Here is a 57,671-nt window from a genome sequence, read left to right on the forward strand (position 1 = left end):
ACCGGCCGAGCGGCGGCAACCGGTGAAGCGCTTTCTCTGGTCTGCGTGGATGAACACAAGCTGCTGCGCGACATCGAACGTCTGCTGAAGAAAGAGATCCCGCGCATTGAAACCCCGGGCTACGAAGTGGACCCGTCGATCAAAGCCGAGCCGATTCAGAACGGTCGTCAGGGCGGCGGTGGACGTGGTCAGGGTGGTGGCGGTCGCGGTCAGCAGCCGCGTCGTGCAGAAGGTGGCGCACCGAAATCATCCGGCAAACCGCCGCGTCGTAACAACGACAGCAAACCGGCGGGTGAAAACCCGTGGCGCAGCGGCGAAGGGAAACCGGCAGGGGAAGGGCAGCGTCGACGCCGCCCGCGCAAGCCTGCTAACCCGCAGTAATCTGGAAGCCCGGTCGTAAAGCCGGGCTTTTCTTTTTGCGGCAGCGAAGAGAAAGTGCCACAATAGTGGCTGTTTATACAGTATTTCAGGTTTTCCAATGGCTTTAACCGCTGCGCTCAAGGCGCAAATTGGCGCATGGTATAAGGCGCTACAACAGCAGATCCCCGACTTTATCCCCCGAGCGCCGCAGCGGCAGATGATTGCTGACGTGGCCAAAACGCTCGCCGGGGACGACGGGCGACATCTGGCGATTGAAGCCCCGACCGGCGTCGGGAAAACCTTGTCATACCTTATTCCCGGCATCGCGATCGCGCGGGAAGAGGACAAAACGCTGGTGGTCAGCACCGCCAACGTGGCGCTGCAGGATCAGATCTTCAGCAAAGATTTACCGCTACTGCGCAAAATCATCCCCGACCTGCGGTTTACGGCGGCCTTTGGGCGCGGGCGTTACGTGTGCCCGCGTAACCTGGCGGGGCTGGCCAGCAGCGAGGCGACGCAGCAGGATCTGCTGGCCTTCCTCGACGACGATCTCACGCCGAACAACAAAGCCGAGCAGGAGCTCTGCGCCACGCTCAAGATCGATCTTGACGGCTATAAGTGGGATGGCCTGCGCGATCATACTGATAAGGCCATCAGCGACGATTTATGGCGCAGGCTCAGCACCGACAAAGCGAGCTGCCTGAACCGCAACTGCCACTACTACCGCGAGTGCCCGTTCTTCGTCGCCCGGCGGGAAATTCAGGAGGCGGAAGTGGTGGTGGCTAACCACGCGCTGGTGATGGCCGCGCTCGAGAGCGAAGCGGTGCTGCCGGAGCCCAAAAACCTGCTGCTGGTGCTTGATGAAGGCCACCATTTGCCGGACGTGGCGCGGGACGCGCTGGAGATGAGCGCCGAAATTACCGCGCCGTGGTTCCGCCTGCAGCTGGATCTGTTCTGCAAGCTGATTGCCACCTGCATGGAGCAGTTTCGCCCGAAAACCACGCCGCCGCTGGCGGTGCCCGAGCGGCTGAGCGACCACTGCGAAGAGGTCTACGGCCTGATCTCGTCGCTCAACAACATTTTGAATCTTTATCTTCCGGCAACCCAGGAAGCTGAACACCGCTTTGCGATGGGTGAGCTACCGGAAGAGGTGATGGAGATCTGCCAGCAGCTGGCGAAGCATCTGGAAAAACTGCGCGGGCTGGCGGAGATGTTCCTGAACGATCTGAGCGAGAAAACCGGCACCCACGACGTGGTGCGTCTGCACCGCATTCTGCTGCAGATGAACCGCGCGCTGGGGATGTTTGAAGCGCAGAGCAAGCTCTGGCGGCTGGCCTCGATGGCGCAGGCGTCCGGCGCGCCGGTCACCAAATGGGCCACCCGCGAAGAGCGGGACGGGCAGGTGCACCTCTTTTTCCACTGCGTGGGCATCCGCGTGGCCGATCAGCTGGAAAAGCTGATCTGGCGCAGCGTGCCGCACGTGGTTGTCACCTCTGCCACGCTGCGCTCCCTGAACAGTTTTTCTCGTTTGCAGGAGATGAGCGGCCTAAAAGAGAAAGCGGGCGACCGTTTCGTGGCGCTGGACTCGCCGTTTAACCACTGCGAGCAGGGCAAGTTGGTCATTCCGCGCATGAAATTCGAGCCGCTCATCGACAACGAAGAGCAGCATATTGCGGAGATGGCGGCCTACTTCCGCGAACAGGTCGAGAGTAAAAAGTACCCCGGCATGCTGGTGCTGTTTGCCAGCGGGCGCGCGATGCAGCGCTTCCTGGAGCACGTCACCGACCTGCGTTTACTCCTGCTCGTGCAGGGCGATCAGCCTCGCTACCGGCTGGTCGAAACCCACCGCAAGCGCATCGATAACGGTGAACGTAGCGTGCTGGTGGGGTTACAGTCGTTTGCTGAAGGTCTGGATTTGAAAGGGGACTACCTGACGCAGGTACACATCCATAAAATCGCTTTCCCGCCTATCGACAGCCCGGTGGTGATCACCGAAGGGGAGTGGCTGAAAAGCCTCAACCGCTATCCGTTTGAGGTGCAGAGTTTACCTGCGGCATCGTTCAACCTTATTCAACAGGTCGGGCGTCTGATTCGTAGCCACGGCTGCTGGGGAGAGGTGGTGATTTATGACAAGCGTTTACTCACTAAAAACTACGGTCAGCGGCTGCTGAACGCGCTGCCCGTTTTCCCGATTGAACAACCGGATGTGCCGGAAGTAAAAAAACGCCCGGCAAAATCCTCTGCCGGGCGTACAAAAAGCATCCGTGCTAAGAGGCGCGGTCCTACTGGTAAATAAACGTGACCTGAACGACGCTGCTGAATGTGCCGGCGGTAACGGGCAGGGCGGTGGCGTAATAGCGGGCAGAAAGCGGGAAATCAGCGGTATGATCGTCCTGATTCACCAGAACGCTGAAGCTTGCCTGTGGGGCGATTAAAATCTTATCCGGACGATCGGCCAGCTCCAGCGCCAGCCCACTGGCCGTGCCGGTGTTAGCGAATTTATTCGGGTGCGCGCCGTCGGCTTGGCCGATAAATGTCGCCGTCGCAAGCGTGGTGGTTGACGGGCATTTTGAGAGCGTCAAATCAAACGCTTTCCACTCGCCGGTATCCCCCACGTCCTTAAAATTACCCGCGACAGCCTGACCCAGATTGACCGTCAGGTTCTGGCTGGCGCTATCGACCGTGCAGGTATTGGCGTAAATGTTGCCGGTCATTTCTATCTGAATATCCTCCGCATAAGCGTTAGCCAACAGGCCGAGGGTCAGGAAAATCAAATATCTCTTCATTGTGAACCTACTTATACGCAACGGTAATGGTCGCGACGGTATTGGCCGGTCCTGGCGTGACGGTATCGCTTATCTGCTCGTAGCGTACCTTGAAGGGAATGTTTAGCGTTTCGTTGGCGTTCGCGGGGCTTGAGGTGGTGAAGTACTCATCAAAAGCGGGAACCCTGTTATCGGCAACAATAGACACGCCAACCCCTGTTGCCACGCCGCTTTCCGGGGTCAGCTTAATGACCCCTTCGTAGCCGGGGACATAGCCGTTCGCGCTGCTGATCTTCAGCTCCGGCTGAACCGTCGTATTACAGTTCAGGCTGACGTTAAAGTCCTTTTCGTCGGTGAGCAGGCCGGTTGAGAAAAACTGGCTCACGGGAAAATCGCCCAGCACCACGGTCAGGCTTTTTGGCGAGACGGAGCAGGTCACCTGCTGGACATTGATATTCCCTGCGTAGGAGACAGAGTTTGGATCACCGATGCCATCGTGGTGATAAACACCAATCCCAAAACGGGTCTGGCTTTGGTTCAGCGTGCCTGACGTCACCGTATCGCTGGTTTTGACCAGCTCAAGCGTAACGTCAAAGTTAAAAGAGAGATTGCCGTCACTGGAGACATAACCGACAGGCGTTCCCGTAGAGATACAGTTAACGCCTCCGGCTCCGCTGATGCGTTGGCCCTGATCGTTCATCAATGCAACACCGACACCTGGTACGCCAGAATCGTAGACCCCTTTCAGACCCGGGATTTCCGCGCCAGTGCCGTAATAGCAAGAGACAATTTCCTGTGCGCTGTCTGCAGCCTGATCGCAATGACCGGCGACATGGGTGATTTGTTCGGTGCCGGGAATGGTCTCGCCAACCGCCAGCGTCGTTGGGACGGAGATGGATGCCACATTGATCATTTTGGGCAGATCCGGCGTGGTGCATGTCGCTTTCGCATGCGGCATAAATAACGCGGTGGTACCCAGAACCAGTAACAAGAAGCACTGTTTAATTATTTGCATAATATTTGCCTGATGGATGCATCAATGACACTGCGCCGCAGCGCTGATGATGCTGGATTTGTCTTTCTCATCCGTTAGCGCATAGTCCGCGACGCAATGCTCGCTCGCATCCTGCCCCCAGGAGACGGCGAGATGCCCTTGCTGCGGCAGGCCAGAGAGATAGGTTTGGCCGTCGTTACCGACAATAAACTCGCTATCCTTATCGTCCGTGGTCACCGTTGCGCCGAAGGGGAGCGGTTTACCGTTGTGGGTGAGCGTCATCAGCACGCGACTGCCCACGCGGGTGTTAAAGCTGGCGCGCACCACGGCGCCGCGCGTTGGGGTCACCACCTGCGCCGCGTGCGTCACGTCGGCGTTGTCCGGCAGCGTTTCGGTATCCAGCGCGATGGTGTTATGGCGATACGCGGTCACAAACGGGACGACGGTATAGCCGCGGAAATCGGTCTCCACGCCCGTCTGGTTAGTGATATGCGTCCCGTGAGTACCGGGCGCTTTCACCAGCGCGATGGTTTCACCCAGCGGCTGGCTCAGGGTGATGCCGTTGGCATGGGCAATGACGCCGCCCTGCAAACCAACGTTAACGGTCTGCTGATACTTATCCTGACTGACGCCTGCGCTCACCTCGCCGTAGGTCGCTTTGTAATCAGCATTCATGCTGGTCGAGTTCCCGCTACCGGTGCTGCTCAGTCCCTGCTGGATATTCCAGTTCAGGTTGTCTTCCTTCAGCGCCGTGCCGTTCAGGCCGATATTCTGGGTCGTACCGTCTTTGGTGTTGTTGAGGTTGTAGGTGGCCCAGGTGTTATGCATCCAGTGGTCCAGCGGAACGGAAACGTTCAGCGAGAACTGGTTGTCGTTCGTCACCTCTTCACCGTTTTCATCGCTGTCGTGGGTGTTTTTGTTCATGCTGTAGCTCAGGCTGTAGCTCACGCCGTGCCAGCTGTTGTTGTAGCTGACGCTCATGGAGGTCATGTCCTGGCTCTGACTCCAGTAGGTTTCTTTCACCAGGCTCAGGGTGACGGATCCCCAGCCTTCGGGCAGCGTCTGGTCGATGGTGGCTTCGGTACGGGCGCGGCGCTGCTGGGGGGCGGACCAGTCGTCTGAGCGGGTATAAGACTCCATGGTGTCTTCGAGCGTGTAGAACCCTTTACTGTTGTAGCGATAGCCCGCGAGCGAGAAGTTGGTGCCCGAACCGGCAAAATCTTTGCTGTAGCGCACGCGCCAGGACTGGCCTTTGCTGGACTGCTGCTTCTTCAGCAGGGCTTTCGCGCGGGTCACGTCAATGGAGAATGCGCCTAAATCGCCCATGTTTTTCCCGGCACCGAGCGCCTGAGACTGATAATGGCTGCTCTGCTGTACGCCGCCGTAAGCGGTGAAACCATAGGGCAGGCCGTAAATCGCGCTGCCTTGAGCAAACGGCGTCTTCTCGACGTCTTTGTCGTAAGAACGGTACCGCCCGGCGGTGACGCTGTAGCGCAGGTTTTTTTCACGCTGCAGTACCGGCACGGAGGCATACGGCACCACGAAATGGCTTTCGCTGCCGTCGGTCTCTTTCACGGTGACCTGCAGATCGCCGCTGCTGCCGGTGGGGTAGAGATCGTTAATTTCAAACGCGCCGGGGGCAACCGTGTTCTGATAAATGACGTAGCCGTTCTGGCGAACCATCACCAGCGCATTGCTGTGGGCAGTGCCACGTATAATCGGCGCAAAGCCTTTTTCGCTGTCCGGCAGCATGTCGCTGTCGGAGTTAAGCTGCACACCGGTATAAGGCACGCTGTCAAAAACATCGGAAGGCGAAGAGCTTTGCCCGACGGTGAGGTCGCTCTTCATCGCCGCGATATCGCGCTGGGCGTAGGTATAAACGGAGGAGAATTTTTGCTGCTCTTCTTTGCCCGTCGTGCTGCGGTTCCATGTGGAATAGTTCCGCACGCGCCAGGCACCGATGTTAAAGCCAGGGCGCAGGTTGACGTACTGGCTGCTGTTATCCTGTTCACCCTGCTGGCGTGCGTGGCTCTGGCTGGCGGTGGCGCTGTAATTGAGCAGCCCTGCGGTGATCCCTTCGTCGAACTCTTTCGGGTCGATATAGCCGCGTGGAACCTGGCCCAGGGCCAGCTGTGGAATACTGAGCAGCAGTTGCTGATTGCGAACGTGAAACGACGCGGAGGCTGCCGGGATGGCGGTTAAATCGGCGCACTGGCCTTTTGCCATCAGCTGCGGGTATTTTTGGGTTTTAATGCCGAGGCTTTTTAAATCCTCAAGCGAGAAACAGGGCTGGAGTGAATTATTCCCGTGGGCGTTTTTTTCTAATGTAAAGGTGACATTGCGGGTATCAATTTTATTGTTATTAATAAAAATAGCGACCTGATATTTACCCGGTGCTTGCCCTGGCCCTTTTTCATATACAGAGAGATCAGTCTTACCCTGTTGCGGATTATCAATATCCAGCAGCGCCGGGTTGAAATAATCATCAGCCATAACCTGCTGCGCAAAGATCGCCAGTGCCAGGCCACAGAGAATGACCAGCAGTGACGAAATTCGGCAGGTGAACGGCTTTTTATGGCTGTACATAATTATTATAATTGTCTGCGTGGGGTATTAGTGGACTGATTTCGACCAGGTCTGGCTGATGCTGCCGTAATCCGTAATAATGGAATACGCGACGGTTGAACCACTCACATTGCCGGGTAATGCAAAGTGCGTTTCAGTTTTAGGAACGGCCCAGGTGGCTTTATCCACTTTATGGCCGTTCAGCGTCACCTTCTGGAAATTCATATAAAAAGGCGTTGGGTTATTAACAACCAGATCGTTGCCTTCACGATGCCATTCAAGCTTATCCGCGACCTCTTCAGGGTTGCCTTTAACCGTTGACGGGCGATACAGCAATTTAATGCGCGTATTAATCGCAATTTGTAGCGTGTTTATTCCTTCTACGTGTTTTGAGGACGGGATGGCTTTGATATTCAGCCAGTACAAGGATTCACGATCTTCCGGCAAATTACCGCCGGTGCGCACCACGCGCAGCACGTTATCTTCTTTTGCATCAAGGCGGAACAGCGGTGGGGTAATCAGGAACGGGGCTTTGGCCAGGTTTTTACCGCCGGAATCAACCCAGGACTGCACCAGATAATCCGTCGCATCTGGATTTGAAAGACCAAGAGAGGATTCCTTCTTATCTCCCTGGTAAACCAGTCGTGTGCCATTAATAATAACACCTGCATGTGCAGTGGCGGCTACCAGTAAAAGTGTGCTCAGTAAATAACCATGGCGCATAAAGATTTCTCAATAAATAGATGAGATATTAATGCTCGCAAAAGCATTAATATCTCAGGATTGATAAGATCAGTTATAAATAACGGTGAAGGTCGATACGGAGTTAGCCGGGCCTGCGGTGATCGCGGATCCCGTTTGAATATAACGTGCACCAAACTCCAGGTTGTTAACCGCCGTGCCGGAGGTTAATGGATACTGCTGAGACGGGGTATACAAGCTGACCGGTTGTTCTGAAGAATCAACCAGCTGAATAGCGACACCCGTTGCCGCATCGACATCAGGGGTTAACGCCAGCGCAGCATTGTTATTTGAATCCGGGGTCCCGCCGAAGTTAATCGCTGCGGAGGTGACCGTTTCCGGGCAATTAGTTAACTGAATATCAAACTTGGTTAATGTGCTAGTGGAGCCAGTTCCGGAAAATACCGTTTTAGAGACTTTACCTAACTGAACGTTTAACGGGTTGCTTAACCCATTAACAACCTGACAAGCCGAATCGATAATTTCACCGGTGAAGTTAATCTGCCCTTCACCGTTTGTTGCCGCAAAAGCGGATGCAGAACATCCCACCGCTGCGGCGATCAATAAACCTAAAGCAACCTTGTTCATAATAAATCCTGGTATGTTTCTGGCGCGAACGTTGCCTGGACGTTTTCACCGTTGACCTTTAATGACTTTCCGCTGGTTATTTAATCAAAAAAAATATGAATAAGATTCTTCTATAGAAATCACAAATAATTGAAAAATTGCTTGAGTTTATTTTTTGTCATAAAAACAGCAGGTTGATTCCGTAGATAAAAGACTAACGGCAAGGCGTTCTTCAGGGCTATATTGTTAATAAGATGATGCTGTCAGGAGAGAAGTCGTGGATTATCGCAAAATTATCAAAGAGGTAGGGCGAGGCAAAAATCACGCCCGTGACCTGGACCAGGAAACGGCCCATGCGCTGTACACCCATATGCTGAACGGCGACGTGCCAGAACTTGAGCTGGGCGGCATCCTGATCGCGCTGCGTATTAAAGGTGAAGGTGAAGCCGAGATGCGCGGTTTTTATGACGCGATGCAGGCGAAAACGATGCGCTTAACGCCGCCCGTTACGAAGCCGATGCCGATTGTTATTCCCAGCTATAACGGGGCACGTAAGCAGGCGAACCTGACGCCGCTGCTGGCCATTTTGCTTAACAAGCTTGGGTTTCCGGTTGTCGTACATGGCGTCAGCGACGATCCAACGCGCGTGCTGACGGAAACGATCTTTGCGCTGCTGGGTATCGAACCGACCCTGCATGCGGGTCAGGCGCAGGCGAAGCTGGACGGGCATCAGCCAGTCTATATTCCGGTACGCGCGCTCTGCCCGCCGCTGGAAAAACAGCTTGAAATGCGCTGGCGTATGGGGGTGCGTAACAGTGCCCACACGCTGGCGAAACTGGCCACGCCGTTTAGTGAAGACGCGGCTCTGCGTCTTTCCAGCGTATCGCACCCGGAGTACGTGACGCGTGTTGGCAAGTTCTTTGAGGACATTGGCGGACGGGCGTTATTGATGCACGGAACGGAAGGAGAGGTGTATGCCAACCCACTGCGCTGCCCGCAAATCATGTTGATTGATTCTGCTGGCTCGCGTGCAGTGCTTGAACGAGGGGAAGAGAACAGGGATGTGGTTCTGCCGCAGGCAAAAGATCCGCACACCACCGCGCACTGGATCGTTGAGTGTCTGGCGGGCAATGTCCCCGTTCCGCACGCCATCAGGTTGCAAATGGCCTGTTGTTTGCTGGCGACGGGCGAGGTGGACTCAGTGGATGCCGGGCTGCAGCGCGTGGCGCAGTCGTTTTAAGCAAAAAAAAGCCCGTCCAGTGGCGGACGGGCAAACAAAGGGTAACAACAGGGTCAATGAGGGTGGAGCATCTCACCAGAGGGTACGGTGAGGGTGGAGCATAATTCGTTCGATTATTTGTAGATAACCGCAGTGCCGCTCAGTTTGTTATTGCCGTTAGCGGAGGTGATGGTGTATCCGCTTGCGCCTGCAGCAGCAGCTTTCTCAGCCAGTTTGGCTTCAAGACCGTCCAGCGTGGTTGCGCCTTCAGCACTTACCACACCCACTTTGTTCATGTTCTGTGCCTGAGTAGAAGACACTGGCTCTACAGCGAAAGCGCCGAAAGACAGAGCAGACAGGGCAACAGCAGCTACAGCATATTTGATGGTTTTCATAATTAATCTCTCGCAGGTTATTCTGATAAAGGGACGATGTTCCGTCGATGTGATAAGTATCACGGTTTTTCTTAAGAGATAAAATCGAAGAGAATTGACGTGGTCAATCAAAAAAATTGAATGACAAATAAGTTATTGAATATTAATAAATTCAGAGCGGCGCTTTACAGTTCTTATCGATGCGCTTTACAGAGAGAAGATGAAGGGCACATTTTGCTACGCGACATACGAAAATTCGTGAGCGTAAACGTATTCACTTGCTCCGTTGACTTAGGTAAAGGAAAGTCAACGTAACTGGCTATCTTTCGATCCTCTGCGATTATATCCCGAATGTGAAGTGTTTTTTGAATCTTTCTCCTGCTGGCAGGTGATGCATAACCTTACTCCAGGGATGGCTTTTTGCCGCGCCTCGGGAATGGGGTCGCCACACTCCTCACATTCCTGCAGGCTTTTACCGCGTGGTAATTCACCGCGAGCGCGGGCTACAGCATCTTCAATTGTACTGTTGATCTGTTCGTTTACGGCGTCGTCATTTGCCCAACCGGAAGCCATGGCGTTCTCCTGTTTGGTTTTATAAAACTCATAACATTAATGTGGGGTTAAAAATCGTACGGTCAAGACAGGAATAAAGAAACTGCATCTCTTGGGGCAGATGCAGTCGGGAGGAAGGTCGAACGGTTATTTGTAGATGGTTGCTGTGCCATACATGTGGTTATCGCCGCCAGCGGAATTCACCACGAAACCTTTGGCACCTTCCTGACGTGCTTTTTCAGCCAGCTTATCCTGGAGATCGTCAAGGTTACTCGCGCGACTGACGGAGACGGTACCGGCAGCACGCAGCTGGCTGGTGTCTGTGTTTTCATTCAGTGACTGAACGGACCAGGCAGAGAAAGAGGCGGCTGCCAGTGCACCCGCGACAACAAGGGTCATATATCTTTTCATAATCACATCCTCAGGGGGAAACAACAGGTGATTCCCTTTAAGTTTAGAAGCCCGACGAGTGTGATTTAGCGCAAAAATTTGATGATGATCTGCTTATTTTTTGAACGATGTAAATTGACAATTTGCTGACAGATCATAGACATAAAGGTGACTGATTTCCGGTGTTTTTTTGCGTTGGGCAGACAGTTATTTACCGTTGGGTCCGCAAAGGGTATCTTACGCCGCTGTTGAAAGGAGAATGCCATGACTGCCCAAAAGCCGGGATTGCACCCGCGTAACCGCCATAACAGCCGCTATGACATGAAAGCGCTGTGCCTGAGCTGCCCTCAGTTGCAGGACTTTATTGTACAGACGCCAGCGGGTGAACCCTCGGTCAACTTTGCCGATCCTCAGGCGGTCAAAACGCTGAACAAAGCGCTGCTGGCCCATTTTTATGGCGTGACGCACTGGGATATTCCCGAAGGCTTTCTCTGCCCACCCGTGCCTGGCCGCGCAGATTACGTCCATCACCTCGCCGATCTTCTTGCGGAAGGGAATGATGGCGTCGTTCCACAGCAGGCGACAATCCTGGATATTGGCACCGGGGCAAACCTGATTTACCCGCTGATTGGCGCGCATGAATATCAATGGCGTTTTACCGGCAGTGAAATTGGCACAGAGGCATTCGCCAGTGCGCAGGCGATTATTAACGCGAATCCAGGTTTATCCCGGGCGATCCGTTTACGTCGTCAGAAAGATGACAAATCCATCTTCAACGGCATTATTCATAAGAACGAACAGTACGATGCCACGATGTGTAATCCGCCGTTCCATGATTCTGCTGCCACAGCACGCGCAGGCAGCGAGCGTAAGCGCCGTAACCTTGGGCAGGCGGAAGATGCCGCACTGAACTTTGGCGGCCAGCAGCAGGAGCTCTGGTGTGAAGGGGGCGAAGTCGCGTTTATCCTGCGCATGATTGCAGAAAGTAAAGAGTTCGGCCGTCAGGTGAAATGGTTTACCTCGCTGGTGTCGCGCGGCGATAACCTGCCGCCGCTCTACCGCGCCTTGACCGAAGCCGGTGCGGTGAAAGTGGTGAAGAAAGAGATGTCGCAAGGCCAGAAACAGAGCCGCTTTATTGCCTGGACGTTTATGGACAATCACAAACGTCGCAAATAGTACCCCGCCGTAGGCCGGGTAAGGCGAAGCCGCCACCCGGCTCGGTTACAGCGTCGGCTCCTGCGGTGGCAGCGGCGATGCGGGCGGCGGCAATACCTGATACGTCTGCACCGGCATCCGCACATCCGCCAGATCAAAGTGCTTTTTCACCATGCTGTCGAGCGCAAAACGCACCGTCCACTGCTTCAGCGGCTGGGTGGTGAACGAGACGCGCAGGGTGAATGCGGTATTCGTCAGCCCGACAATCCCGGCAAACGACGGCTCACCGATTACCAGCCCGCGAATATCGTCCATCTGCATCAACTCTTCTACCGCATCCCGCAGCGCCTGCTTCGCTTTGTCCGCATCCTCGTGGCGATCCACATCGTAGTTCGCCACAACGGAACCAATCCCGCGCACGAAGTTGGCGAAGGTGGTAATCGATGACCACGGAATAATGTGATACGCCCCGGTGTCCTGACGCACGCCGACGGAGCGGATGGACATTCGCTCAACGGTGCCGGTCAGCGGCCCGATGGTCACCAGGTCGCCCGTGTTCATCCCGTTCTCAAACTGAATAAAGATACCGGTAATAATATCCTTCACCAGCGTTTGTGAGCCGAAGGAGATCGCCAGCCCCAGCGCCCCGGCACCCGCCAGCAGCGGAGCGATATTCACGCCGATCTCCGAGAGTACAATCATGATGGTGATGGTGCTGATGATCACCGCCAGCGCGTTGCGGAACAACGTTAACAGCGTTCTTGCCCGCGCGCTGGGCAGGGGCCTGCCGTGAATATCGGACACCAGACGGTTTTCGATAAGGCTCGCCAACAGCGTCCAGCCGACGGCGGAGAAGAACAGGATCAACGCGATACGGATCAGAATATCGACCGTTTTTTCACCCGCGCCGTTGTGCAGCCAGTTCCAGAAATCAAACAGTCCCCAGGCGTTCAGCAGCAGCATAATCGCCACGCAGACGGTCAAAATCCGCGCCACCTTCAGTGATACCGACATCCAGCCGTTCACGCGCTTTTGCAGTTCAGGGTAGTTCCGCTGTACCTGCGGTGAGAGGGTGATGGTTTTCGAGATCCAGCGGGACAGCAGGCCAGACACAAAAGCCGCAACGCCGACAATCGCCAGGCTTTTGAACGTCGCCCCCATCATAAATTTCAGGCTATTTCCCGGGTCAAACAGCGAGAAGAAGCAGAGCACAATAAAGTAGGCGCTTGCCAGCCAGTGCCACACCAGCGCGAAGGCGCGAATAAACAGGCTGAAGAAGGAGAGGGAACGGTCGGCCAAATGCAGCAGGCTTTCGGTGATCGCCTTTTTATTGTGAAAGATAAGGTACAGCGACCAGACGGTAATACAGAGCATAATCAGCACGTTCGCCAGTGCGCCAAACTGTACGTTGACCTGGTTGGAGATGATTGGCACGGCCACCAGCAGGCCGTAGCCAATCAGGCCGCTGAGCACGCTTAACCGCACGGCCCAGTATTTCGCGCTCTCATCCTTAATATTAAAAGGGCGAAGTTCAGGCACGCGCGGGCAAAAAATGACGCGCAGCACCGCTTTAAAAAATTCGATGAGCGCAAATGCATTGAGGAAGAGCGCCTGCTGGAAGGCAATGGTTTTGTTGCCCGTATTGAGGCGATCGGCCAGGATCTGACCGACAAACAGCGTAAGCGCCAGCAGCAGTAAATCGATGATAAAGGCTCCGGCGACCATCGCCGGGAGGTGCAGCCAGCTGCTTTTATGCTGGTTTTTTTTCCGCCCCCAGATACCCATCTTGCGGTACAGCGGCCAGGCACATAGGCGTACCAGCCAGTAAAAAATAAACACACCGGCGGCCAGCATTAAAAACTGCGTGACGGCAGTGGAAAAGGTCTGTGGATTAAAGGCCTTATGCGGAGAGCCAATCAGGTTACGGTAAAGCTGGGCAAAACGAGAGGAGAGGGCCTCCCCATAGTGGCGGCTCACGTCGGTGACGTTTTCCAGCACTGTTTTTTGCTCCTCCACCTGGGGCGGAGTGATGGCCGGAACGGCCTCCTGAGATGGCGTGGCGGCGACTTTACGAAGCTCACCGATTAATTCTTGCCGGGCGGCGTCGTTTTCCAGCACGTCGGCAAGGGCGCCGTAGGCGGCTTTTTTCTTTTCGACATCGGGCTCCGGTGGCGGCGTACTGTCCTTCGTCGCGGTGGTTCCGGTGGTGACGCCGGGGATCGCGACGGCGAACGATGGCGCACTAAACAGGCTAATCAACAGCAACAGGATCCACGGCACGGCGCCCTCCGGTGAAAATGTCGAACAAAATGATAAGTATAGAAGTCGAGGCGCGGAGGGGAATTTTTGGGAACAATCTGGCGTAAAAAAGCCGGGCAGGGCCCGGCTCGGTGTGACGCGAGGGATCAGGAGACGTGCTGGAGGAACTCCTGCAAACGCTGCCCTGGCGGGTTAGCAATAAGCTCTTGCGGGTTACCGTCCTGAGCAATACGGCCTTTATCAATAAAGATCAGGCGGGACGCTACTTTCTCAGCAAAGCCGATTTCGTGGGTCACGATCACCATCGTCATCCCTTCTTCGGCCAGATCCTGCATGACTTTCAGCACCTCGTGGCGCAGCTCCGGGTCGAGCGCGGAAGTCGGCTCATCAAACAGCATCATCTTCGGTTTCACCGCCAGCGCGCGGGCAATCGCCACGCGCTGCTGCTGGCCGCCGGACAGCTCGGAAGGGTAGTGGTGCGCACGTTCGGCCAGGCCGACCTTAGCCAGCAGATCTTTTGCCTGCGCTTCCGCCGCCGCTTTGCTCGCCCCGCGCACGCGCAGCGGGCCAAACATCACGTTTTCCAGCGCCGTAAGGTGCGGGAACAGGTAGAACTGCTGGAACACCATGCCCGCTTCCTGACGAATCAGACGCTCATCCACTTTCGGGTCATTGACCTTCAGGCCGTCGACGATCAGATCGCCGCTGGTGATCTCTTCCAGCTTGTTGATGCAGCGCAGCAGGGTGGATTTACCGGAGCCGGACGGCCCGATAATCACTACCACTTCGCCCTGTTTGATGCTCAAATCGATATTGTGCAGCACCTGGGTTGGGCCAAAGTGCTTAGAAACGTTTTTAAATTCAATCACAGGATTTTCATCCTTCTTTCAAGACGACGCAGAACGAAGCTCAGAACCAGAGTGATGATCAGATAGACAACGGCTACCGCACTCCAGATTTCCAGCGCGCGGAAGTTGCCCGCAATGATCTCCTGGCCCTGACGGGTCAGTTCAGCCACGCCGATAACAATAAACAGCGACGTGTCTTTAATGCTGATAATCCACTGGTTACCCAGTGGCGGCAGCATACGGCGCAGCGCCAGCGGCAGAATCACGTGGCGGATCGTTTCGCGACGGGAAAGCCCCAGTGCCAGACCGGCTTCACTGAAACCTTTATGAATCGACAGCACCGCACCGCGGGTGATTTCTGCGATGTAAGCGCCTGAGTTGATCATAATGGTCACGACGGCGGCGCTGAACGGGTCAATGCGCAGATCGTTGAAAGCCATTGGCAGGGCGAAGTAGATAAACATGACCTGCACGACAATCGGGGTGCCGCGGATCACTTCGATGAAAACCAGTGCGATGTGGTTTGCAATCCAGCCGCCGTAGGTGCGGGCGAAACCGGCGACAAGACCGATAATCAACCCGCCAACCAGACCCAGGACCGAAATCCACAGGGTCATTTTAGCGCCTTCAAGCAAGAGAGGAATGGCAGGCCAGATGGCGCTCCAGTCAAACTGCATGATGTATTCCTGTATACCGTGGTAAAAAACGAAAAACGTAGGCCCGGTAAGCGTGAGCGCCACCGGGCGTTACAAACCTGAATTCAGGTAAATTATTTAGGCTCGGTACCGAACCATTTTTTGTAGATTTCGTTATAGGTGCCGTTCTCTTTCAGGGTTTTCAGCGCGCCGTTAACTTTCGTGCGCAGGTCGTCGCTGCCTTTCGGGAACGCGATACCGTACTGCTGTGCTTCCAGAGAATCACCGACCGCTTTGAACTTGCCGTTGCCCGCGGTTTTGATGAAGTACAGGATGTTAGGCGTGTCGTGCAGAACGGCGTCAGCACGGTTGGTACCCAGTTCCATGTAGGCATTGTCGATGTTCGGGAACTGGCGCAGATCTTTGGTTTTGATATTCGCTTTCGCGTAATCAACGGAACCCGTACCGCTCTTCACTGCCACCACTTTACCGTCGAGATCTTTTACGCTTTTTACGTCGTTATTGTCGGCTTTCACCATCACCAGCAGGCCGCTTTTGTAGTAGCCGTCGGAGAAGTCGATGGCTTTTTTACGCTCTTCGGTAATCGTGATACCCGCCAGCGCCAGGTCAACGTTTTTGGTCTGCAGCGCAGGGATGATGCCGCTGAAGTCCATCGGTTTCAGGGTGTAGTCCAGTTTGAGTTCTTTTGCGACCGCAGCCCACAGATCAACGTCAAAACCAACGTATTTGTCACCCTGTTTGAATTCAAACGGAACGAACGCCGTGTCGGTCGCCACAACGAGTTTGTCGGCAGCCTGAGAGGACACTGCAAATGCCAGGGTAAGTGCAGCCAGTGAAACTTTTAATACAGACTTCATAGCATTTCCTTTTATAACCACGGGGCGATCCCCTGCGAGAACGACAGGCACCATGAAAAAATCGTGCCAACTTTACAAGCTGTTGTTTTGCAAAGGGGATGATGTCACGCATTGCACAAAAAATGGAGCAATGATGTCGTGTTGCACCAGCGTGAGGCACCATTTTGGTGCGACTCATTTGGCGTATCTGACGAGGTGATATTTAGCGCAGATTCTGACGGAAAAACAATCTTCCGTTAACGGTTGTGTGAGGTGATTATTACATTTCGTTCACTTTTGCAGGTGTGCAGTGCAAAAGTGTGCACCATAAATGTGCAAAACCCCCGCCAGAGGCGAGGGTGTCATTGGTAATTCGTATGGCTTATTCGATGTTAGATTCGATAAACCACAGGAATTGATCCAGGTCGCGAGAGGCGGCGGTGAAGATATCAGCCGTGTCTTCGTCTTTCGCTTCGCCGATGGCTTTACGCACGTCATTCGCGACGATGGCATAACGGTCCGCCAGCTCTTTCAGGTGATCCTGAACGGTATGGATATCCAGCGGATAGCTTTTCAGCGGCGTTTTGCTGTTAATCACCTGCGTGGTCCCCAGCGCCACACCGCCTAACTGAACGGCACGTTCGGCCATCGTATCAAGGTGGGTAACCAGTGCTGTGCGGAAGCCATCCAGCATTTCATGAACGGCAATAAAGTTTGCACCGCGCATATTCCAGTGGGCCTGTTTGGTGATCAGCGAAAGATCGATGAACTGGATCACCTGGCGATTCAGCAACTCAATGGTCGCCTTTTTGTCGCTATCCGATACATCGTTACGGGTATAAAGCAGATTAGACGCTTTCGTTTTCACCAGTTTAGCGGTACTCATAATCTCATATCCTCTTGATGTTTGTGTCCCAGGTAATTACGGAACTAAGTATAGCACCGGATTTTTTGCCTGCGGTTTGGCTCTGCCTATCGGTTTAATAGCAAGAAGGATGTTGAGTTTGTATCATGATGAAAATAATGGGTTTTTATGAAATTGATACAGATCAATCTTAATTCTGAACGTACGGTTCGTAGCCCTGTGGATTATTTCGTGACGATGACAGTTTGTGTAACGAAATATGATGAGCGTGGAAGGTGCCTATATTCTGCATGGCGTGAAAGCCATGCAGAATATAGAGCATTAATTGATGTCAACTTTCTTCACTTTGGGTTCAGGGCGCATTGTCAGCGTTGATCCCATAGAGGCCGCGATAATGGAGCACAGTGCCAGCGTCTGGGTAAACGTCAGCGTTTCGCCGAGGAAGACCATCCCCGAGATAGCCGCCAGCGCAGGCTCCATGCTCATTAACGTACCGAAAATGCGTGTCGGCAAACGCGTCAGGGCTATCATCTCCAGAGAATAGGGGAGTGCCGTAGAAAGAATAGCGACCGCCAGCCCCACGGGCAGAATGGACCATTGCCAGATGGATTCGGTGGCCTGCGCCATACCGAGGGGGACAAAGATGATGGCGGCAATCAGCGAGCCCAGCGCAACCGTGGCCGGACCGTGCTCCTCCCCGGCGCGTTGGCCGGTGAGGATATAGACAGCCCAGCAGGCACCCGCGCCCAGTGCCAGCGCGGCACCCGTCAGATCAATCTGCGCAACACTCTGACCCAGCGGCAGCAGGAACCAGAGCCCCAGAACGGCTAACACGACCCAGATGAAATCCACCGGACGACGTGAAGAGAAGAGGGCAACCGCCAGCGGCCCCGTAAATTCAAGCGCGACGGCAATCCCCAGCGGGATGGTCTGAATAGAGAGGTAGAACATGTAGTTCATCGCGCCCAGAGCCAGCCCGTATAAAAGAAGCGGCAGCCGCTGCTCTTTTTTGAAACGCAGACGCCAGGGTTTAAAGATAACCACGAGGATCAGAGTCCCTAATGCAATACGCAGGGCCGTAACGCCCGGCGCGCCCACCAGAGGAAAGAGTGATTTTGCAAGCGACGCGCCACTCTGAATCGACAACATGGCGATCAGTATTACAGCGACCGGCATCCAGACCGATGACGTGCGGGATAACCCTGGCATCCTTTCTCCTGTCAATTTATGTCAAATAGGGTAAAAGCCGCAGTGTAATGGAAATATGCGCTCACGGTTGAGCTACTGTTGAAAAAAAACCAGGGAAAATCCGTAAAATAGATAAGCGTTGCTGGTTTTATCGCCTGTCAGATTAGGAATAATCTGGATGAATGTAACGGCGATGGCGCGCACTATGACTATTTTGCGGCGAAAATTTAACGTAATTTGAACGAGATAGCTGATTCTGGAAACGTTCTGTTACAGGAAAGACCTCGTTAGACATTACGAATCACAAAGAGTTTCGCAAAATTTTTTGATATATTTAAAACTTACGGACTTACTTGAACACATTTGAGGTGGTTATGAAAAAAATTGCATGTCTTTCAGCACTGGCCGCAGTTCTGGCTGTTTCCGCAGGTACTGCTGTAGCTGCTACTTCTACCGTTACCGGTGGTTACGCTCAGAGCGATATGCAGGGCGTGATGAACAAAACTAACGGTTTCAACCTGAAGTACCGTTACGAGCAAGACAACAACCCGCTGGGCGTGATCGGTTCTTTCACTTACACCGAGAAAGATCGCACTGAAAACGGCGCATATAACAAAGGTCAGTACTACGGTATCACCGCTGGTCCTGCTTACCGCCTGAACGACTGGGCTAGCATCTACGGTGTTGTAGGTGTTGGTTACGGTAAATTCCAGCAGACCGAAAACGAAGGTCTGAACCGCACTGCAAGCAACAGCGACTACGGCTTCTCCTATGGCGCGGGTATGCAGTTCAACCCAATCGAAAACGTTGCACTGGACTTCTCCTATGAGCAGAGCCGTATCCGCAACGTTGACGTTGGCACCTGGATCGCGGGCGTAGGTTACCGCTTCTAATCACTTCGGTGAACCAGTAAAAAATCCGCCCATTGTGGCGGATTTTTTTTTGTCTTTTTCCCTCTCCCCGTGGGAGAGGGCCAGGGTGAGGGCATCAGACCGCACGAGACGGTAGAGATCACTTACTCTTAATATCAAAAATGTCCGTACCCAGGTGGTTATAGTCAACTTTCTGTAACTTGAAGTTGGTAACGTAAACTGGGGGGCCCTTCTTGTTTGAGACAAACGGGTAAGAAATTTTTATCTGCTCTGCAGCAATCCCCGTCCATTGTGAAAAGAAAGCCAGAAAATCATTCGCCGAACGACGCGCTTTGATGATGCGATGCTTTTTGTCGTCACTCGACAGCACCATAAAGGGCACCTGGAAGTTCTGCTGAAATGCATCGTCGTGCGCCAGGTACTGCACCTCTTTACCACGCTCTTTAAACGCCAGCCCGTGATCGGAGAAATAGACCAACGAGAAACTGTCGCCCGTATTGCGCAGCTGGGCATAGAGCTTGCTGAGCAGGTCGTCGGTTTGCGTCATGGTGTAGAGATAACATGATGTCTCTTTGGACTGCACAAACTCTGTGTACTTTCCGTTTGTACGATCGCACGCCTGAGGATGTGAACCCATCAGGTGCAGAACAATCAGCTGTGGCTGGGTGCGCTGAGTGGCAAAGACCTGCGCGGTCATTTTCAGCAATGCTTCATCTTTGGTGTTTTTGTCGGCTTCAAAATCACCGCTTTTCAGGAACTGAACCTCATCGGCACGCTTCGCAATACTGGCGATGGCGGTATCGTATTCGCCAATTTGCCCCTGGTTGGAGAACCACCATGTCTGGAACCCCGCGCGGTTTGCCAGCGTGACAAAGTTATCCTGGTACTGCGGTTTGCCGTCGACCACACGGTTCAGGGTCAGGCCGAGTGATTTCTGCGTCGAGCCGCTGGCCGCGACGTAATCGGTAAACAGGGCACCGTTTACCGAACTGGCAAACGGCGTGTTGTCCCAGTGACCGCCAAAAGCACCGAGCGCATCGCGGCGCGCACTTTCGCCAATCACCACCACGTAGGTATGGTACTTCGGCTTCACGGCCAGCACGTTCCAGGTGTCTTTCATGGTGGAAAGTTCAGCCATACGCGCCTGCTCGTCGAGAACCTCTCTATTATTAACCACGACGTCTTTCACGAAGCGGAAAACCGGATAGCCGATATTGATGAGCCTTAACTTACCGTCCCAGGGAATATTCTGGATTGGTGCGACAAACGCCACGGCAATGCTGAACACCAGACAGAGTATTTCGATCTTACCCCAGGATTTTTTCTCGCCCGACTGACGGCGGATGGCGATAACGCCCAACGCGAAGATAAAGAGCCCGACCACGTAGCTGTACCACGGGAAGATCGTCAGGATCTCCGTCGACTCTTCCATATTGGTCGAGTGCAGCGCCAGCAGGGTATTGAAGTTTGGCGCGCCGTAGGCCTGGCCAAACGGGAAATACATCGCAGCAACCAGCGAACAGACCCCGACCAACGCTTTCTGCACGCGCGGGGCACTCCGCCACAGCACGTGGAGCACGCAGGTAAACGCCACGGCGTAGAGCAGGCTAAACGGGTAGCCAAGCGCAAAGTTAATCAGCAGCGATTGCAGAAAGTAGAATCCCGTCCACGGGCTTAAGGCCCGGCTGCGGGTAACAAGTGTTTCTTTCAGGGTTAAGTTCATAGATCACTATCATGAAAACGCCATGTGCTCACCCTGGCGCCAAGGGTCAAAGCCTGCCTGACAGTGCGTGGAGAGGGAATGAGGGTCCGCTTCAGCGAGCCGCAAATGGTGCAGGGCTGCAAGAAGATAGTGCGAGCGTGAAATAAGGTCAACAGTTGCTAAACAGATGTTTTGCGAGGGAGACTGCAATTCCGTAAAAAAGATCGGGATTAAGGCGGCCAGAGGCCAGTTTACATGGGGTTTGTGACGGAAAAATGAAGCGGCGTACCGCGACGCCGCTTAGTGAGAAGATTTGTCATCCTGCTGCGGTTTGTTGTTAAACATATCGCACAGCATGTTCAACAGCATTAAGCGCACTTTAAAAGGAGAGTGGGTAAACACGTTCATACACCTCTTGAATTCATTCATGTGACCTCCTGATTTCTGATCCCTTCGATCCGTGAAGGGTGACTGCATTACATACAGATATAGCACAGGCTATATTGTATAGCTATGGCTAATTCGTTAAATTTTTGTGCTTGTAGAGCTATGGTTTACAATGTGCGCTCCGTTACAGGACGCTGGAAGCGTCACCCCCATTGAGGAAGCACAATGAACCGTCGCGCAGGTAAGCCAACTACAAAAAAACGACGCAACTGGTGAATGTTGAAGAGCACGTAGAAGGGTTCCGCCAGGTGCGTGAAGCGCATCGCCGGGAGCTGATTGATGACTATGTGGAACTGATCTCCGATTTGATTCGTGAGGTTGGCGAAGCACGTCAGGTCGATATGGCCGCGCGGCTGGGCGTTTCCCAGCCAACGGTAGCCAAAATGTTAAAACGTCTGGCGTCAGTGGGCTTGATCGAGATGATCCCGTGGCGCGGCGTGTTCCTGACGGCAGAAGGCGAAAAGCTGGCGCAGGAGAGCCGCGAGCGTCATCAGATCGTGGAGAACTTTTTACTGGTACTGGGCGTCAGCCCGGAAATTGCCCGCCGGGATGCGGAAGGGATGGAGCACCACGTCAGTGAAGAAACGCTGGTGAAGTTCCGTGAATTTACACTCAAATATGGTTCTTCTGCTGAATGAACATCCCCGGCCTGCAAGCCCTGACGCGTGACCGTTTCTTTCATCTCTTACTGATTATTGGTGCAGGCTTAAGCCTTTTTGTCCCCTTTACCCCTCACGCCTGGCCTGCGGCCATTGACTGGCGCACGATTATTACCCTGAGCGGCTTAATGATGCTCACCAAAGGGGTAGAGCTAAGCGGCTACTTTGATGTTCTGGGACGCAAAATGGTGCGCCGTTTTGCCACCGAGCGCCGGCTGTCTCTGTTCATGGTCTTTTCCGCAGCGGTGCTGTCGACGTTTCTGACCAACGATGTCGCACTGTTTATCATCGTGCCGCTCACGCTCACGCTGCGTAAGCTCTGTGAAATTCCGGTCAGCCGTCTGATTATCTTTGAAGCACTGGCCGTGAACACTGGCTCGCTGTTAACGCCCATCGGGAACCCACAAAATATCCTGCTCTGGGGCCGTTCGGGCCTGTCGTTTGCCGCCTTTACCTGGCAGATGGCCCCGCTGGCGCTGGTGATGATGCTTTCCCTGCTGGCGGTCTGCTGGTTTGCCTTCCCGGATAAAAAACTGCAGTACCACAGCGGGACGACGGGCCCGCAGTGGCAGCCGCGGCTTGTCTGGAGCTGTCTGGCGTTGTATATCGTCTTTTTGGTCGCGCTGGAGATGAAGGTTGAGCTGGCGGGCGTGCTGCTGGTTGCCGCCGGGTTTTTAGTGCTGGCGCGGCGGGTGTTGGTGAGCGTTGACTGGACGCTGCTGCTGGTCTTCATAGCGATGTTTATCGATGTCTATCTGCTCATCCAGCTGCCTGCACTGCAAAACGTGCTTCACGGCGTCAGCGGTCTGTCGCAGCCGGGACTGTGGCTGACGGCGATTGGCCTGTCGCAGTTTATCAGCAACGTGCCGTCGACCATTCTGCTGCTCAACTATGTTCCGCCTGACACCCTTCTGGCCTGGGCGGTAAACATCGGCGGGTTTGGGCTATTGCCCGGTTCCCTTGCCAACCTGATTGCCCTGCGCATGGCCAACGACCGCCGCATCTGGTGGCGCTTCCATTTATGGTCGGTCCCGATGCTGATGTGGGCAGCCGCGATCGGTTTCGGACTATTCCTTCTCATATAGTGCGCTATTTGTCAGTTTATCCTGGCAAATGTATAGCAACGTCCTAGCTTTAGTGAACGGCATAGTGTGATGCCGCTCACTGACAGGACCGTTGCTGACCTATGGCTGAAGATCAAAACCCGCCTGCTGACGAGCAGGAAAACAACAATAATGCGCGCAAGCGCCCGGGCAAAAAACCGTTAATTATCCTCGGCGTTGTCGTGGTGGTAATGGTCGTCGTGGCGCTGGTCTGGTGGTTTTTAACCCGTAACGAAGAGACGACCGACGACGCCTTTACCGACGGTGACGTGGTGACCATTGCCCCCAAAACGGCGGGATACGTCACCGAGCTTCGCGTGCGTGATAACCAGCGCGTGAAGAAAGGGGATCTGCTGGTGGTTATCGATCCTCGCGATACTACGGCCCAGCGCGATCAGGCTCAGGCGCAGCTTGGGCTGGCGCTTGCTCAGCTCCACCAGGCGCAGGCACAGCTGGCGCTCTCGAAGGTGCAATATCCTGCCCAGCGTGACGAAGCCAAAGCGCAGGTGCTAAAAGCGCAGGCCGATATGGCGAACGCCCAGGCGGAGTACCGCCGTCAGCGCGGCGTTGACCCACGTGCGACCACGCAGCAAAGTATCGATTCTGCGAATGCCCAATTGCGCAGTGCGCAGGCCGGACTGGCCAGCGCCCAGGCGCAGCTGGAAGTGGCGGAGCAGGTACAGCTGCAGATTCGTCAGCAGGAAACCAACGTTGAAGCCCGCGAACGTCAGGTCGATCAGGCCAAAGCGCAGCTGGAAAACGCGAACCTGAATCTCTCTTACACCGAAGTCCGCGCCCCGTTCGACGGCTTCGTCACCAAACGCAACGTACAGCCCGGCACGCTGGTGCAGGCGGGTACGGCGCTGTTCTCACTGGTCTCCCCGAACGTGTGGGTGGTGGCGAACTTCAAAGAGTCGCAGCTGGAGCGCATGAAGCCCGGTGACAAGGTCAGCGTCTCCGTGGATGCCTGGCCGGATATGGAACTTGAAGGCCACATTGACAGCATCCAGCAGGGCAGCGGTTCGCGCTTCTCCGCGTTCCCGTCGGAAAACGCCACCGGTAACTTTGTCAAAATCGTCCAGCGCGTGCCGGTGAAAATCGTAATTGATAAGGGGCTGGATCCGAACAGGCCGCTGCCGCTGGGGCTGTCGGTTGAACCGAAGGTGACGGTGGAATGACGGACCACAGCCACGATAGCTGGAAGCCCGCCAGCAACCCGTGGGCGGTGGCAATTGTCGTCACCCTCGCGGTGTTTATGGAAATTCTGGATACCACCATCGTCAACGTGGCGCTGCCGCACGTGGCCGGGTCGCTCTCGGCCAGCTATGACGAATCCACCTGGGTACTGACCAGCTACCTGGTGGCGAACGGCATCGTGCTACCCATCTCTGCCTTCCTCAGTCGCCTGTTTGGGCGCAAGCAATTCTTCTTAATCTGCATCGTGATGTTCACCATCTGCTCGTTTCTGTGCGGCATCGCCACCGAGCTGTGGCAAATCATCCTGTTCCGCGTGATGCAGGGCTTCTTTGGCGGCGGGCTGCAGCCCACGCAGCAGTCGGTGCTGCTCGACTACTTCAAGCCGGAGGACAGGGGCAAGGCCTTTGGTCTGTCGTCCATTGCCATCATCGTTGCGCCGGTGCTTGGCCCGACGCTGGGCGGCTGGATCACCGATAACTACTCCTGGCGCTGGGTGTTCTTTATCAACATTCCGGTGGGGATTGTGACGGTGCTGGCGATCTACCAGCTGCTGGAAGATCCGCCATGGGAGAGCAAGTCAAAAGAGAAGCTGACCGTCGACTGGACGGGGATCGGCCTGATCGCCCTCGGCCTGGGCTGCCTGCAGGTGATGCTCGACCGGGGGGAAGATGACGACTGGTTCTACTCGAACTTTATCCGCACCTTCGCGGTGCTGACGCTCATCGGCATTATCGGCGCAATTTACTGGCTGCTGTATGCCAAAAAACCGGTTGTGGATCTGCACTGCATGAAGGACCGCAACTTCGCCATTTCCAGCATGCTGATGGCAGGGATGGCGATGATCCTGTACGGCAGCTCGGTGGTGATCCCGCAGCTGGCGCAGCAGGACCTGGGCTATACCGCCACCTGGTCAGGGCTGGTGCTGTCGCCCGGCGCGGTGCTGATTGTGTTAACCATCCCGTTGGTGCTGAAGCTGATGCCGGTGGTGCAGACGCGCTGGATCATCGCCTTTGGCTTTACCTGCCTCGCGGTGTCGTTCTTCTGGTCGCGCACGCTGACGCCGGATATCGACTTCGAAACGCTGGTGCTGTTCCGCAGCGCCCAGTCGATAGGGCTGGGGTTCCTGTTTGTGCCGCTGACCACCATTGCCTTTATCTCGATACCGAGGCGGCTCAACGCCGACGCGGCGGCGCTGTTTACCATGTTCCGCAACGTGGCCGGTTCGATTGGGATTTCGCTCTCGACGGCGGCGATAACCGAACGCGCGCAGGCGCACAGCGCCCATCTGGCGTACCACGCTTCGCCGTTTAACGAACAGTTTCAGCTGGCGATTCGCGAAAGCGCCCAGGCGATTCAAAACTTCACCACCCAGGTGGGCGACCCTACGGGAATTGCCACCGGGCGCATGTACCAGACCATGATCGAACAGTCGCGCTTCCTGGCCTACATCGACGTCTTCACCCTCCTGAGCGCGGTGGCCTTTTTACTGATCCCATTTTGTTTGTTGCTCTCGCCGGTTAAGAGCGAGGGGAGTGCAGGAGCACATTGATGATATACAGACGTTTACACCCCCTGATGATAATGATGCTGCTGGTGGGCTGTGCCGTCGGGCCGGACTACCAGCAGCCCGCGCCGCCCGCCGTCACGCACTGGAACGATAAGGGCGACGGTGGGGTGAAATCGCAAACCACCTCCGCCGCGACCAACCCGCGCTGGTGGAAGACCTTCGGTTCGCCGCAGCTCGACAGCCTGGTTGAACGCGCCATCGCGGGAAACCTGACGCTGCAGCAAACGGTGCTGCGCATTGCCGGCGCGCGTGAACAGATTAACCAGGCGGGCGGGGCGTTTTATCCGTCGGTCAACGGTAACCTGCAGGCGACGCGCCAGCAGCTTGGGCTGGAAGGAGAGCTGAAATCCCACGGTGTGTACGACCAGGTGGATAGCATCGATCCCGATCTGAAAGGCGCGCTGGGGCCGCTGACGCAGCCGGTTAACCTCTACCAGGGCAGCTTCGACGCCCAGTGGGAAATCGACCTGTGGGGCAAGGTGCGCCGTCAGGTGGAGGCCGCCGAAGCGCAGCAGAAAGCGGCGATAGAGCAGCGTAACGACGCGCTGGTGTCGCTGGAGGCCGAAGTGGCCCGCGCGTGGCTCCAGCTGCGCGGGGCGCAGAGCATTATCGCCACGCTGAACACCCAGATTGAGAGCGCCCGGCAGACGCTGGATCTGACCGAAAGCCGCCAGCGCGGCGGGCTGTCTCCGCAGATGGATGTGGAAAATGCCCGGGCGCAGCTGGGGAATCTTGAAGCGCAGCTGCCGCAGTACCAGGCGCAGGAGCGGCAGGCGATGAACGGCCTGGCGATCCTGCTCGGCAAGCCGCCGGGCGCGCTGGATGCGGAATTGCAAAGCGTGCAGCCGATGCCTGCCCTGCCGGATATTGTGCAAACCGGCATTCCGTCGACGCTGGCGCGCCGTCGTCCGGACGTGCGCGAAGCGGAGGCGAACCTTCACGCCGCCACGGCGCAAATCGGCGTCTCGGTGGCGGAGCTGTTCCCGAGCTTTACGCTCTCCGGGCAGTTTGGCCTGCGCAACAGCGAAACTAACTGGCTGACCGACTGGAGCAGCCACTTCTACAGCTTCGGCCCGCAGGTCTCCATTCCCATCTTCCAGGGCGGTCGACTGGTCTCCAGCGTGAAGGTGGCGCGCGCGCAGCAGGGGGCGGCGGTGCTGGACTATCGCCAGACGGTGCTGACCGCGCTCGGGGATGTGGAAAATGCGCTGGTGAGCTATCGCACCGACCAGCAGCGTGAAGCGGGTCTCGCGAAGACCATCGACGCGCTGCAAAACGCGTTCGACCTGGCAAGCGACAGTTACCGACAGGGGATTGCCAGCTTTATCGACGTCCTGGACGCCCAGCGTCAGCTTGCGCAGGCCCAGCAGCAGCGCGCACAGGCGCAGGTGCAGAGCGCGCTCGATCTGGTGGCGCTCTACAAAGCTCTGGGCGGCGGCTGGGAGCCGTATCAGCAGGTGCAATTACCGGACTACAACGTCTTTGGCGACGCCCCGCGCGGATAAATTCAGAGGATTGGGCAAGAAACGGACAGGAACGCCACATTCGCGAGGGTTGAGGGGCGGGTATAACTATCGGGTACCCAATCGACATGCGAGGAATCACTTATGCGTTATCAAAAACTGGGCAATACCGGTCTGTTTGTTTCTGAACTGTGCCTCGGCACCATGACCTTCGGCGGTGAAGACGGCATGTGGGGCAAGATTGGCCAGCTTAAGCAGAACGAAGCCGAGCAGCTGGTGGGCCGCGTGCTGGACGCGGGCATCAACTTCATCGATACCGCCGACGTCTATTCGGAAGGGCGCTCGGAGACGATACTCGGGCAGGCGCTGAAAAACCTGAACGTCCCGCGCGAAAATGTGGTGGTGGTGGCCACCAAGGTGTTTGGCGAAACAGGCACCGCTGGGGTGAACTCGCGCGGCAGCTCGCGCTATCACATCATCAGCAGCGTGAAGGAGAGCCTGCGCCGCCTGCAGCTCGATCATATCGATCTCTACCAGCTTCACGGCTTTGACCCCGCAACACCGATTGAAGAGACGCTCTACGCGCTGGATAACCTGGTGCAGCATGGCCACGTGCGCTACATCGGCGTTTCTAACTGGGCGGCGTGGCAGATAGCCAAAGCGTTGGGCATTTCGGCGCGTCTGGGGCTGGCGCGTTTTGCGTCATTGCAGGCGTACTACACCATCGCCGGGCGCGATCTGGAGCGTGAGCTGGTGCCGATGATGCAGAGCGAAGGCGTTGGGCTGATGGTCTGGAGCCCGCTGGCGGGCGGCCTGCTGAGCGGAAAATATGGCCGCGACGGGACGAGCGAAACCGGTGGCCGCCGTCTGGAGTTCGACTTCCCGCCGGTGGATAAAGATCGCGCCTTCGACTGCGTGGACGTGATGCGCACTATCGCCGAAAGCAAGGGTGTCTCCGTCGCGCAAATCGCGCTGGCGTGGCTGCTGCACCAGAAAGCGGTAACCAGCGTGATTATTGGCGCGAAACGCGTCGATCAGCTGGACGACAACATTGCCGCAACAGGGATCCGCTTAAGCGAAGACGAGCTTAAGCAGCTGGATGCGGTGAGCGCGCTGCCGCGCGAGTATCCGGGCTGGATGCTGGAGCGGCAGGGGGAATATCGCCGCAATCAGCTCGCACGGTAATATCCCTTCTTCCCCGGTGGCGCTTCGCTTACCGGGGCTACCTCCCTGGTCATTATTTCAATCCATCTCACAAAAAACGATCCTCCTCTTTGATCGACCTTTCATCTTCGCCTATATGACTAGTCATGAGATTTTAAATGACTAGTCATATAGGGAGTGAACATGAATAATCAGCTGCCAGCCAACTTTTTATGGGGCAACTCGGTATCCAGCATGCAGACGGAAGGGGCCTGGAACGAGGGCGGGAAAGGCATGTCGGTGTACGACATTCGCGAAGCCGGGGAAAACATCTCCGACTGGAAAGTGGCGACCGACTCCTACCATCGCTATCGGGAAGATTTCGATCTGATGCAGGATCTGGGCATGAACTGCTACCGCTTTCAGATCTCGTGGAGCCGCGTCTGCCCGCAGGGCGACGGCGATTTTAACGACGAGGGCATCGCGTTTTACGACCGTTTTATCGACGATCTGATCGCACGCGGCATCGAGCCAATGGTTTGTCTCTACCACTTCGATATGCCGCTGGCGCTGGCGCAGGAGTACAACGGCTTCAATGACCGCCGCGTAATGGACGCCTTTATCCGCTACGGTAAAAAGATGATCGACTGCTATGGCGACCGCGTGAAGTACTGGCTGACCTTCAACGAGCAGAACATCTTCCATATGCCGGAAGCGTTCCGTATTTCCGGCTACATGAAAGGCGAGCAAACCCTGCGCGAGCTGTACGAGCTGCAGCACCATACGATGGTGGCGCACATGGCGCTGACCGAGTATCTGCACCAGACCAAACCGGGCCAGCTGATGGGCGGCATGCTGGCACACCAGCTCATCTACCCGGCCACCTGCAAACCGCGCGATATCTTCTGCGCCCAGCAGTATGACGAATTCCTCAACCAGAACCTGCTGCGCGTTTTCGCCGGGCAGGGCTACAGCCCGGCGGTGATGGCGGTGGTAGAGCAAGAGGGCTTTGGTGATATCTACCGCGCCGAGGATTTAGCGCTGCTGTCGCGCACCAGAAACGACTATATGGCCTTCAGCTACTACGCCAGCAAAACGCTGGACAGTGATGCGATCCCGGAAGGCACGCCGGTGAACTATTACCTGCTGCACGGCGAGAAAAATAACCCGTACCTGAAGGCCACCGAGTGGAACTGGCAGATCGATCCGCTGGGCTTTCGCACCATCATCACCCGCTACGCCAACGACTGGCGGATGCCGGTCTTCCCGATTGAGAACGGCATTGGGGTGATTGAATCCTGGGACGGCGTGAACCCGATTGATGACACCTACCGCATCGACTACCACCGGGCGCATATCGATGCCATGAAGGAGGCGATGTTCGAGGACGGGGCGGAGGTCATTGGCTACCTTGGCTGGGGCTTAATCGACATTCTGAGTTCCCAGGGCGACATGCGTAAGCGCTACGGCGTGGTCTATGTCAACCGGGAAAACCACGACATGAAAGACCTGAAGCGCGTGCCGAAGAAGAGCTATGCGTGGTTAAAACAGGTTATCCATACCAACGGACGCGAGATGTAAGCCGTACGCTGCCGGGCCGTTTTTGTGACTGATTGATGGGAACTATCCGCTATGTCTGAAACAAAAATAACACCGCACATGCAGTCCTTTGTCGATAAATTTGTTGAGTTCTCTGCGCGCCTGGCAAACCAGGTGCACCTGCGCTCCCTGCGCGACGCCTTCGCCACGGTGATGCCGATTTTCATCCTCGCCGGTCTGGCGGTGCTGGTGAACAACGTGGTGTTTCCGTGGATTTTTTACGGTGACACGCTGGCACACTTCAAAGTGTGGGGCGAGGCGATTATCAACGGCACGCTGAACATCGCCGCGCTGCTGCTGGCCCCGATGATTGCCTGGTCGCTGGCGCGCAACAAAGATTTCGACAATCCGGTCTCGGCAGTGGTTATCGCCGTCAGTAGCTTCATCATCATGATGCCGATGCGCCTGCAGATTACGCCCGTCGGCAGCGATGCCGCGGTGAACGTCACCCAGGTGCTGACGTTCGCCAATATTGGCTCAACCGGGATTTTCGCCGGGGTGCTGATCGGGCTGCTTTCAACAGAAGTGTTTATCGCCATCTCGCGGCTAAAAGCGCTGCACATTTCCCTCGGGGAAAACGTGCCGCCGGCGGTGAGCAAATCCTTTACCGCGCTGATCCCGACCATTCTCACGCTTTCGCTGTTCGCAGTGCTGGCGGCCATACTGGCAAACGTGCTGCACACGGACCTGATCCATCTTATTACGACCTTTATCCAGCAGCCCCTGCGGCTGATCAACACCAGCCTGCCGGGGACGATTTTCATCTACAGCTTTGGTAACTTTCTGTTCACGCTGGGTATTCACCAGTCGGTGGTGAACAGCGTGGTGCTGGAGCCGTTCCTGCTGATTAACACTAACGAGAACATGCTGGCCTTCGCCAACGGTCAGCCCATCCCGCATATCATCAATAACATCTTTGTGCCGACGTTCGGCATGGTGGGCGGCACGGGCAGCACGATATCGCTGCTGATCGCCATCTTTATCTTCTCCCGACAAAAATCGGCGAAGCAGGTGGCGCGTCTGTCGCTGGCGCCCGGCTTATTCAACATCAACGAGCCGGTGATCTTCGGCCTGCCGATTGTCTTTAACCTGCCGCTGATGATCCCGTTTGTGCTGCTGCCCGCCATCGGCATCTATTTCGCCTGGCTCTGTACTACGCTGGGGCTAATGTCGCGCTGCGTGGTGATGATCCCGTGGACCACGCCGCCGATTCTGAGCGCCTGGCTGGCGACGGCGGGGGACTGGCGGGCGGTGGTGGTGCAGTTGGCAATCATTGTATTTGGTGTATTCTTCTACCTGCCTTTCCTCAAGATTGCCGAGCGAGTGGCGTTGAAAAACAGCGGGATAGAAAACTAACAGAAAGGAAGGACGATGGCGGCGAAGTACATCACCATAGCGCGAGAAATTAAGAAACGCATTATCAGCCAGCAGTACGCCGCCAATGAACCGCTGCCGGACCAGTTTGCGCTGGCGGCGGAGTTCAGCACCAGCCGAATGACCATTCAGCAAGCCATGCGCCAGCTGATTGTCGAAGGGCTGGTCTACACCCGTCAGGGGCAGGGAACGTTCATCCGTAAAAATTTCCTCCAGCTCTCGCAGTGGGATCTCTCCGGCAGCGACTACTTTGGCGCTACCAAAACCTGGGAGCATCTTGGAACGGTGACCAGCCAGGTGGTGCATTTCGAACTGCGCTTCCCGAACGAGAAAGAGCAGGCGTCGCTGATGATTAACGCCGATGCGCCGATCTATGACTTTATTCGTCTGCGTTTGCTGAACGGCGAGCCGATGTCGCTGGATTCCACGGTGATGCCGCTGAATCTGGTGCCCGGCCTGAACAAAAGCCATCTTGAAAGCTCGGTGTTCCGTTACGTGCAGGAGACGCTGGGGCTGAAAATAATGGGCTCGTATCGCGTCGTGCGCGCGTTGAAGCCAAATGCGCTGGATATGCAGCACTTAATCTGTGAACAGACGGACCCGGTGCTGGAGGTGGAGCAGGTGATCTATCTTGAAGATGGCACGCCGCTGGAGTACGCACACTGTCACTATCGCTACGATCACGGCGGGATTGTGATCGTGAACAACGGATAAAAAAAGCGGGCAACGAGGCCCGCTTTTTTATTCGCTTTGTTATCAGTTCAGACGCACTGGCATACCAGAACGGTTCTGGATCGCTTGGTCAACCACGGTCGTTTCCACGTCAGCCTGAGAGGTCACGGACTGCACCGCGCTGGTCAGGTTGATTGGCACGATTTCGTTGTTGTTGATCTGATCTTCGCTGGTGGACAGCGGGTTGTGCACTTCGATGTAACGGCTGCCGTCTGGCTCAGAGGTCGCTTTCACCGGTTCGTTGATGAACTGCACGCGGGTACCGACCGGCACGTTTTCGAACAGGAACTTAATGTCGTCATTACGCAGACGCACGCAGCCGTGGCTGACGCGCAGGCCGATACCGAAGTTGGCGTTAGTACCGTGGATAGCGTACAGACGGCCAATGTACAGCGCGTACAGCCCCATTGGGTTATCCGGGCCTGCTGGCACAACGGCTGGCAGCGGTTCGCCCGCAGCAATGTATTCCGCGTGCATTTTCGCGGTTGGGGTCCAGGTTGGGCCCGCTTTCTTACGCTCAACTTTGGTGGTCCAGTTCAGCGGGGTATCTTTACCCAGCTGGCCGATACCGATTGGCAGCACGATAACGGTGTTAGTGCCTTTCGGGTAGTAATACAGACGCATTTCGGCGCTGTTGATTACGATACCTTCATGAACAGTATCCGGCAGGATCAGCTGCTGAGGGATGTTCAGCACGGTACCTGCTTTTGGCAGATACGGGTCAACGCCCGGGTTTGCTTCGAGCATGTTAGACAGACCGAGCTGGTATTCAGCGGCAAAATATTCCAGCGGCTGAGCGTTGCCTTCCGGCACAATCACCACCTGGTTTTGCCCAACCAGACGGCTACCGTCTGTCGGCAGGGGATACGTCACCGCAGAAGCGGTCTTGCAAAAACCTACTACGGCTAACGCTGCCGCAAAAAGCGTTGTCAATTTCATGTTCATGTTGTGCGAGGTATCTAAGCCATTCAGGCGATGAGTTGATAAGTCTGAATCTGTGATGGGAGCGCATTATATGTGCATTCCCGCTAACAGGGAATTCAGATGTGTACGAAATCACATTTTTTTCGATTTTGTTAAAGTTTAGTGGATTGCCGCAACACGGGATCTCAATTCGGAATTGTGGCATAATGCCGTGTTTATCACACTTTTCGCAGGAATCTCCCCGTGTTAGTTACCAGCAACGTCACTATGCAGTTTGGCAGTAAGCCGCTGTTCGAAAACATTTCCGTCAAATTTGGCGGCGGCAACCGTTACGGCCTGATTGGTGCCAACGGTAGCGGAAAATCCACCTTTATGAAAATCCTCGGCGGTGACTTAGAACCGACGCTCGGCAACGTGTCGCTCGACCCTAACGAGCGTATCGGTAAGCTGCGTCAGGATCAGTTCGCCTTCGAAGAGTTCACCGTGCTCGACACCGTGATCATGGGGCACGCGGAGCTGTGGGAAGTGAAGCAGGAGCGCGATCGCATTTACGCGCTGGCCGAAATGAGCGAAGAAGACGGCTATAAAGTGGCCGATCTGGAAACGCAGTACGGCGAGATGGACGGTTACTCTGCGGAAGCGCGCGCGGGCGAGCTGCTGCTGGGCGTAGGCATTCCCGTTGAACAGCATTACGGCCCGATGAGCGAAGTGGCGCCAGGTTGGAAGCTGCGTGTGCTCCTGGCACAGGCGCTGTTCTCTAACCCGGACATCCTGCTGCTCGACGAACCGACGAACAACCTGGATATCGACACCATCCGCTGGCTGGAGCAGACGCTGAACGACCGCGACAGCACCATGATCATCATCTCGCACGACCGTCACTTCCTGAACATGGTCTGTACGCACATGGCGGATCTGGACTACGGCGAGCTGCGCGTCTACCCGGGCAACTACGACGAATACATGACGGCGGCCACCCAGGCGCGTGAACGTCTGCTGGCGGATAACGCCAAGAAGAAAGCGCAGATTGCTGACCTGCAGTCCTTCGTCAGCCGCTTTAGCGCCAACGCCTCTAAGTCGCGTCAGGCGACCTCGCGTGCGCGTCAGATCGACAAAATCAAGCTGGACGAAGTCAAAGCCTCCAGCCGTCAGAACCCGTTCATCCGCTTCGAGCAGGACAAGAAGCTGTTCCGTAACGCGCTGGAAGTGGAAGCCCTGGCAAAAGGCTTTGAGAACGGCCCGCTGTTTAAAAAATTCAACCTGCTGCTGGAAGTGGGCGAGAAGATTGCCATTCTGGGTGCCAACGGCGTGGGTAAATCCACCATGCTGAAAACCCTGGTGGGTGAACTGCAGCCGGACAACGGCACCGTGAAGTGGTCTGAAAACGCGCAGATTGGCTACTACGCGCAGGACCATGAATACGAGTTCGAAAACGACCTCACCGTCTTTGACTGGATGAGCCAGTGGAAGCAGGAAGGCGACGACGAGCAGGCGGTGCGCAGCATTCTGGGTCGTCTGCTGTTCAGCCAGGACGACATCAAAAAGCCGGCTAAAGTACTCTCCGGTGGTGAAAAAGGCCGCATGCTGTTCGGCAAGCTGATGATGGAAAAACCAAATATCCTGGTGATGGACGAACCGACTAACCACCTGGATATGGAATCTATCGAATCGCTGAACATGGCGCTGGAGATGTATCAGGGTACCCTGATCTTCGTCTCTCACGACCGTGAGTTCGTCAGCTCGCTGGCGACCCGCGTGATCGAAATTACGCCAGAGCGCGTGGTGGACTTCACCGGTAATTACGAAGACTACCTGCGCAGTAAAGGTATCGACGGCTAATTTCCCGTCGTCTTTCACGCTGCAGATGCGTTGGCTGCACCTGTTCACCCCGGTCACTTACTTATGTAAGCTCCCGGGGATTCACAGGTTTGCCGCCTTCCTGCAGCGCGAAATACCTAGGGAAAGGCGTCGTGCCTTTATTCCCTCTCCCCGTGGGAGAGGGTTAGGGTGAGGGCATCAGGCCGCACTACACCACCCACTCGTTCCCTTCAACCCCGTTCACCAGCAGCCTGCGTTTTTCCCCCGCCGGTAACGACACCTTCAGCGCTTTCCACGCCGGACGGTAATCCCCGCGCGCGTTGACCTTCAGGTTGATGGTTGCGCCGTCGCACACCATTTCCCACTCCACCCACAGCGCATCGCCGTTCTGGTAGCCCCAGCTTTCGCCGTCGTCTTCAAACAGCATCCCGGTGGTTGTCCCGACGCCCTTCAGTGGGAACAGCTTCAGCTCGCGGGTAATGTCTTTTTCTGCGGATACGTGGGTGATACGCTTGCTGAGCGGCAGGCCGGCACCGGCGCGCACCAGCAGCGGCAGTTTTTCCAGCGGCGCGTCGAGAACAATCGACTGGCCGCCCGCATACCACGCGTGGGTGTAAAAATCGTACCAGCCGGTGGCGTTATCCGGCAGCCAGACGCGGCGCTCGCGCTGTCCGGCCTCCACGACGCTGGCGACCAGCAGGTCGCGACCCAGCAGGAAGTCATCACACTCCTCAAACGTCTGCGCATCGTGCTCGTGGTCGAGGAAGGTCGGGCGCAGCATCGGCTCGTCGTCGGCGTGCGCCTGCCAGAGCAGGGTGTAGAGGTACGGCAGCAGGCGGTAGCGCAGCTCCACCGCGCCGCGAATGGCTGGCGTGACGCCCGGGTACATCCACGGCTCGTTCACGGTATGGTCATCGTTCCACGAGTGAATGGTAAAGCGCGGATGCATCACGCCGTTCTGCACCCAGCGCACGAACAGCTCGGCGTCTGGTTTGTCGCCGGAGAAACCGCCGACGTCGTGACCGACGTTGAACAGGCCGGACAGGCTCATGCCCAGCCCCATGCGGATGTTATAGCGCAGGGTGTCCCAGTTGGTGCGGTTGTCGCCGCTCCAGGTCTGGACGTAGCGCTGCATCCCGGCACAGCCGGAGCGGGAAATCAGGTACGGACGCTTTTCCGGCGCGAAACGCTGCTGCGCTTCAAGCGAGGCGCGCATCATCAGCAGCGGCATCACCGGGCGAATGTGCTTGATGGCGATCTCCTCGCCGAAGCCAAAGCAGCGCGCTTCCCCGTCCCACACTTCATACTCGTTGTTGTCGTTCCAGGTGGAGTCGATACCCATCTCCAGCAGCTGCGTGGTGACGCCGTTCTGCCACCACTGCACCGTCTGCGGGTTGGTAAAGTCGAGGTGCGAGCCTTCGTCATCCCAGAAGCTGGAACGTTCCGGCGCATCGGTTTCTGAATCGCGAATAAACAGTCCGCTCTCCGCCACTTCGTTATAGCGCGGATGATCCTGCAGCAGGCACGGCTTGATGTTGGCCGCAAGCTTCAGCCCCGCGTCGTGGAATGCCTGGCTCATCACCTTCGGCTGCGGCACCTTGTCATGGTTCCAGTTAAAGACGTAGCGCTTGCCGTTGATGGAGGTATAGCCGGAAGAGAGCTGGAACGAGTCGCACGGAATGGCGTGCTCTTCGCACAGGCGGATGAAGTTCATCAGCTGGTTTTGCGCGTCCGGCGCGTCGGTGTAGTGCATGGTCGAGCCGCTGTAGCCCAGGCTCCATTTTGGCCCGAACAGCGTTTTCCCGGTCAGGCGAACAAAGGCTTTGGTGACGTCCAGCACGCGCGTGCCGGTAAAGATGTAGTAATCGATATCGCCCGCTTCCGCCTGCCAGCGACGGTAGGCGGTGTGGTAGTTGTCGATTTCGTTACCCAGATCCAGCCAGCAGCTGCTCAGGTTGTCGTAGAACAGGCCGTAGCTGACGTCGTCGCGGCGGGCGATGGTGAACGGGATGTGCTTGTAGAGTGGGTCGGTGCTGGCGGCGTTATAGCCCATTGCGTCGAGGTTGCGCATCTCGTAGCGTTTACCGTTGCGCTGCAGATCGCCCGCTTTCTCGCCCAGGCCGTAGAAACGCTCGTCCTTACGACGGCTCAGATAGTGCGCCACGCCGTCACCGTGGGCGTTCAGCAGGTAGGCGCTGGTCGGACGGTCGTTGACTAGCGGCTGCCACTCGCCCGCGTCATTGCGGTAGTGCCACTCCAGCCACAGCGGCTGGTGGACGGTCACGCGCAGCCGTTCGGTTGCCACGGTGAGCGTCTCACCTTGCTGCGTTAGCGTCCAGGCCGGGCAGGAGAAACCGCTTATGTCGTCACGGCGGCGGCCCTCCCAGGGTACGTCTTTTTCCGGCGCGATGCTCCAGGTGCGGTCCAGCGCCAGCTCGCCTTTGCGTTTGATCAGCACGCGGAACAGGTTCTCTTCCAGCACATACAGGCACAGGCGGTGCTGGTTATCGACCAGCAGTTCCAGATGATTTGCTGACTGTTTATCTACGGTCCAGTTTTTCAGGGTTTTCATATGCAATACATCCACTATCAGGCGCGCTTGGCGCGACGTTCAGCAATAAATGCTACCAGGAAGACAGCGCCAATCAGGTCAAAGAAGCCCATGGCAATAAAGAGCGGGTTAAAGCCGATTTTGTCGGCGGTCACACCGATTAATAGCGAGAACAGGAAGCTGGCGATCCACGCCGCCGAGCCGCGCATGCCGTTGACGGTCGCCATCTGGCCTTTGTCGAACGACTCCACGACCAGGGCGCTCAGCATGCAGGAGATGATCTGGTGCCCGAAGCCGCCGATGGAGATCAGCACGATGGTGATATACGGGTCGCGTGTGATGGCCACGATGCCCAGCGAGATCATCAGGAACGCGCCCGTCACGGAGCTGGCAACGACCGAGTTAACGCGGGAGCAGCCGAACAGACGGGTGTACAGACGCGTCAGGTAGCCGCTCGCCACGCTGCCGAGGTCGGCGGCGAGGAACGGCAGCCAGGCAAACATCGCAATTTGCTTCAGATCCATGCCGTGCTCTTTGGCGAGGTACAGCGGCACCCAGAAGCTCAGCACCGCCCAGGCCGGTTCCGCCATAAAGGCCGGGATGGCAATACCGTAGAAGCGTTTGTTTTTCGAAACGGTTTTCAGCGCGGTCAGGAAGGGCAGTCTCACCGCAGGCGGTTCGTTATCCTGCTTGATAAACGCCAGTTCGTCCTTGCTCAGGTTCGGGTGCTGCTCCGGGTTGTGGTAGAACGCCCACCAGAGGATCACCCACAGCAGCGCCAGCACGCCGGTAAACATAAACGCGCCCTGCCAGCCGAACGAGGCGTGAGCAAAGTAGATGATAGGCGGGGCCAGCATCGCGCCGATGGAGAAGCCCACGCCCGCCCAGCCTGCGGCAACGGGACGTTCTGATTTCGGGAACCATTCGCCGATGGTTTTGGCGTTCGCCGGGGTAGCGGCGGCCTCAGAGGCACCCATAAAGAAGCGCAGAATCGCCAGGTGCAGCCAGCTTCCGGCGCCCGCATGGAAAATACACATCAACGCCCAGATCCCGGCGCAGACCATAAAGCCAATTTTCAGGCCGATAACGTCAATCAGCCAGCCGCACAGGGGCTGGAAAATGGTGTAGGCGATCTGGAACGCGCCGACGATCCAGGAGTATTGCTCGGTGGTGATGCCGAGGCTCTCTTTCAGTTCCGGGGCGAGGATCCCGAGCGAGTTTCGGGTGATGTAGTTAACGGTGACGCCAAGTAAGAACAGCACCAGCACGTACCAGCGCAGGTTCTTGATGACGCGACGGGTTTTGCTTGTCGCAACGGTGTTATTGATGTCCTGACTCATTTTACTCTCCACAAGACGGACGGTAAGGGGACGGAGGTTCAGGTGTCACACGGATTGTTATGGCTTTGATTTCTATCCGTTTAAACTGCTTAAGTTGGTATACAACTAGTATGGAAGTTGTGTGACAAGTTCACCTTAAGGGAGAAAATGAGCAGGCAATAGTGGATTTTGTGCAAAATTTCTCATAACTGACGAAATGCCTCTGGCATGATGGTGTTTATGTCAGTTATTGCCTGACCAATACGCTATGAAAAATTTTTCATTTCGCAAATGGAGCCAGATCACAAAATGGACAAAAGGCTAAAAATCACCGAAATCGCCGCCCGTACGCAGCTCTCCATCAGCACCGTGTCGCGGGTGCTGGCGGGGAAAGCGAATACCAGTGAAAAGGCGCGCGCAAAGGTGCTGGCATGCGCCCGTGAGCTGGGTGTGATGGAAGGTATGGCGGCGGGGCGGTTGCTGCTCAATAGCCTGGTGGTTTTTGCCCCCCAACGCGCCTTCGACGAGCGGTCCGACATCTTTTACTACCGTGTGATCCAGAGCGTGAGTAAAGGCCTGGCGTCCCACGATGTGCGACTTCGCTACTGCGCGCTGGAAGAGAACGACAGCGACGCGCAGCTTTTTCTGGCACGCATGAATGAAGCGGACACCCAGGCGGCAATCCTTCTTGGCATCGACGATCCGCACATTCACGATCTGGCGGTAGATGTGGGTAAACCCTGCATGCTGATTAACTGCCGCGACCGCCACATGCGTCTGCCTGCCGTTGCGCCGGATCATCGCGCCATTGGCGAGCGGGCGGCGGAGTACCTGTTCGAGATGGGACACCGTGAGGTGATGAACGTGCTGTGCCTGCGTCGCTACACCATGGAGCTGCGCCTGTCGGGGATCCGCGACGCCTGGCAGTCCCATAACCTAAAGTTCAACGACAAGCGGGATCTGCTGGTGGTGCCCAGCTTCAGCGCCAAAGAGACGGAACAACTGGTCAGCGAGTGGCTTAACCAGCAGAAGGGAAAGGATCTGCCGACGGCGTTTCTGGTCGGCGGCGACTTTATGGCGGCGGGCACCATTAGCGCATTACAAAACCACGGCCTGCGCGTGCCGCAGGACGTGTCGGTGATGAGCATTGACGGGTTTAACCTGGCGGTGATTCAGGATGTGCCATTAACGGCGGTGCATGTTCCCCGCGATGAGCTGGGAACCGAAGCGGTGCATATGCTCCAGCAGCGGCTGATGCGCCCGAACGCGCCGGTGGGGACGTTACTGCTCAACGGTACGTTGACCGTTCGGGATTCGGTACGGCGGATACGTCAGGGGAAACGACGCACCGCCGTGGAGCGGGAAGGGCTGTACGACAGTTAGACCATGCCCAGCGCGCGTTTGCCGTGGATATTGAGATCGTTCACGGTAAAGCGGTCCTGCCAGCTCTTTTCATAATCCTCGCGCGGGAAATCTCCCGGCGACGCACCGGTTTCCAGCGCTTCCTTGACCTTTTTCGCGTAGGCGAGGTTCTTCTCGCACATCGGCGCGGCAGGGATGTACATCACGTTGCCCCAGCCCTGCTGATTCTCCACCGGCGCGACGGAGTGGATCACATCGCAGTGCCACCACACGGAATCGCCCGCCTCAAGTGCCGGAATGCTGCTTAATGCCTCGATGAGCAGCGGGTGCCACTTCTCGGAAACCGGCAGCACGCGGCCCGGTGCCACGCCGCACAGCTCGTCTTCCGGCACGTCGTCCAGCAGCGGGCGCAGCAGAATGTAGGCCATCGCTTCCGGGATCGGCACCACGTGCAGCAGCCCCTGACCGGGGATCATGTCCGACAGCGCCGTCCAGCCCTGGAAGGTGCGGAACACCGAGCATTTGGTGGTGTTATCGACGGTGTACTCTTCCACTTCAGTACGGTGCGCGGCGTTCCACGGATCGTACTTATCGACGTTGCCGTCAAACACGCGGGCGAACACCTGTTGATAAGCCGGAAGCAGCCAGCGCTCCAGCGCGCCGGAGTCGGTATGCGCGCCCAGTCCTTTCGAGGTGGTTCCCGGCGGACGGCGGCGGATACGGTCCGGGTAAATCACGCTCACGTCCGGGTCGAACCACTGCTTGCCGTTGCTCTCGAATGTCCATAAACGGTTCAGGAACGACTGCACTTGCGCCATCTCTTCGCTCTGGCGCGCCTGCATTTGCGCCTGAGACCAGTAAATCGGGTAAATCTCCGGACGAGAGGCCGTTAAGGTGCCGAAGAAGTTATCGCCTGGGCCTTTGTACACGTCGTCAAACGTGTTGAGATCGAGGTAGTCGAGCATCGACTGATCCCATGCCAGCGCCTGCCCGCGCGGGAAATGACCTTTAATCACCGCGCAGCCGCGGCGTTTAACGGCCTCGCGCTGAGCGTCGGTGAGGGTGCCGTTTTGCACATCCGCGAACGGGATCACCGGCCAGACGGTTTCGCCTTTGTTCTTAAGAGCGTTGATTTCCGCCACGCGGGTGGCAATTTTATCGCTGAGTTTATTAAACACCGCCTGCACGTCGCCGATCTGCGCACGTAACTCACGTTTTAACTGACGGATTGCCGCTTTGTGATCCGCTGGCAAAGTTTCACTGGTAAAGGTCATAACTGCCTCGCATCTTTCATTCGAAAGTAAAAATATCTACAAGTGATACTTTAAGTTAAAATTAAGTTAATGCAAGTTTAAAAACTTGACGCAAGCCACAGGACGGAAAAAGAGTGAGAGGCCGGAGCAAGGCTCCGGCGGGGAGAGGATCAGGCGTCGAACGGGGAGTGGTTGTCGAGCACGGCCTGAATGACGTTCAGCGCGCCCTGATGGTTGTTGTCGTCGGTGCTGTAGCGGCTGATTTCTTTGATGTTTTCCGCCGCGTTACCCATCGCAAAGGAATATTTCACCAGCTTTAGCATCTCGGCATCGTTGCCGCTGTCGCCAATGCCCACGCATTCCTGCGGGGAGATTTTCCAGCGTTTCAGCAGGCGGCTGATGCCGTTGGCTTTGTGCAGACCGGGGATAATTAAATCCACAAAGCCAAAGCCGCTGGTGACCGGCTTCATGATGCCGTCCAGGGAGACGTGAAGTTTATCCACCAGATCAGGGATATCGCTGTCCGGCAGGTTCAGGGAGAACTTAAACAGCACGTCGTCAATGTCGCGGTAATCGCTGATGCGCTTAAGGCGGTGGTAGTGCTTAGACATCAGCGCCACGAACGCTTCAGGGGCCTGGTCGCTCACATAGGCACTTTCCAGCCCGCAGGCCACGAAGTTCAATCCTTTGTCTTTCAGCAGTTCGCCAATGACGATTTGTGATTCATGACGCGTCAGTTCTCCGTGGAAAATCTGTTCCCCGCGATCGAACACCAGCGCGCCGTTTTCCGCCACGAAGGAGATCTGCTCTTTCAGCTCCGGGAAGAAGGAGATGAGCTGGTAATACTGGTTGCCGCTGGCGACAACGAATTCAATGTTTCGAGCCTTAAGCTGTTCAAACTGTGCCTGGAAGCGGTCTCGATCGTACTGCTTGGCATCATCAAGGAAAGTTCCGTCCATATCGGTGACGATAACTTTAACGGTCATACTGTGCTCCTGGGTCACTGCGTTTTGAAACATTCTAATAACAAGGTGACGGGGAGCACAAATTTAATTTCGAATGAAAGTCAGAAAGCCGGGTGGCGGCTTCGCCTTACCCGGCCTACGGAGGGAGGAGTAGGCCCGGTAAGCGTAGCGCCACCGGGCTTTTTTTACAGCGTATGCTCGGTACGGGCAATAATATCGTCCTGCGCATCCGGCGACAGGGCGGTGAAGAACGCCGAGTAGCCCGCCACGCGCACCACCAGATCACGATACTGGTCAGGATGTTTCTTCGCTTCCAGCAGCGTATCGCGCGAGACGATGTTGTACTGGATATGCCAGCCCTTATGCACCTCGAAGAAGGTGCGCAGCAGCACCATCAGCTTCTGGCGATCGCTGTCGTTTTCCAGCGTCGACGGGTTCAGCTTCTGGTTAAGCAGCACGCCGCCGAGAATCGCCTCGGTAGGCAGTTTACCGACTGAGCCAATCACCGCCGTCGGGCCGAGGTGGTCCGTACCGGAAGCCGGGCTTGCCCCTTCCGCCAGCGGGGTGTGCGCCTTACGTCCGTCCGGGGTGGCCATTGTCGCTGCGCCAAACGGCACGTTTGCGGAAATAGAAGAGGTGCCCGCGTAGTAGTTACCGCCAATCGGGCCGCGGCCGTAGCGCGGGTTGTGGTACTGCTTCAGCTCTTCAATGTAGGTCTGATAGGCGCGCGTCAGCAGCATATCCACGCTGTCGTCGTCGTTGCCGTACTTCGGCGCGCCGTTGATCAGACGCTGGCGCAGCTGTTCGTGGGTCAGCCCCTCGAAGTCATCCGCCAGCGCGGCCGCCAGCTGCTGTTGACCGATAGTGCCCTGCTCGAATACCAGCTTTTTCACCGCTGCCAGGCTATTGCCGAGGTTGGCGATGCCCACCTGCAGGCCGGATACCCAGTCATACTTCGCGCCGCCCTGCTTGATGCTTTTCGCGCGCTCGATGCAGTCGTCCACCAGCGCCGAGCAGAGAATATCGTGGACGTTCTCTTCCAGCATGGTGTCCACCACGTACTCAATCTCGATGGATTTGCGGGTGTAGTAGCGGATCTGGCTGTCCCAGGCCGCCATCACCTCCTCGAAGTTGTCGAAGTTACCGGCAGAGAGCGCTTTCTCCTGCGGGAGGAACACCTTGCCGCTGGTGGCATCGCGGCCGCCTTCCAGCGCGGCGAGCATCACGCGGGCGAAGTTGATAAAGCTCATGCCGGTGCAGCGGTAGCCCCACTTGCCGCCCACCGCGGTTTCGATGCAGCCGATGGCCGCGTAGTCGTAGGCGTCGTCTCGTTCAACGCCGAGCTTGATGAATTCCGGGATCACGATTTCATCGTTATTGAACGCCGGCATCCCGAAGCCGCAGCGGATCACCTGCACGCAGGCGTCGAGGAAGTCGTTGCTCATGCCCGCATGGTAGCGCACGCTCAGGTTCGGCTGGGTGGAGCGCAGGCGACCGCAGGATTCCAGAATCGCGTAGGAGAGCGGGTTCACCGCGTCCATCGGCTCGCCGTTGACCAGCTTCTGGCCGCCGATGGTGACGTTCTGGTACAGCGGGCTGCCGGCGGAGGCTTTAGAGTGCGAGCCGGAGCGGATCTTGTTCACTTCCAGCAGCTTCAGCCAGCAGCTGTGCAGCAGCTCAATGGCGTGCTCGCGGTCGAGGCTCTGGTCAAGCTCCACGTCGCGACGGTAGTACGGATAAAGATACTGGTCCATACGCGCGAAGGAGACGGAGTGGCCGTTGGACTCAATCTGCAGGATCAGCTGAATGAAGTAGCACAGCTGCAGCGCCTGCCAGAAGGTTTTTGGCGGCTCGTGGGCGATTACGTCACAGTTTTCCGCCATTGCCAGCAGCTCGTCGCGGCGGCTTACGCGGGTTTCGGTCGCGGCCATTTCACGCGCCAGATCGGCAAAGCGTTTGATGTGCAGGCTCACCGCCTCCAGCACGATATCGATCGCTTTCAGGAACTGGTCGCCGTGCAGGTCTTCCAGCACCGTCAGGTTGATGCGCGAGCGGCGCTCGGCCACTTTGGCGCGCAGGCCGTCGAGACCTTTCTCCAGCACCAGCGGGAAGTTCACCGCCAGGTGCGCGTCGCCGGAGGTCATGTTGCCTTCGGCTTTGATAATGCCGGTTTCCAGCAGGCCTTTCTGCTCGTCGGTGAACATGCCGTAGCAGCGATCCTGCACCGTCTGGCCGCGCCACCACGGGCAGATGTCATGCAGGACGCGCTTGTTCTCTTCGCTTACCGCAAAGCCCGCGCCCGGGCGATCCGCCAGATCGTCGATCTCTTTCTCAATCCAGGAGACGGTATATTCCGGGAAGATCGGCGCGGCGCGCACTTCACTTGCCTGGTTACCGATGATCAGCTCGTCGTGTTTGATCCAGATGGTGCGCTCGGCCAGGTGATGCGCCAGCGCCAGGGCGCGACGCACCGGGATCGGCTTGTCCATGTGCTGCTGATACATTTCGGTGTAATGCTGCGCGCGCTCGGTACAGACCGGCGGCTTGACGATATGTACGAGGGCCGTTTTGTGCGCTTTAATGCGCTCGCTGAGGGTGTTGAGATTCAGGGTCGTCATAAGTTTATCCTCGTAAGGTCGCGGTTAACCCTTTCTGGCAGGCGTACTGCTGCGCGAAGTCCAGCAGGGCAGGGTTATCCAGCGGTTTGTCAGGGGCAGAGTAGGGTTGGCCGAGCAGGGTGTATTTGTTCATGCCCAGCGTGTGGTACGGCAGAAAATGAATATCCTCGACGCCGAGCTCGTCGGCAGCGAAATTGGTAATGGCGGTAACAGAGGCTTCATCGGCGTTAAAGCCCTGGATCAGCGGCACGCGGATGGTGATTTTTTTCCCGGCACCGGCCAGGCGTTTCAGGTTATCCAGGATCCGCTTAGCCGAACCGTCCGTCCACTGCTTGAAAACTTCAGCGTCGACATGCTTCAGGTCGGCGAGGAAGAGATCGACGTAGGGTAATGACGGCTCGATATAGTGCCACGGCACGTGAAGGCACGTTTCCACGGCGGTGTGGATCCCCTGTTCGTGGCTGGCTTTAAACAGAGCGTGCGCCAGCTCAGGGTTCATAAACGGCTCGCCGCCGGAGAGGGTTATGCCGCCGCCGCTGCGGTCGTAGAAGGGTTTGTCGCGCAGTACGGTCGCCATGACCTCGTCGACCTGCTGTTCTTCACCGCAGACGGTCAGCGCCTGCGTCGGGCAGCAGTCGGTGAGGGCATTAAGCGTCTCTTCACTCAGCTTTTCGCGGTAAATGACCAGGCCATTCAGCGCACGTTCGATACAGCCCGGTGCCGCCTGCTGGCACAGGTCGCAGCCGTCCAGGCACAGGCGCGCATCAAACAGCACGTCCCGGCTGCGGGAGCGGCTTTCCGGGTTCTGACACCAGCGACAGCCCAGCGAGCAGCCTTTGAGGAATACCACGGTACGAATACCGGGGCCATCGTGGGTAGAGTAACGCTGAATATTGAAGATCATGATTTTGCCTCTCATCTTGCATATGAAGATTAAATGACTTTCGAATGAAAGTTATCTTGATGCAGGTCAACTACTGAGCAGGTTTTATCGTGATAGGGTAAGTGCAGGCTAATTTTGAGGGTGACATCATGGAACTTTATCTCGACACATCTGACGTTGCGGCAGTCAAAAAGCTGGCGCGTATCTTCCCGCTGGCGGGCGTGACCACCAACCCAAGCATTGTGGCGGCAGGTAAAACGCCGCTCGATGTGCTGCTGCCTGAACTGCACGACGCGTTGGGCGGTAAAGGCCGTCTGTTCGCCCAGGTGATGGCGACTACCGCTGAAGGGATGGTGGAGGACGCGCGCAAGCTCCGCGCCATCATTAATGACCTGGTGGTGAAAGTGCCGGTGACCGCAGAGGGGCTGGCGGCAATCAAGATGCTAAAAGCGGAAGGGATCCCGACGCTGGGTACGGCGGTCTACGGCGCCGCGCAGGGTATGCTCTCCGCGCTGGCGGGGGCGGAATATGTGGCGCCTTACGTTAACCGCGTGGACGCGCAGGGCGGGGACGGGATCCAGACTGTTGTGGAATTACAGCAACTGCTGACGCTGCACGCCCCGCAGTCAAAAGTGCTGGCCGCGAGCTTCAAAACGCCGCGTCAGGCGCTGGACTGCCTGCTGGCAGGCTGCGAGTCCATCACGCTACCGCTGGACGTGGCGCAGCAGTTTATTACCTCTCCGGCCGTGGATGCGGCGATTGTGAAGTTTGAGCAGGACTGGCAGGGGGCGTTTGGACGGACGTCTATCTGATGCTGTTGCCGGGTGGCGCTCACGCTTACCCGGCCTACGTTCGAGCCGTTGTAGGTCGGGTAAGGCGGAGCCGCCACCCGACTTTTTATTTGCTACAAACCTCACACCCCGGGTTACGCATCAGCTTCATCTCACGGAACTGGCAGGTCATCGCGTCGTACATGACGATTTTCCCCGCGGCAGGCGTGCCGTAGCGCGCCAGGACTTTGATCGCTTCCATCGCCTGCAGTGAACCAATCACGCCGACCAGTGGCGCCATCACGCCCGCCTCAACGCAGGTCAGCGCGTTCTCGCCGAACAGGCGGCTCAGGCAGCGGTAGCAGGGATCACCTTCCGCGTACGTGAAGACGCTGATTTGCCCCTCCATGCGGATCGCCGCACCGGAGACCAGCGGAGTTTTGTGGGCAAAACAGCCTGCGTTTAACTGGTTACGGACGGCGACGTTGTCGGTGCAGTCCAGAACCAGGTCATGCTGCGCAATCTGCGCGGACAACGCGTCGTCATCCAGCATTGCGTCAATCAGAGTGAACTGAACGTTGGGGTTAATGCGCGCCAGCGCCGTGCGGGCAGAGTCCACTTTCGGCTGGCCAACCGTCGCATCGCTGTGCAGCGTCTGGCGCTGCAGGTTGGACACCGATACGTTATCGAAATCCAGCAGCGTCATCCTCCCCACGCCTGCCGCCGCAAGGTACTGCGCGGCCGCGCAGCCCAGCCCGCCAAGACCAACAACCAGCACGCTGGCCGCCTTGAGCGCTTCCTGGCCCTCGAAATCAAACCCGCGCAGGATAATCTGGCGGTTATAGCGCAGCATCTCCTGGTCGCTCAGCTCCACCGTCATGTCAGCCTCCGAACAGGTGGTTAAAGCGCTCGATCTCAACCCATTCGCCTGCTTCCACATTGCCACGCTCGCGCTCCAGCACGATAAAGCAGTTGCCCTGGCTGAAGGAGCTGAAAATGTGCGAGCCCTGGTGCCCGGTGGTGCTCACTTCGAGCTCACCGTCCGCGTTGCGCGCCAGAATGCCACGCTGGAAATCGAGACGGCCCGGTGATTTTTTCAGGCGCGTGGCGGCACGCACGCGCAGGCGTTCCGGCATCGGGTTAGCCTTGTTGCCGGAAAGCTTCGCCAGCAGCGGGATCACCAGCTGGTAGAAGGTGAGTGCCGCAGAGACCGGGTTACCCGGCAGGCCGCAGAACCAGCTGTGCGTGAGCTTGCCAAAGGCGAACGGTTTGCCCGGCTTGATAGCCAGTTTCCAGAAGGCGATTTCGCCCAGCTCTTCAAGGATGGTTTTGGTGTAATCCGCTTCACCCACGGAGACGCCGCCAGAGCTGATGACCACGTCGGCTGCGTTATCCGCCTCGATAAACGCGGCGCGCAGTTTTTCCGGATCGTCAGGAATGATGCCGAGATTAATCACGTCGCAGCCCAGCTGCTCCAGCATCAGGTGTACCGCCAGGCGGTTGGTGTCGTAAATCTGGCCGTCCTGCAGCGGCTGGCCCGGAAGCTGCAGCTCGTCGCCAGTGGAGAAAACGGCAACGCGCACTTTACGGATAACGTCGATTTCAGCAACGCCGAGCGACGCCAGCACCGGCAGCTCACCTACCGTTAGCTTCTGTCCGGCAGAAAAGACCGTTGCGCCAAGGGTGATATCTTCGCCCGTGCGGCGAATGTTCTGGCCCGCTTTAACGTTCGCGGTAAAACGCACGCCGTCGTCGGTCTGTTCGGTCTCTTCCTGCATCACCACGGCGTCGCAGCCAGCCGGAACGGGCGCACCGGTCATGATGCGCACGCAGGTACCCGCAGGCCATTCACCGCTATATGGCTGACCCGCAAAGGCTTTACCCGCCACCGGCAGGGCGTTACCCGTCTGGAGATCCGCCAGGCGCACCGCGTAACCGTCCATCGCGGAGTTATCAAACCCCGGCACGTTAAGCGGAGAGACAATATCGCGCGCGGCAATACGGCCAAAACAGCGCACAAGCGGCAGCGTTTCAACCTCATGCAGTGGGGTAATGCGGCCAAGCATCTGCGTGAGTGCCGTCTCAAGCGGCATCAGTCCGGCGGTAAAATCCATGGTGGGCTCCTGCGGAGTAACAACGAAAACGCCCATTATGGCAGAAAAGTGCGGCTAACTGTATGACCCGATGGGTGTACGCTTTACATCACAGTTGCGTCTTTCTATATTCAAAAATCATCTGAAGTTTCATCGACGATAATGATATTTATAGAAAAAGCCGCAAATCAGGCTAACGGGTGATGCGAAATGGTTAATGCGGTAATCGCAATTCATGGTGGCGCCGGGGCAATCACCCGTGCACAGCTCAGTCCCGAGCAGGAAAAGCGCTATATTGACGCGCTATACGCCATTGTGGAAACAGGCCAGCGGATGCTGGAAGCGGGCGATAGCGCGCTGGATGTGGTCACCGAGGCGGTGCGCCTGCTGGAAGAGTGCCCGTTGTTTAACGCGGGGATCGGTTCGGTCTTTACCCGGGATGAAACGCACGAGCTGGATGCCTGCGTGATGGACGGTATTACCCTGAAAGCGGGCGCCGTGGCAGGCGTCAGTCGTCTGCGCAACCCGGTGCTGGCGGCACGTCTGGTGATGGAAGCGAGTCCGCACGTCCTGTTGACGGGCGAAGGGGCAGAGACGTTTGCCTTCGAACACGGAATGGAGTCGGTATCGCCCGATCTTTTTTCCACGGAGGAGCGCTATCAGCAGCTGCTGGACGCGCGTACGGCAGGCAAGACGCAGCTTGACCACGCCGCGCCGCTGGATGAAACCACCAAAATGGGCACGGTCGGCGCAGTCGCGCTCGATAAAGCCGGAAACCTCGCGGCGGCAACGTCAACGGGCGGGATGACCAACAAGCTGCCGGGGCGCGTCGGCGACAGCCCGCTGCCCGGCGCAGGGTGCTATGCCAACAACGCCACGGCCGCCGTGTCCTGTACCGGAACCGGCGAAGTGTTTATTCGTGCTCTCGCGGCCTATGACATCACCGCGCTGATGGATTATGGCGGATTAAGCCTGAGCGAGGCCTGCGAGCGCGTGGTAATGGAAAAACTCCCCGCGCTTGGCGGCGTCGGCGGGTTGATTGCGGTGGATCGTGAGGGCAACGTGGCCCTGCCGTTTAACAGCGAAGGGATGTATCGCGCCTGGGGCTACGCCGGTGATGAGCCCAGTACGGGGATCTATCGTGAATAAGGGGGCAAAACGTGCCGCACAGTGAAGAGCTGGACAACCGCCAGGTATTGGCTGTCCATCAGCTGAATATTGCGTTTCAGGAGGAGCGGCAGTTCATCCCCGCAGTACAGAATTTATCGTTTTCGCTGCATCGCGGCGAAACGCTGGCCATTGTCGGTGAGTCTGGTTCCGGTAAATCGGTTACCGCACTGGCATTGTTGCGCCTGCTGGAGCAAACGGGCGGGCAGATCGGCAGCGAGAAAATGCTCCTGCGCCGCCGTAACCGTCAGGTCATTGATTTAAATGAACTGAGTGGTTCGCAGATGCAGGGCGTGCGTGGGGCGGATATCGCCATGATTTTCCAGGAGCCGATGACCTCGCTGAACCCGGTTTTTCCGGTGGGCGAGCAGATTGCCGAGTCCATCCGCCTGCATCAGAGGTTAAGCGGCGATGAGGCGCTCCTCGAAGCGAAGCGGATGCTGGAGAGGGTGCGTATTCCTGAAGCGCAGGCCATTCTGGGGCGCTATCCGCATCAGCTGTCCGGGGGGATGCGCCAGCGCGTCATGATTGCGATGGCGCTCTCGTGCCGTCCGGCGGTGCTGATCGCCGACGAGCCGACAACGGCGCTGGATGTGACGATTCAGGCGCAGATCCTGCAGCTGATCAAAGTGCTGCAGCAGGAGATGGAGATGGGGGTGATTTTTATCACCCACGACATGGGCGTGGTGGCGGATATCGCCGACCGCGTACTGGTGATGCACCAGGGGCACGCCGTAGAGACGGGTACGGTTGAGCAAATTTTTCATGCGCCTGTTCATCCTTACACCAAAGCGCTGCTGGCGGCGGTGCCGCGTCTTGGGGCGATGAACGGCAGCGATTTACCGCGCCGTTTTCCGTTGATGGCTCAGGGCGAGGCGGGCATGCAGACGGCCGAAACCGAGCAAGATACAGTGGTGCCGGGCAGGCCCATTCTGGAAGTCCGCGATCTGGTCACGCGTTTTCCGCTGCGCAGCGGCGTGTTCAATCGCGTGAAGCGCGAAGTCCATGCGGTGGAAAACGTCAGTTTTGATCTCTGGCCGGGCGAAACGCTGGCGCTGGTGGGGGAGTCGGGCTGCGGAAAATCCACGACCGGACGCGCGCTGCTCAGACTGGTGGAGACCCAGGCCGGGACCATTACCTTTAACGGCGAACGTATCGACACCCTGCCAGACAGCAAGCTGCAGGCCGTGCGCCGGGATATTCAGTTTATTTTCCAGGATCCGTATGCTTCTCTCGAACCGCGTCATACGGTGGGGTATTCGATCATGGAGCCGCTGCGGGTACATAACCTGCTCGACGGGGACGCGGCGCAGCGTCGCGTGGCCTGGCTGCTGGAGCGCGTCGGGCTGAAGCCTGAACATGCCTGGCGTTATCCCCACGAGTTTTCCGGCGGGCAGCGACAGCGCATTTGCATTGCGCGGGCGCTGGCGCTGAATCCAAAAGTGGTGATTGCGGATGAGTCCGTTTCGGCACTGGATGTCTCTATCCGCGCGCAAATCATCAATTTATTGCTCGATTTACAGCGGGATATGGGCATTGCCTTCCTGTTTATCTCACATGATATGGCGGTGGTGGAGCGTATCAGCCACCGTGTTGCGGTGATGTACATGGGGCAAATTGTTGAGATTGGCCCGCGGCGGGCGGTATTTGAAAACCCGCAGCATCCTTACACCCGCAAGCTGATGGCCGCTGTGCCGGTTGCCGATCCTGCGCATCACCACGCCCAGCGCGTGCTGCTGCAGGATGAAATGCCGAGCAATATTCGTAAACGGGGCGAAACCCTGGAGCGCGTTACGCTTCGGGAAGTCGGTCCCGGTCATTTTGTCGCACCACCGCGTCAGGACAATGCATTCTCGCGGTTATAACGTACACCAGGCAGGAGAACACAATGGTTAAATTTGTTGCTCGTACATGGCTGTTAGCCGCGAGCGTGACGGCGGCGCTGGCCGTCGCCCCCGCGTTCGCTGCCAAAGACGTGGTCGTGGCGGTCGGCTCTAATTTTACGACGCTCGATCCGTATGATGCTAACGACACGCTGTCGCAGGCGGTGGCGAAATCGTTCTACCAGGGGCTGTTTGGCCTGGATAAAGAGATGAAGCTCAAAAACGTGCTGGCGGAGAGCTATACCGTTTCGGACGACGGGCTGGTGTATACCATCAAGTTGCGTTCCGGCGTGAAGTTCCAGGACGGCACGGATTTCAATGCTGAAGCGGTAAAGGTCAACCTCGACCGCGCCAGCAACCCGGAAAATAGCCTCAAGCGCTATAACCTTTATAAAAATATCGCCAGTACCGAGGCGGTCGACCCGGCAACCGTGAAGATCACCCTCAAAGAGCCGTTCTCCGCGTTTATCAATATCCTTGCGCATCCGGCAACGGCAATGATTTCGCCAGCGGCGCTGAAGAAATACGGCAAAGAGATCGGCTTCCACCCGGTAGGCACCGGCCCGTACGAGCTGCTTACCTGGAATCAAACCGATTTTGTGAAGGTGAAGAAATTCGCCGGATACTGGCAGCAGGGCTTGCCGAAGCTCGACACCATTACCTGGCGCCCGGTGGTGGATAACAACACCCGCGCGGCGATGCTGCAAACCGGTGAAGCGCAGTTTGCCTTCCCGATCCCGTATGAGCAGGCAGCGCTGCTGGCGAAAAACAGCAAGCTGGAGCTGGTTGCCAGCCCGTCAATCATGCAGCGCTACATCAGCATGAACGTCACGCAAAAACCGTTCGATAACCCGAAGGTGCGTGAAGCCATCAACTATGCCATTAACCGCCAGGCGCTGGTGAAAGTGGCCTTTGCGGGCTATGCCACTCCGGCGACCGGCGTGGTGCCGCCAGCTATCGCCTATGCGCAAAGCTACCAGCCGTGGCCTTACGATCCGGCCAAAGCGCGCGAGCTGCTGAAAGAGGCGGGCTTCCCGAACGGCTTCAGCACCACGCTGTGGTCGTCGCATAACCACAGTACCGCCCAGAAGGTGCTGCAGTTTACCCAGCAGCAGCTGGCGCAGGTCGGCATCAAGGCGCAGGTGACCGCGATGGATGCCGGACAGCGTGCGGCAGAAGTGGAGGGCAAAGGGCAGAAAGAGAGCGGCGTGAGGATGTTCTACACCGGCTGGACCGCCTCTACCGGTGAAGCCGACTGGGCGCTGTCACCGCTGTTTGCCTCGCAGAACTGGCCGCCAACCCTGTTCAATACCGCGTTCTACAGCAATCCGCAGGTGGATAAAGACCTCTCTGACGCGCTGAAAACCACTAAGCCTGAGGAGAAAGCGCGGCTGTATAAAGATGCTCAGGATATCATCTGGAAAGAGTCGCCGTGGGTGCCGCTGGTGGTGGAGAAACTGGTCTCAGCCCATAACAAAGCGCTGACCGGGTTCTATATCATGCCGGATACGGGCTTTAGCTTTGACAACGCGGATTTAAAATAACACTCATGCTGAATTATGTTTGTAAACGCCTGCTGGGGCTTATCCCGACGCTGTTGATTGTGGCGGTGCTGGTGTTTCTGTTTGTCCATATGCTGCCGGGGGATCCGGCGCGGCTGATTGCCGGGCCCGAGGCGGATGCGACCGTTATTGAACTGGTGCGCAAGCAGCTGGGTCTCGACAGGCCGTTGTATATGCAGTTCCTGCACTATATGGGCAACGTGCTGCAGGGCGATTTTGGCACCTCGATGGTGTCGCGTCGCCCGGTGTCGGAAGAGATTGCCAGCCGCTTTATGCCGACCTTTTGGTTAACCCTTGCCAGCATGGGCTGGGCGGTGGTGTTTGGTCTCGGTGCGGGAATTGTCGCTGCCGTCTGGCGCAACCGCTGGCCGGATAAACTGGGTATGGCGCTGGCGGTGACCGGCATCTCCTTCCCGGCATTTGCCCTCGGGATGCTGCTGATGCAGATCTTCTCCGTGGAGCTGGGCTGGCTGCCGACCGTGGGCGCGGATACCTGGAAGCACTACATTCTCCCATCGATGACCCTTGGCGCAGCCGTGGCGGCTGTGATGGCGCGCTTTACCCGTGCCTCGTTTGTCGACGTGCTGAGCGAAGACTACATCCGTACCGCGCGGGCGAAAGGGGTCAGCGAGAAGTGGGTCATCCTCAAGCACGGTTTTCGCAACGCGATGATCCCGGTAGTCACGATGATGGGGCTGCAGTTTGGCTTCCTGCTGGGCGGCTCTATTGTGGTGGAGAAGGTCTTCAACTGGCCGGGGCTGGGGCGTCTGCTGGTCGATTCGGTCGACATGCGCGATTATCCGGTGATTCAGGCGGAAGTCCTGCTGTTCTCGCTGGAGTTTATTCTTATCAACTTAGTGGTGGACGTGCTTTACGCCGCCATTAACCCGGCCATCAGGTACAAGTAAGATGCGATTGTTGAACTGGCGTCGTCAGGCCGTATTAAATGCTATGCCGGGGCTAAAGCCGGAGCACATCCGCACTCCGTGGTCTGAATTCTGGCGGCGTTTTCGCCGTCAGCCTGTCGCGATGACGGCGGGGCTGTTTGTTTTGCTGCTGATTGTGGTGGCGATCGTTGCGCCATGGGTCGCGCCGTTTGATGCGGAAAACTATTTTGACTATGACCGTCTGAACGACGGGCCGTCGATGATGCACTGGTTCGGCGTGGATTCGCTCGGGCGGGATATCTTCAGCCGCGTGCTGGTGGGGGCGCAGATCTCGCTGGCCGCCGGGGTCTTTGCGGTGCTGATCGGTGCGGCGATAGGCACGGTTTTGGGTCTCGTCGCCGGGTATTACGAAGGCTGGTGGGACCGCATCATCATGCGCATCTGCGACGTGCTGTTTGCCTTCCCCGGCATTCTGCTGGCGATTGCCGTGGTGGCGATCATGGGCAGCGGCATGGCGAACGTCATCATTGCGGTCGCGGTCTTTTCGATACCGGCTTTCGCCCGCCTGGTGCGCGGCAACACGCTGGTGCTGAAACAGCAGACCTTTATCGAATCCGCCCGCAGTATGGGGGCCAGCGATGCCACCATCCTGTTCAGCCATATTCTGCCGGGTACGGTGTCGTCCATCGTGGTCTATTTCACCATGCGTATCGGCGTGTCGATTATCTCGGCGGCCAGCCTGTCGTTTCTGGGGTTAGGGGCGCAGCCTCCCACGCCGGAGTGGGGCGCGATGCTGAACGAGGCGAGAGCAGATATGGTGATTGCACCGCACGTGGCGATCTTCCCAAGTCTGGCGATTTTCCTGACCGTGCTGGCGTTTAACCTGCTGGGGGACGGGCTGCGCGACGCGCTGGATCCGAGGATTAAGGGGTAGGGCAGTGGAATGTGCCGGGTGGCGGCTACGCCTTACCCGGCCTACAAAAGGGAAGCGGGGTGTTTAAACCCGGCTACCCCACAGGTCATACTCATCCGCGTTTTCAACCTTCACGCGAATAATATCACCCGGCTTAACGCTGGTTTCCCCGTTCAGGTACACCGCGCCGTCGATTTCAGGGGCGTCCGCCATGCTGCGGCCAATCGCGCCTTCTTCGTCCACTTCGTCGATAATCACCAGAATTTCGCGGCCCACTTTTTCCTGCAGACGCTCAGCAGAGATCTGCTGCTGCAGCTGCATAAAGCGGTTCCAGCGCTCTTCTTTCACCTCTTCCGGTACCTGGTCCGCCAGCTCGTTGGCGGTTGCGCCCTCTACCGGGCTGTACTTGAAGCAGCCTACGCGGTCCAGACGGGCTTCTTTCAGGAAGTCGAGCAGCATCTGGAAATCTTCTTCGGTTTCACCCGGGAAGCCGACGATGAAGGTGGAGCGCAGGGTCAGATCCGGACAGATTTCACGCCACTGCTTGATGCGCGCCAGCTGGCGGTCAACGGAGCCAGGACGCTTCATCAGCTTCAGAATACGCGGGCTGGCGTGCTGCAGCGGGATATCCAGGTACGGCAGAATTTTGCCTTCCGCCATCAGCGGGATCACATCGTCAACGTGCGGATACGGGTAGACGTAGTGCAGACGCGTCCAGATACCGAGCTTCGCAAGCTGCTCGCACAGGCCGACCATACTGGTTTTCACCGGCTCACCGTTGTGGAAACCGGAGCGGTGTTTCACGTCCACGCCGTAGGCTGAGGTGTCCTGGGAGATGACCAGCAGCTCCTTCACGCCCGCGTCGGCCAGACGTTTGGCTTCTGCCAGCACTTCACCGATTGGACGGCTCACCAGATCGCCACGCATGGACGGGATGATGCAGAAGGTGCAGCGATGGTTGCAGCCTTCGGAAATTTTCAGGTACGCGTAGTGGCGCGGCGTCAGCTTCACGCCTTGTTCCGGCACCAGGCTCAGGAACGGGTTGTGCTTGGGTTTTGGCACGTAGTGATGAACATGTTCCAGCACCTGCTCGTAGCTGTGCGGGCCGGTGATCTCCAGCACCTTCGGATGCACTTCGCGGATCTGATCCACTTTCGCGCCCAGGCAGCCGGTGACAATGACTTTGCCGTTTTCGGTCAGGGCTTCACCTATGGCTTCCAGTGACTCCTGAACCGCGCTGTCGATAAACCCGCAGGTGTTAACGATCACCATGTCGGCATTGTCGTAGCTTGGCACCACGTCATAGCCTTCGGTACGGAGTTCGGTCAGGATGCGTTCGGAATCCACCAGGTTTTTCGGGCAGCCGAGGGAGACGAAGCCGATTTTCGGCTGGTGCGTAACATTGCTCATAGGTTAAAAATTGTTCGGTTTTTGGAATGGTCAGGGCAGGGATTCTACAGAGTTTGGGGGGGAATTTGTACTGAAGAATTGTGCTCACGGCAGGTTTTCGGTGCCAACCGATTCTTCTGATTAAGAAACGATGTTTTGATTAGAACTAACGCCTATTTAATGTATGGGTATTGCTTGTAAAATGGCCTGGTGGATTATTTTTATAACAAGTAGAGGGACTTATGCAACAGTACAAAAGAGAATTTTCTGAACTTAGGCGGTCACTATGGCATCTGTAAACAGAGGCTGTATTGTTCACGGTAAAAATGTTGGGCTAGACGGGGATAAAACCTCTACAGGCTCACGATGCATAGCCGCACGCCCTGGTATGTCTGTCATGGGAAAGTGGAAACTCTATTTCGGCGATAAGACCACACCTTGCCCGAAATGTGGGAAAATCGGAGTCATTGTTAGTGGAGATCACCGACAAACGAACGGCGAAGCGGTCGCCGTTGATGGTTCAATCATCCATTGTGACTGTCCAAGTGGATCGAACTTCTTGATAGCCCCTGGCACTGTGGAGATCAGCGATCCGTTCGGTATGTCAGAACCTCCAGTAAACAAAGCTGTTGCCGTTGCTGCCCTTAGTGCTCTACCCGTTTTTGCAAAATCATGTTTGCGAGGTGAAGGCTGCACTGACGAAGGAGCTGATCAGGAATCTGTTGATAATTTCGGTCATGTTGGCTACTACCGAGCACTTCCTCAACCGGAACAAACAGAATCGGAACCCGTCCAACACGCGCAGGCTGCAAAGAAACTCAAACCAGCCGAACCGACTCCACCACCAGAAGATAACCGCCCGTGGTATAAGCGCCTTTTCAGTTCCTCGGATGCCCCCAAAGCGTCTGCGACCGCAGGGATGGCAACAGCAAGGGCCGCGACTACAGCAGGGATCGCCACTGATGCAGCAATTGAGGCCGGATACGCAGCAGTGCAGAAAATCGGAGGAAATCTTTCGACGGCTGGTCGCTGGATAGCCCCGAGTCCTCCAACCGTTTTTCTGTTTGGCATGTTCTACTCGCCAAAGCTCAACAGTGGCGAACAGGACTACATTGATAAAAT

Annotated in this window: 48 protein-coding genes and 1 pseudogene (2 of these 49 cut by a window edge); 23 read left to right on the forward strand and 26 right to left on the reverse strand. The window is 56.9% G+C overall.

All coding sequences use genetic code 11. The features are described from left to right. On the forward strand, positions 1-381 hold the 3' end of the coding sequence (gene rhlE / locus EXW94_RS16960; protein ID WP_089598958.1) for an ATP-dependent RNA helicase RhlE. It extends 1,005 nt beyond the left edge of the window; the window shows 381 of its 1,386 coding nt (coding positions 1,006-1,386); its start codon lies off the left edge, out of view; its stop codon occupies positions 379-381. A 97-nt stretch (positions 382-478) separates the two neighbouring features. Continuing rightward, positions 479-2,656 carry an ATP-dependent DNA helicase DinG gene (gene dinG / locus EXW94_RS16965; protein WP_174340592.1) on the forward strand — a complete coding sequence of 726 codons (2,178 nt, stop codon included), beginning with the start codon at positions 479-481 and terminating at the stop codon, positions 2,654-2,656. Here dinG and EXW94_RS16970 read toward each other — a convergent pair. From EXW94_RS16970 to EXW94_RS16990, 5 genes are all read right to left on the reverse strand, one after another. Continuing rightward, positions 2,643-3,146, reverse strand: coding sequence for a fimbrial protein (locus EXW94_RS16970; RefSeq protein WP_120158389.1), 504 nt, complete (start codon positions 3,144-3,146; stop codon positions 2,643-2,645). The two genes, dinG and EXW94_RS16970, sit on opposite strands and share 14 nt — an antisense overlap. A gap of 7 nt (positions 3,147-3,153) precedes the next feature. Then, positions 3,154-4,140, reverse strand: a complete 987-nt coding sequence (locus tag EXW94_RS16975; RefSeq protein WP_174340593.1) for a fimbrial protein — start codon at positions 4,138-4,140, stop codon at positions 3,154-3,156. Between the two features lie 21 nt (positions 4,141-4,161). Then, the gene (locus EXW94_RS16980) at positions 4,162-6,705 is read right to left on the reverse strand and encodes a fimbria/pilus outer membrane usher protein (protein ID WP_174340594.1); all 2,544 of its coding nucleotides are present in this window, start codon (positions 6,703-6,705) and stop codon (positions 4,162-4,164) included. A 27-nt stretch (positions 6,706-6,732) separates the two neighbouring features. Next, the gene (locus tag EXW94_RS16985) at positions 6,733-7,407 is read right to left on the reverse strand and encodes a molecular chaperone (protein ID WP_174340595.1); all 675 of its coding nucleotides are present in this window, start codon (positions 7,405-7,407) and stop codon (positions 6,733-6,735) included. Between the two features lie 69 nt (positions 7,408-7,476). Beyond that, positions 7,477-8,013: a fimbrial protein gene (locus EXW94_RS16990; protein WP_120158391.1), complete on the reverse strand. Its 537-nt coding sequence runs from the start codon at positions 8,011-8,013 to the stop codon at positions 7,477-7,479. 256 nt (positions 8,014-8,269) lie between these two features. Between EXW94_RS16990 and ybiB the strand changes: the two genes are divergently transcribed. Next, positions 8,270-9,232 carry a DNA-binding protein YbiB gene (gene ybiB, locus EXW94_RS16995; protein WP_174340596.1) on the forward strand — a complete coding sequence of 321 codons (963 nt, stop codon included), beginning with the start codon at positions 8,270-8,272 and terminating at the stop codon, positions 9,230-9,232. A 113-nt stretch (positions 9,233-9,345) separates the two neighbouring features. Here ybiB and ybiJ read toward each other — a convergent pair whose 3' ends face one another. From ybiJ to mcbA, 3 genes are all read right to left on the reverse strand, one after another. Then, on the reverse strand, positions 9,346-9,606 hold the full coding sequence (ybiJ, locus tag EXW94_RS17000) for a DUF1471 family protein YbiJ (protein ID WP_029485014.1): 261 nt from the start codon (positions 9,604-9,606) through the stop codon (positions 9,346-9,348). Positions 9,607-9,891: 285 nt separating this feature from the next. Beyond that, complete coding sequence (locus EXW94_RS17005) at positions 9,892-10,158, reverse strand: DksA/TraR family C4-type zinc finger protein (protein WP_108415913.1); 267 nt, start codon at positions 10,156-10,158, stop codon at positions 9,892-9,894. A gap of 126 nt (positions 10,159-10,284) precedes the next feature. Continuing rightward, a complete protein-coding gene (gene mcbA, locus EXW94_RS17010; RefSeq protein ID WP_042716255.1) occupies positions 10,285-10,548 on the reverse strand; it encodes a DUF1471 family periplasmic protein McbA in 264 nt (87 codons plus the stop codon). Between the two features lie 243 nt (positions 10,549-10,791). Here mcbA and rlmF point away from each other — a divergent pair, with 243 nt between their 5' ends. Further along, a complete protein-coding gene (gene rlmF, locus EXW94_RS17015) occupies positions 10,792-11,703 on the forward strand; it encodes a 23S rRNA (adenine(1618)-N(6))-methyltransferase RlmF (protein ID WP_174340597.1) in 912 nt (303 codons plus the stop codon). Positions 11,704-11,748: 45 nt separating this feature from the next. Here the strand turns inward: rlmF and ybiO are convergent, their stop codons facing one another. The 6 genes from ybiO to rhtA form a co-directional block, all read right to left on the reverse strand. After that, positions 11,749-13,962, reverse strand: a complete 2,214-nt coding sequence (gene ybiO, locus EXW94_RS17020; RefSeq protein ID WP_174340598.1) for a mechanosensitive channel protein — start codon at positions 13,960-13,962, stop codon at positions 11,749-11,751. 125 nt (positions 13,963-14,087) lie between these two features. After that, positions 14,088-14,810 carry a glutamine ABC transporter ATP-binding protein GlnQ gene (glnQ, locus tag EXW94_RS17025; protein WP_089598967.1) on the reverse strand — a complete coding sequence of 241 codons (723 nt, stop codon included), beginning with the start codon at positions 14,808-14,810 and terminating at the stop codon, positions 14,088-14,090. Then, the gene (glnP, locus tag EXW94_RS17030) at positions 14,807-15,466 is read right to left on the reverse strand and encodes a glutamine ABC transporter permease GlnP (RefSeq protein WP_010428919.1); all 660 of its coding nucleotides are present in this window, start codon (positions 15,464-15,466) and stop codon (positions 14,807-14,809) included. The genes glnQ and glnP overlap by 4 nt, the downstream gene beginning before the upstream one ends. A 92-nt stretch (positions 15,467-15,558) precedes the next feature. Further along, positions 15,559-16,302 (reverse strand): glutamine ABC transporter substrate-binding protein GlnH, encoded by a 744-nt coding sequence (gene glnH, locus EXW94_RS17035; protein ID WP_010428921.1) that lies wholly within the window; start codon positions 16,300-16,302, stop codon positions 15,559-15,561. Positions 16,303-16,663: 361 nt separating this feature from the next. Beyond that, entirely contained in the window at positions 16,664-17,167 is a 504-nt protein-coding gene (gene dps / locus EXW94_RS17040) for a DNA starvation/stationary phase protection protein Dps (RefSeq protein WP_010428924.1), read from the reverse strand. Between the two features lie 300 nt (positions 17,168-17,467). After that, positions 17,468-18,355, reverse strand: coding sequence for a threonine/homoserine exporter RhtA (gene rhtA / locus EXW94_RS17045; RefSeq protein WP_010428927.1), 888 nt, complete (start codon positions 18,353-18,355; stop codon positions 17,468-17,470). Positions 18,356-18,708: 353 nt separating this feature from the next. On the opposite strand from rhtA, the gene ompX reads away from it, so the two are divergent. Then, on the forward strand, positions 18,709-19,227 hold the full coding sequence (gene ompX, locus EXW94_RS17050; RefSeq protein WP_006177301.1) for an outer membrane protein OmpX: 519 nt from the start codon (positions 18,709-18,711) through the stop codon (positions 19,225-19,227). A gap of 118 nt (positions 19,228-19,345) precedes the next feature. Here ompX and EXW94_RS17055 read toward each other — a convergent pair whose 3' ends face one another. Together EXW94_RS17055 and mntS are read right to left on the reverse strand one after the other, a co-directional pair. Further along, the gene (locus EXW94_RS17055) at positions 19,346-20,929 is read right to left on the reverse strand and encodes a phosphoethanolamine transferase (protein WP_174340599.1); all 1,584 of its coding nucleotides are present in this window, start codon (positions 20,927-20,929) and stop codon (positions 19,346-19,348) included. 279 nt (positions 20,930-21,208) lie between these two features. Continuing rightward, the gene (mntS, locus tag EXW94_RS17060; RefSeq protein ID WP_042718971.1) at positions 21,209-21,337 is read right to left on the reverse strand and encodes a manganase accumulation protein MntS; all 129 of its coding nucleotides are present in this window, start codon (positions 21,335-21,337) and stop codon (positions 21,209-21,211) included. A gap of 183 nt (positions 21,338-21,520) precedes the next feature. On the opposite strand from mntS, the pseudogene mntR reads away from it, so the two are divergent. The 9 genes and pseudogenes from mntR (at position 21,521) to EXW94_RS17105 (ending at position 32,174) form a co-directional block, all read left to right on the forward strand. Continuing rightward, positions 21,521-21,993: pseudogene (gene mntR, locus EXW94_RS17065) on the forward strand (manganese-binding transcriptional regulator MntR). After that, positions 21,990-23,099, forward strand: a complete 1,110-nt coding sequence (locus EXW94_RS17070; protein WP_174340600.1) for an anion transporter — start codon at positions 21,990-21,992, stop codon at positions 23,097-23,099. Before mntR ends, EXW94_RS17070 begins: the two are co-directional and overlap by 4 nt. A 101-nt stretch (positions 23,100-23,200) precedes the next feature. After that, positions 23,201-24,295 (forward strand): HlyD family secretion protein, encoded by a 1,095-nt coding sequence (locus EXW94_RS17075; RefSeq protein ID WP_010428945.1) that lies wholly within the window; start codon positions 23,201-23,203, stop codon positions 24,293-24,295. Next, positions 24,292-25,863 carry a DHA2 family efflux MFS transporter permease subunit gene (locus EXW94_RS17080; RefSeq protein ID WP_174340601.1) on the forward strand — a complete coding sequence of 524 codons (1,572 nt, stop codon included), beginning with the start codon at positions 24,292-24,294 and terminating at the stop codon, positions 25,861-25,863. The genes EXW94_RS17075 and EXW94_RS17080 overlap by 4 nt, the downstream gene beginning before the upstream one ends. Further along, the gene (locus EXW94_RS17085; protein ID WP_174340602.1) at positions 25,863-27,386 is read left to right on the forward strand and encodes an efflux transporter outer membrane subunit; all 1,524 of its coding nucleotides are present in this window, start codon (positions 25,863-25,865) and stop codon (positions 27,384-27,386) included. The genes EXW94_RS17080 and EXW94_RS17085 overlap by 1 nt, the downstream gene beginning before the upstream one ends. 102 nt (positions 27,387-27,488) lie before the next feature. Next, on the forward strand, positions 27,489-28,529 hold the full coding sequence (locus EXW94_RS17090) for an aldo/keto reductase (RefSeq protein ID WP_174340603.1): 1,041 nt from the start codon (positions 27,489-27,491) through the stop codon (positions 28,527-28,529). A gap of 162 nt (positions 28,530-28,691) precedes the next feature. Further along, entirely contained in the window at positions 28,692-30,068 is a 1,377-nt protein-coding gene (locus EXW94_RS17095; protein ID WP_174340604.1) for a glycoside hydrolase family 1 protein, read from the forward strand. A gap of 51 nt (positions 30,069-30,119) precedes the next feature. After that, a complete protein-coding gene (locus EXW94_RS17100; protein ID WP_174340605.1) occupies positions 30,120-31,442 on the forward strand; it encodes a PTS sugar transporter subunit IIC in 1,323 nt (440 codons plus the stop codon). Positions 31,443-31,457: 15 nt separating this feature from the next. Further along, positions 31,458-32,174: a GntR family transcriptional regulator gene (locus tag EXW94_RS17105; protein WP_010428962.1), complete on the forward strand. Its 717-nt coding sequence runs from the start codon at positions 31,458-31,460 to the stop codon at positions 32,172-32,174. A 42-nt stretch (positions 32,175-32,216) separates the two neighbouring features. Here the strand turns inward: EXW94_RS17105 and ldtB are convergent, their stop codons facing one another. Then, entirely contained in the window at positions 32,217-33,137 is a 921-nt protein-coding gene (gene ldtB / locus EXW94_RS17110) for a L,D-transpeptidase (RefSeq protein WP_010428965.1), read from the reverse strand. Positions 33,138-33,359: 222 nt separating this feature from the next. Between ldtB and EXW94_RS17115 the strand changes: the two genes are divergently transcribed. Then, positions 33,360-34,955, forward strand: coding sequence for an ABC-F family ATPase (locus EXW94_RS17115; protein ID WP_010428967.1), 1,596 nt, complete (start codon positions 33,360-33,362; stop codon positions 34,953-34,955). Between the two features lie 187 nt (positions 34,956-35,142). On the opposite strand, the gene EXW94_RS17120 is transcribed toward EXW94_RS17115, so the two are convergent. Beyond that, entirely contained in the window at positions 35,143-37,506 is a 2,364-nt protein-coding gene (locus EXW94_RS17120; RefSeq protein WP_174340606.1) for a glycoside hydrolase family 31 protein, read from the reverse strand. A gap of 17 nt (positions 37,507-37,523) precedes the next feature. Further along, complete coding sequence (locus tag EXW94_RS17125) at positions 37,524-38,825, reverse strand: MFS transporter (protein WP_023335029.1); 1,302 nt, start codon at positions 38,823-38,825, stop codon at positions 37,524-37,526. Between the two features lie 288 nt (positions 38,826-39,113). On the opposite strand from EXW94_RS17125, the gene EXW94_RS17130 reads away from it, so the two are divergent. Next, positions 39,114-40,187 (forward strand): LacI family DNA-binding transcriptional regulator, encoded by a 1,074-nt coding sequence (locus EXW94_RS17130; RefSeq protein WP_174340607.1) that lies wholly within the window; start codon positions 39,114-39,116, stop codon positions 40,185-40,187. On the opposite strand, the gene EXW94_RS17135 is transcribed toward EXW94_RS17130, so the two are convergent. The 4 genes from EXW94_RS17135 to EXW94_RS17150 all read right to left on the reverse strand — a co-directional run bounded on the left by EXW94_RS17135 (position 40,184) and on the right by EXW94_RS17150 (position 45,906). Then, complete coding sequence (locus tag EXW94_RS17135; protein ID WP_174340608.1) at positions 40,184-41,440, reverse strand: DUF1479 domain-containing protein; 1,257 nt, start codon at positions 41,438-41,440, stop codon at positions 40,184-40,186. The two genes, EXW94_RS17130 and EXW94_RS17135, sit on opposite strands and share 4 nt — an antisense overlap. A gap of 149 nt (positions 41,441-41,589) precedes the next feature. Further along, the gene (locus EXW94_RS17140; RefSeq protein WP_174340609.1) at positions 41,590-42,405 is read right to left on the reverse strand and encodes a Cof-type HAD-IIB family hydrolase; all 816 of its coding nucleotides are present in this window, start codon (positions 42,403-42,405) and stop codon (positions 41,590-41,592) included. 164 nt (positions 42,406-42,569) lie between these two features. Then, the gene (locus EXW94_RS17145) at positions 42,570-45,002 is read right to left on the reverse strand and encodes a formate C-acetyltransferase/glycerol dehydratase family glycyl radical enzyme (protein ID WP_174340610.1); all 2,433 of its coding nucleotides are present in this window, start codon (positions 45,000-45,002) and stop codon (positions 42,570-42,572) included. A 4-nt stretch (positions 45,003-45,006) separates the two neighbouring features. Next, positions 45,007-45,906: a glycyl-radical enzyme activating protein gene (locus EXW94_RS17150; RefSeq protein ID WP_174340611.1), complete on the reverse strand. Its 900-nt coding sequence runs from the start codon at positions 45,904-45,906 to the stop codon at positions 45,007-45,009. 128 nt (positions 45,907-46,034) lie between these two features. Between EXW94_RS17150 and fsa the strand changes: the two genes are divergently transcribed. Next, the gene (fsa, locus tag EXW94_RS17155; RefSeq protein ID WP_010428983.1) at positions 46,035-46,697 is read left to right on the forward strand and encodes a fructose-6-phosphate aldolase; all 663 of its coding nucleotides are present in this window, start codon (positions 46,035-46,037) and stop codon (positions 46,695-46,697) included. 85 nt (positions 46,698-46,782) lie between these two features. Here fsa and moeB read toward each other — a convergent pair whose 3' ends face one another. Continuing rightward, positions 46,783-47,535, reverse strand: a complete 753-nt coding sequence (moeB, locus tag EXW94_RS17160; protein ID WP_174340612.1) for a molybdopterin-synthase adenylyltransferase MoeB — start codon at positions 47,533-47,535, stop codon at positions 46,783-46,785. A gap of 1 nt (position 47,536) precedes the next feature. Next, complete coding sequence (gene moeA, locus EXW94_RS17165) at positions 47,537-48,769, reverse strand: molybdopterin molybdotransferase MoeA (RefSeq protein ID WP_174340613.1); 1,233 nt, start codon at positions 48,767-48,769, stop codon at positions 47,537-47,539. 189 nt (positions 48,770-48,958) lie between these two features. Here moeA and iaaA point away from each other — a divergent pair, with 189 nt between their 5' ends. From iaaA to gsiD, 5 genes are read left to right on the forward strand one after another with little or no spacing between them, the layout of a single operon-like run. After that, a complete protein-coding gene (iaaA, locus tag EXW94_RS17170; protein ID WP_174340614.1) occupies positions 48,959-49,897 on the forward strand; it encodes a beta-aspartyl-peptidase in 939 nt (312 codons plus the stop codon). An 11-nt stretch (positions 49,898-49,908) separates the two neighbouring features. Then, positions 49,909-51,780 (forward strand): glutathione ABC transporter ATP-binding protein GsiA, encoded by a 1,872-nt coding sequence (gsiA, locus tag EXW94_RS17175; protein WP_174340615.1) that lies wholly within the window; start codon positions 49,909-49,911, stop codon positions 51,778-51,780. A gap of 23 nt (positions 51,781-51,803) precedes the next feature. Beyond that, positions 51,804-53,342, forward strand: a complete 1,539-nt coding sequence (gene gsiB / locus EXW94_RS17180) for a glutathione ABC transporter substrate-binding protein GsiB (protein WP_174340616.1) — start codon at positions 51,804-51,806, stop codon at positions 53,340-53,342. A gap of 5 nt (positions 53,343-53,347) precedes the next feature. Next, positions 53,348-54,268: a glutathione ABC transporter permease GsiC gene (gene gsiC, locus EXW94_RS17185; protein ID WP_120158414.1), complete on the forward strand. Its 921-nt coding sequence runs from the start codon at positions 53,348-53,350 to the stop codon at positions 54,266-54,268. Between the two features lies 1 nt (position 54,269). Next, entirely contained in the window at positions 54,270-55,181 is a 912-nt protein-coding gene (gene gsiD / locus EXW94_RS17190; RefSeq protein ID WP_010429000.1) for a glutathione ABC transporter permease GsiD, read from the forward strand. A gap of 63 nt (positions 55,182-55,244) precedes the next feature. Here the strand turns inward: gsiD and rimO are convergent, their stop codons facing one another. Then, on the reverse strand, positions 55,245-56,570 hold the full coding sequence (rimO, locus tag EXW94_RS17195) for a 30S ribosomal protein S12 methylthiotransferase RimO (protein WP_126543519.1): 1,326 nt from the start codon (positions 56,568-56,570) through the stop codon (positions 55,245-55,247). 265 nt (positions 56,571-56,835) lie between these two features. On the opposite strand from rimO, the gene EXW94_RS17200 reads away from it, so the two are divergent. After that, on the forward strand, positions 56,836-57,671 hold the 5' portion of the coding sequence (locus EXW94_RS17200; RefSeq protein ID WP_174340617.1) for an S-type pyocin domain-containing protein. The gene runs 697 nt beyond the window's last position; 836 of the gene's 1,533 nt are visible here — the first part of the coding sequence; its start codon is at positions 56,836-56,838; its stop codon lies beyond the right edge, outside the window.

The organism is Enterobacter sp. JMULE2, assembly GCF_013337145.1.
Classification (GTDB): Bacteria; Pseudomonadota; Gammaproteobacteria; order Enterobacterales; family Enterobacteriaceae; genus Enterobacter; species Enterobacter mori.

Excerpts from the sequence above, each read along its gene's own strand:
- dinG (WP_174340592.1), top strand. The coding sequence starts at position 479 with ATGGCTTTAACCGCTGCGCTCAAGGCGCAAATTGGCGCATGGTATAAG.
- EXW94_RS16970 (WP_120158389.1), bottom strand. The coding sequence starts at position 3,146 with ATGAAGAGATATTTGATTTTCCTGACCCTCGGCCTGTTGGCTAACGCT.
- EXW94_RS16975 (WP_174340593.1), bottom strand. The coding sequence starts at position 4,140 with ATGCAAATAATTAAACAGTGCTTCTTGTTACTGGTTCTGGGTACCACC.
- EXW94_RS16980 (WP_174340594.1), bottom strand. The coding sequence starts at position 6,705 with ATGTACAGCCATAAAAAGCCGTTCACCTGCCGAATTTCGTCACTGCTG.
- EXW94_RS16985 (WP_174340595.1), bottom strand. The coding sequence starts at position 7,407 with ATGCGCCATGGTTATTTACTGAGCACACTTTTACTGGTAGCCGCCACT.
- EXW94_RS16990 (WP_120158391.1), bottom strand. The coding sequence starts at position 8,013 with ATGAACAAGGTTGCTTTAGGTTTATTGATCGCCGCAGCGGTGGGATGT.
- ybiJ (WP_029485014.1), bottom strand. The coding sequence starts at position 9,606 with ATGAAAACCATCAAATATGCTGTAGCTGCTGTTGCCCTGTCTGCTCTG.
- EXW94_RS17005 (WP_108415913.1), bottom strand. The coding sequence starts at position 10,158 with ATGGCTTCCGGTTGGGCAAATGACGACGCCGTAAACGAACAGATCAAC.
- mcbA (WP_042716255.1), bottom strand. The coding sequence starts at position 10,548 with ATGAAAAGATATATGACCCTTGTTGTCGCGGGTGCACTGGCAGCCGCC.
- rlmF (WP_174340597.1), top strand. The coding sequence starts at position 10,792 with ATGACTGCCCAAAAGCCGGGATTGCACCCGCGTAACCGCCATAACAGC.
- glnP (WP_010428919.1), bottom strand. The coding sequence starts at position 15,466 with ATGCAGTTTGACTGGAGCGCCATCTGGCCTGCCATTCCTCTCTTGCTT.
- glnH (WP_010428921.1), bottom strand. The coding sequence starts at position 16,302 with ATGAAGTCTGTATTAAAAGTTTCACTGGCTGCACTTACCCTGGCATTT.
- dps (WP_010428924.1), bottom strand. The coding sequence starts at position 17,167 with ATGAGTACCGCTAAACTGGTGAAAACGAAAGCGTCTAATCTGCTTTAT.
- rhtA (WP_010428927.1), bottom strand. The coding sequence starts at position 18,355 with ATGCCAGGGTTATCCCGCACGTCATCGGTCTGGATGCCGGTCGCTGTA.
- ompX (WP_006177301.1), top strand. The coding sequence starts at position 18,709 with ATGAAAAAAATTGCATGTCTTTCAGCACTGGCCGCAGTTCTGGCTGTT.
- EXW94_RS17055 (WP_174340599.1), bottom strand. The coding sequence starts at position 20,929 with ATGAACTTAACCCTGAAAGAAACACTTGTTACCCGCAGCCGGGCCTTA.
- mntS (WP_042718971.1), bottom strand. The coding sequence starts at position 21,337 with ATGAATGAATTCAAGAGGTGTATGAACGTGTTTACCCACTCTCCTTTT.
- EXW94_RS17070 (WP_174340600.1), top strand. The coding sequence starts at position 21,990 with ATGAACATCCCCGGCCTGCAAGCCCTGACGCGTGACCGTTTCTTTCAT.
- EXW94_RS17075 (WP_010428945.1), top strand. The coding sequence starts at position 23,201 with ATGGCTGAAGATCAAAACCCGCCTGCTGACGAGCAGGAAAACAACAAT.
- EXW94_RS17080 (WP_174340601.1), top strand. The coding sequence starts at position 24,292 with ATGACGGACCACAGCCACGATAGCTGGAAGCCCGCCAGCAACCCGTGG.
- EXW94_RS17085 (WP_174340602.1), top strand. The coding sequence starts at position 25,863 with ATGATATACAGACGTTTACACCCCCTGATGATAATGATGCTGCTGGTG.
- EXW94_RS17090 (WP_174340603.1), top strand. The coding sequence starts at position 27,489 with ATGCGTTATCAAAAACTGGGCAATACCGGTCTGTTTGTTTCTGAACTG.
- EXW94_RS17095 (WP_174340604.1), top strand. The coding sequence starts at position 28,692 with ATGAATAATCAGCTGCCAGCCAACTTTTTATGGGGCAACTCGGTATCC.
- EXW94_RS17100 (WP_174340605.1), top strand. The coding sequence starts at position 30,120 with ATGTCTGAAACAAAAATAACACCGCACATGCAGTCCTTTGTCGATAAA.
- EXW94_RS17105 (WP_010428962.1), top strand. The coding sequence starts at position 31,458 with ATGGCGGCGAAGTACATCACCATAGCGCGAGAAATTAAGAAACGCATT.
- ldtB (WP_010428965.1), bottom strand. The coding sequence starts at position 33,137 with ATGAACATGAAATTGACAACGCTTTTTGCGGCAGCGTTAGCCGTAGTA.
- EXW94_RS17120 (WP_174340606.1), bottom strand. The coding sequence starts at position 37,506 with ATGAAAACCCTGAAAAACTGGACCGTAGATAAACAGTCAGCAAATCAT.
- EXW94_RS17125 (WP_023335029.1), bottom strand. The coding sequence starts at position 38,825 with ATGAGTCAGGACATCAATAACACCGTTGCGACAAGCAAAACCCGTCGC.
- EXW94_RS17130 (WP_174340607.1), top strand. The coding sequence starts at position 39,114 with ATGGACAAAAGGCTAAAAATCACCGAAATCGCCGCCCGTACGCAGCTC.
- EXW94_RS17135 (WP_174340608.1), bottom strand. The coding sequence starts at position 41,440 with ATGACCTTTACCAGTGAAACTTTGCCAGCGGATCACAAAGCGGCAATC.
- EXW94_RS17140 (WP_174340609.1), bottom strand. The coding sequence starts at position 42,405 with ATGACCGTTAAAGTTATCGTCACCGATATGGACGGAACTTTCCTTGAT.
- EXW94_RS17145 (WP_174340610.1), bottom strand. The coding sequence starts at position 45,002 with ATGACGACCCTGAATCTCAACACCCTCAGCGAGCGCATTAAAGCGCAC.
- EXW94_RS17150 (WP_174340611.1), bottom strand. The coding sequence starts at position 45,906 with ATGATCTTCAATATTCAGCGTTACTCTACCCACGATGGCCCCGGTATT.
- fsa (WP_010428983.1), top strand. The coding sequence starts at position 46,035 with ATGGAACTTTATCTCGACACATCTGACGTTGCGGCAGTCAAAAAGCTG.
- moeB (WP_174340612.1), bottom strand. The coding sequence starts at position 47,535 with ATGACGGTGGAGCTGAGCGACCAGGAGATGCTGCGCTATAACCGCCAG.
- moeA (WP_174340613.1), bottom strand. The coding sequence starts at position 48,769 with ATGGATTTTACCGCCGGACTGATGCCGCTTGAGACGGCACTCACGCAG.
- iaaA (WP_174340614.1), top strand. The coding sequence starts at position 48,959 with ATGGTTAATGCGGTAATCGCAATTCATGGTGGCGCCGGGGCAATCACC.
- gsiB (WP_174340616.1), top strand. The coding sequence starts at position 51,804 with ATGGTTAAATTTGTTGCTCGTACATGGCTGTTAGCCGCGAGCGTGACG.
- gsiC (WP_120158414.1), top strand. The coding sequence starts at position 53,348 with ATGCTGAATTATGTTTGTAAACGCCTGCTGGGGCTTATCCCGACGCTG.
- gsiD (WP_010429000.1), top strand. The coding sequence starts at position 54,270 with ATGCGATTGTTGAACTGGCGTCGTCAGGCCGTATTAAATGCTATGCCG.
- rimO (WP_126543519.1), bottom strand. The coding sequence starts at position 56,570 with ATGAGCAATGTTACGCACCAGCCGAAAATCGGCTTCGTCTCCCTCGGC.